Origin of the sequence: Erwinia psychrophila, from assembly GCF_039023475.1 — a bacterium.
Classification (GTDB): Bacteria; Pseudomonadota; Gammaproteobacteria; order Enterobacterales; family Enterobacteriaceae; genus Erwinia.
The window spans coordinates 230,687-288,357 of the sequence record NZ_JBCHVB010000005.1; the positions used below are offsets into that span (position 1 = coordinate 230,687).

Annotated in this window: 54 protein-coding genes (1 of these 54 cut by a window edge); 23 read left to right on the forward strand and 31 right to left on the reverse strand. The window is 55.0% G+C overall.

Going from position 1 to position 57,671, the window contains the following annotated elements; genetic code table 11:
• Positions 1-184: 184 nt before the first annotated feature.
• The gene (gene rpmA / locus AAH446_RS14145; RefSeq protein WP_004155107.1) at positions 185-442 is read right to left on the reverse strand and encodes a 50S ribosomal protein L27; all 258 of its coding nucleotides are present in this window, start codon (positions 440-442) and stop codon (positions 185-187) included.
• Positions 443-457: 15 nt separating this feature from the next.
• Positions 458-769: a 50S ribosomal protein L21 gene (gene rplU, locus AAH446_RS14150; protein WP_024966679.1), complete on the reverse strand. Its 312-nt coding sequence runs from the start codon at positions 767-769 to the stop codon at positions 458-460.
• 255 nt (positions 770-1,024) lie between these two features.
• Between rplU and ispB the strand changes: the two genes are divergently transcribed.
• Positions 1,025-1,996 (forward strand): octaprenyl diphosphate synthase, encoded by a 972-nt coding sequence (ispB, locus tag AAH446_RS14155; RefSeq protein WP_342907326.1) that lies wholly within the window; start codon positions 1,025-1,027, stop codon positions 1,994-1,996.
• A 309-nt stretch (positions 1,997-2,305) separates the two neighbouring features.
• A complete protein-coding gene (locus AAH446_RS14160) occupies positions 2,306-2,581 on the forward strand; it encodes a helix-turn-helix domain-containing protein (RefSeq protein WP_342907327.1) in 276 nt (91 codons plus the stop codon).
• 38 nt (positions 2,582-2,619) lie between these two features.
• Here AAH446_RS14160 and murA read toward each other — a convergent pair whose 3' ends face one another.
• The 7 genes from murA to mlaF form a co-directional block, all read right to left on the reverse strand.
• Positions 2,620-3,882: a UDP-N-acetylglucosamine 1-carboxyvinyltransferase gene (gene murA / locus AAH446_RS14165; protein WP_342907328.1), complete on the reverse strand. Its 1,263-nt coding sequence runs from the start codon at positions 3,880-3,882 to the stop codon at positions 2,620-2,622.
• A gap of 75 nt (positions 3,883-3,957) precedes the next feature.
• Entirely contained in the window at positions 3,958-4,212 is a 255-nt protein-coding gene (gene ibaG, locus AAH446_RS14170; protein WP_342907329.1) for a BolA family iron metabolism protein IbaG, read from the reverse strand.
• Between the two features lie 124 nt (positions 4,213-4,336).
• Positions 4,337-4,633 carry a lipid asymmetry maintenance protein MlaB gene (gene mlaB, locus AAH446_RS14175; protein ID WP_342907330.1) on the reverse strand — a complete coding sequence of 99 codons (297 nt, stop codon included), beginning with the start codon at positions 4,631-4,633 and terminating at the stop codon, positions 4,337-4,339.
• The gene (mlaC, locus tag AAH446_RS14180; protein ID WP_342907331.1) at positions 4,633-5,268 is read right to left on the reverse strand and encodes a phospholipid-binding protein MlaC; all 636 of its coding nucleotides are present in this window, start codon (positions 5,266-5,268) and stop codon (positions 4,633-4,635) included. The genes mlaB and mlaC overlap by 1 nt, the downstream gene beginning before the upstream one ends.
• Positions 5,269-5,279: 11 nt before the next feature.
• A complete protein-coding gene (mlaD, locus tag AAH446_RS14185) occupies positions 5,280-5,822 on the reverse strand; it encodes an outer membrane lipid asymmetry maintenance protein MlaD (protein ID WP_342907332.1) in 543 nt (180 codons plus the stop codon).
• Positions 5,823-5,826: 4 nt separating this feature from the next.
• Complete coding sequence (mlaE, locus tag AAH446_RS14190; protein WP_342907333.1) at positions 5,827-6,609, reverse strand: lipid asymmetry maintenance ABC transporter permease subunit MlaE; 783 nt, start codon at positions 6,607-6,609, stop codon at positions 5,827-5,829.
• Between the two features lie 6 nt (positions 6,610-6,615).
• Positions 6,616-7,428: a phospholipid ABC transporter ATP-binding protein MlaF gene (mlaF, locus tag AAH446_RS14195; protein WP_342907334.1), complete on the reverse strand. Its 813-nt coding sequence runs from the start codon at positions 7,426-7,428 to the stop codon at positions 6,616-6,618.
• Positions 7,429-7,653: 225 nt separating this feature from the next.
• On the opposite strand from mlaF, the gene AAH446_RS14200 reads away from it, so the two are divergent.
• The 11 genes from AAH446_RS14200 (at position 7,654) to npr (ending at position 15,693) form a co-directional block, all read left to right on the forward strand.
• Positions 7,654-8,634: a calcium/sodium antiporter gene (locus AAH446_RS14200; RefSeq protein ID WP_342907335.1), complete on the forward strand. Its 981-nt coding sequence runs from the start codon at positions 7,654-7,656 to the stop codon at positions 8,632-8,634.
• Positions 8,635-8,648: 14 nt separating this feature from the next.
• A complete protein-coding gene (gene kdsD / locus AAH446_RS14205; RefSeq protein ID WP_342907336.1) occupies positions 8,649-9,635 on the forward strand; it encodes an arabinose-5-phosphate isomerase KdsD in 987 nt (328 codons plus the stop codon).
• A gap of 16 nt (positions 9,636-9,651) precedes the next feature.
• On the forward strand, positions 9,652-10,218 hold the full coding sequence (gene kdsC / locus AAH446_RS14210) for a 3-deoxy-manno-octulosonate-8-phosphatase KdsC (protein ID WP_342907337.1): 567 nt from the start codon (positions 9,652-9,654) through the stop codon (positions 10,216-10,218).
• Complete coding sequence (gene lptC / locus AAH446_RS14215; RefSeq protein ID WP_342907338.1) at positions 10,215-10,790, forward strand: LPS export ABC transporter periplasmic protein LptC; 576 nt, start codon at positions 10,215-10,217, stop codon at positions 10,788-10,790. Before kdsC ends, lptC begins: the two co-directional genes overlap by 4 nt.
• Complete coding sequence (gene lptA / locus AAH446_RS14220; protein ID WP_342907339.1) at positions 10,762-11,310, forward strand: lipopolysaccharide ABC transporter substrate-binding protein LptA; 549 nt, start codon at positions 10,762-10,764, stop codon at positions 11,308-11,310. Before lptC ends, lptA begins: the two co-directional genes overlap by 29 nt.
• Positions 11,310-12,035, forward strand: coding sequence for an LPS export ABC transporter ATP-binding protein (gene lptB, locus AAH446_RS14225; protein WP_342907340.1), 726 nt, complete (start codon positions 11,310-11,312; stop codon positions 12,033-12,035). The genes lptA and lptB overlap by 1 nt, the downstream gene beginning before the upstream one ends.
• A gap of 48 nt (positions 12,036-12,083) precedes the next feature.
• The gene (gene rpoN / locus AAH446_RS14230; protein WP_342907341.1) at positions 12,084-13,514 is read left to right on the forward strand and encodes an RNA polymerase factor sigma-54; all 1,431 of its coding nucleotides are present in this window, start codon (positions 12,084-12,086) and stop codon (positions 13,512-13,514) included.
• Between the two features lie 22 nt (positions 13,515-13,536).
• On the forward strand, positions 13,537-13,824 hold the full coding sequence (gene hpf, locus AAH446_RS14235; protein WP_342907342.1) for a ribosome hibernation promoting factor: 288 nt from the start codon (positions 13,537-13,539) through the stop codon (positions 13,822-13,824).
• Positions 13,825-13,975: 151 nt separating this feature from the next.
• Entirely contained in the window at positions 13,976-14,461 is a 486-nt protein-coding gene (ptsN, locus tag AAH446_RS14240) for a PTS IIA-like nitrogen regulatory protein PtsN (RefSeq protein WP_342907343.1), read from the forward strand.
• Positions 14,462-14,569: 108 nt separating this feature from the next.
• Positions 14,570-15,424, forward strand: coding sequence for an RNase adapter RapZ (gene rapZ / locus AAH446_RS14245; protein WP_342907344.1), 855 nt, complete (start codon positions 14,570-14,572; stop codon positions 15,422-15,424).
• Positions 15,421-15,693: a PTS phosphocarrier protein NPr gene (npr, locus tag AAH446_RS14250; RefSeq protein ID WP_342907345.1), complete on the forward strand. Its 273-nt coding sequence runs from the start codon at positions 15,421-15,423 to the stop codon at positions 15,691-15,693. The genes rapZ and npr overlap by 4 nt, the downstream gene beginning before the upstream one ends.
• 45 nt (positions 15,694-15,738) lie before the next feature.
• Here npr and mtgA read toward each other — a convergent pair whose 3' ends face one another.
• Together mtgA and arcB are read right to left on the reverse strand one after the other, a co-directional pair.
• The gene (mtgA, locus tag AAH446_RS14255; protein ID WP_342907346.1) at positions 15,739-16,455 is read right to left on the reverse strand and encodes a monofunctional biosynthetic peptidoglycan transglycosylase; all 717 of its coding nucleotides are present in this window, start codon (positions 16,453-16,455) and stop codon (positions 15,739-15,741) included.
• Between the two features lie 871 nt (positions 16,456-17,326).
• Positions 17,327-19,666 (reverse strand): aerobic respiration two-component sensor histidine kinase ArcB, encoded by a 2,340-nt coding sequence (gene arcB, locus AAH446_RS14260; RefSeq protein WP_342907347.1) that lies wholly within the window; start codon positions 19,664-19,666, stop codon positions 17,327-17,329.
• 914 nt (positions 19,667-20,580) lie between these two features.
• Between arcB and gltB the strand changes: the two genes are divergently transcribed.
• The gene (gene gltB / locus AAH446_RS14265) at positions 20,581-25,041 is read left to right on the forward strand and encodes a glutamate synthase large subunit (protein ID WP_342907348.1); all 4,461 of its coding nucleotides are present in this window, start codon (positions 20,581-20,583) and stop codon (positions 25,039-25,041) included.
• 9 nt (positions 25,042-25,050) lie between these two features.
• Positions 25,051-26,469, forward strand: a complete 1,419-nt coding sequence (locus tag AAH446_RS14270) for a glutamate synthase small subunit (protein WP_342907349.1) — start codon at positions 25,051-25,053, stop codon at positions 26,467-26,469.
• Positions 26,470-26,521: 52 nt separating this feature from the next.
• On the opposite strand, the gene norR is transcribed toward AAH446_RS14270, so the two are convergent.
• Entirely contained in the window at positions 26,522-28,042 is a 1,521-nt protein-coding gene (gene norR, locus AAH446_RS14275) for a nitric oxide reductase transcriptional regulator NorR (RefSeq protein WP_342907350.1), read from the reverse strand.
• Positions 28,043-28,216: 174 nt separating this feature from the next.
• Here norR and tehB point away from each other — a divergent pair, with 174 nt between their 5' ends.
• A complete protein-coding gene (tehB, locus tag AAH446_RS14280; RefSeq protein WP_342907351.1) occupies positions 28,217-29,080 on the forward strand; it encodes an SAM-dependent methyltransferase TehB in 864 nt (287 codons plus the stop codon).
• A 60-nt stretch (positions 29,081-29,140) separates the two neighbouring features.
• On the opposite strand, the gene sspB is transcribed toward tehB, so the two are convergent.
• From sspB to zapE, 5 genes are all read right to left on the reverse strand, one after another.
• Positions 29,141-29,641, reverse strand: coding sequence for a ClpXP protease specificity-enhancing factor (gene sspB / locus AAH446_RS14285; protein ID WP_342907352.1), 501 nt, complete (start codon positions 29,639-29,641; stop codon positions 29,141-29,143).
• Between the two features lie 5 nt (positions 29,642-29,646).
• A complete protein-coding gene (gene sspA / locus AAH446_RS14290; RefSeq protein ID WP_342907353.1) occupies positions 29,647-30,288 on the reverse strand; it encodes a stringent starvation protein SspA in 642 nt (213 codons plus the stop codon).
• A gap of 317 nt (positions 30,289-30,605) precedes the next feature.
• Complete coding sequence (gene rpsI / locus AAH446_RS14295; RefSeq protein WP_016190582.1) at positions 30,606-30,998, reverse strand: 30S ribosomal protein S9; 393 nt, start codon at positions 30,996-30,998, stop codon at positions 30,606-30,608.
• Positions 30,999-31,013: 15 nt separating this feature from the next.
• Positions 31,014-31,442: a 50S ribosomal protein L13 gene (gene rplM / locus AAH446_RS14300; protein ID WP_342907354.1), complete on the reverse strand. Its 429-nt coding sequence runs from the start codon at positions 31,440-31,442 to the stop codon at positions 31,014-31,016.
• 233 nt (positions 31,443-31,675) lie between these two features.
• Positions 31,676-32,803 carry a cell division protein ZapE gene (gene zapE / locus AAH446_RS14305; RefSeq protein ID WP_342907355.1) on the reverse strand — a complete coding sequence of 376 codons (1,128 nt, stop codon included), beginning with the start codon at positions 32,801-32,803 and terminating at the stop codon, positions 31,676-31,678.
• 186 nt (positions 32,804-32,989) lie between these two features.
• On the opposite strand from zapE, the gene zapG reads away from it, so the two are divergent.
• The 3 genes from zapG to degS all read left to right on the forward strand — a co-directional run bounded on the left by zapG (position 32,990) and on the right by degS (position 36,006).
• Complete coding sequence (zapG, locus tag AAH446_RS14310; protein ID WP_342907356.1) at positions 32,990-33,394, forward strand: Z-ring associated protein ZapG; 405 nt, start codon at positions 32,990-32,992, stop codon at positions 33,392-33,394.
• 101 nt (positions 33,395-33,495) lie between these two features.
• Entirely contained in the window at positions 33,496-34,866 is a 1,371-nt protein-coding gene (gene degQ, locus AAH446_RS14315) for a serine endoprotease DegQ (RefSeq protein ID WP_342907357.1), read from the forward strand.
• A 78-nt stretch (positions 34,867-34,944) separates the two neighbouring features.
• Positions 34,945-36,006, forward strand: a complete 1,062-nt coding sequence (degS, locus tag AAH446_RS14320; RefSeq protein ID WP_342907358.1) for an outer membrane-stress sensor serine endopeptidase DegS — start codon at positions 34,945-34,947, stop codon at positions 36,004-36,006.
• A gap of 53 nt (positions 36,007-36,059) precedes the next feature.
• Here degS and mdh read toward each other — a convergent pair whose 3' ends face one another.
• Positions 36,060-36,995: a malate dehydrogenase gene (mdh, locus tag AAH446_RS14325; RefSeq protein ID WP_342907359.1), complete on the reverse strand. Its 936-nt coding sequence runs from the start codon at positions 36,993-36,995 to the stop codon at positions 36,060-36,062.
• Positions 36,996-37,440: 445 nt separating this feature from the next.
• On the opposite strand from mdh, the gene argR reads away from it, so the two are divergent.
• The 3 genes from argR to yhcN (AAH446_RS14340) all read left to right on the forward strand — a co-directional run bounded on the left by argR (position 37,441) and on the right by yhcN (AAH446_RS14340) (position 38,970).
• Positions 37,441-37,911 (forward strand): transcriptional regulator ArgR, encoded by a 471-nt coding sequence (gene argR / locus AAH446_RS14330; protein ID WP_342907360.1) that lies wholly within the window; start codon positions 37,441-37,443, stop codon positions 37,909-37,911.
• Positions 37,912-38,328: 417 nt separating this feature from the next.
• Positions 38,329-38,592, forward strand: coding sequence for a peroxide/acid stress response protein YhcN (gene yhcN / locus AAH446_RS14335; RefSeq protein WP_342907361.1), 264 nt, complete (start codon positions 38,329-38,331; stop codon positions 38,590-38,592).
• A 108-nt stretch (positions 38,593-38,700) separates the two neighbouring features.
• Positions 38,701-38,970, forward strand: coding sequence for a peroxide/acid stress response protein YhcN (yhcN, locus tag AAH446_RS14340; RefSeq protein ID WP_342907362.1), 270 nt, complete (start codon positions 38,701-38,703; stop codon positions 38,968-38,970).
• Positions 38,971-39,347: 377 nt separating this feature from the next.
• On the opposite strand, the gene AAH446_RS14345 is transcribed toward yhcN (AAH446_RS14340), so the two are convergent.
• The 5 genes from AAH446_RS14345 to aaeX form a co-directional block, all read right to left on the reverse strand.
• Positions 39,348-39,617 (reverse strand): barstar family protein, encoded by a 270-nt coding sequence (locus AAH446_RS14345; RefSeq protein WP_342907363.1) that lies wholly within the window; start codon positions 39,615-39,617, stop codon positions 39,348-39,350.
• 52 nt (positions 39,618-39,669) lie between these two features.
• Positions 39,670-41,124 carry an NAD-dependent succinate-semialdehyde dehydrogenase gene (locus AAH446_RS14350; RefSeq protein ID WP_342907364.1) on the reverse strand — a complete coding sequence of 485 codons (1,455 nt, stop codon included), beginning with the start codon at positions 41,122-41,124 and terminating at the stop codon, positions 39,670-39,672.
• Positions 41,125-41,249: 125 nt separating this feature from the next.
• Positions 41,250-43,208 carry a p-hydroxybenzoic acid efflux pump subunit AaeB gene (gene aaeB, locus AAH446_RS14355; RefSeq protein WP_342907365.1) on the reverse strand — a complete coding sequence of 653 codons (1,959 nt, stop codon included), beginning with the start codon at positions 43,206-43,208 and terminating at the stop codon, positions 41,250-41,252.
• Positions 43,209-43,221: 13 nt separating this feature from the next.
• Entirely contained in the window at positions 43,222-44,154 is a 933-nt protein-coding gene (gene aaeA, locus AAH446_RS14360) for a p-hydroxybenzoic acid efflux pump subunit AaeA (protein WP_342907366.1), read from the reverse strand.
• A gap of 7 nt (positions 44,155-44,161) precedes the next feature.
• Positions 44,162-44,365, reverse strand: coding sequence for a p-hydroxybenzoic acid efflux pump operon protein AaeX (aaeX, locus tag AAH446_RS14365; protein ID WP_024966634.1), 204 nt, complete (start codon positions 44,363-44,365; stop codon positions 44,162-44,164).
• A gap of 275 nt (positions 44,366-44,640) precedes the next feature.
• Between aaeX and aaeR the strand changes: the two genes are divergently transcribed.
• A complete protein-coding gene (gene aaeR, locus AAH446_RS14370; RefSeq protein WP_342907367.1) occupies positions 44,641-45,558 on the forward strand; it encodes an HTH-type transcriptional activator AaeR in 918 nt (305 codons plus the stop codon).
• 99 nt (positions 45,559-45,657) lie between these two features.
• Here aaeR and tldD read toward each other — a convergent pair whose 3' ends face one another.
• From tldD to csrD, 8 genes are all read right to left on the reverse strand, one after another.
• Positions 45,658-47,103, reverse strand: coding sequence for a metalloprotease TldD (gene tldD / locus AAH446_RS14375; protein WP_342907368.1), 1,446 nt, complete (start codon positions 47,101-47,103; stop codon positions 45,658-45,660).
• 83 nt (positions 47,104-47,186) lie between these two features.
• On the reverse strand, positions 47,187-50,981 hold the full coding sequence (gene yhdP, locus AAH446_RS14380; protein WP_342907369.1) for an AsmA2 domain-containing protein YhdP: 3,795 nt from the start codon (positions 50,979-50,981) through the stop codon (positions 47,187-47,189).
• A gap of 45 nt (positions 50,982-51,026) precedes the next feature.
• The gene (gene rng / locus AAH446_RS14385) at positions 51,027-52,496 is read right to left on the reverse strand and encodes a ribonuclease G (protein WP_342907370.1); all 1,470 of its coding nucleotides are present in this window, start codon (positions 52,494-52,496) and stop codon (positions 51,027-51,029) included.
• On the reverse strand, positions 52,486-53,079 hold the full coding sequence (locus AAH446_RS14390; RefSeq protein WP_342907371.1) for a Maf family protein: 594 nt from the start codon (positions 53,077-53,079) through the stop codon (positions 52,486-52,488). Before AAH446_RS14390 ends, rng begins: the two co-directional genes overlap by 11 nt.
• Before the next feature lie 8 nt (positions 53,080-53,087).
• Positions 53,088-53,576, reverse strand: coding sequence for a rod shape-determining protein MreD (gene mreD, locus AAH446_RS14395; protein WP_342907372.1), 489 nt, complete (start codon positions 53,574-53,576; stop codon positions 53,088-53,090).
• On the reverse strand, positions 53,573-54,601 hold the full coding sequence (mreC, locus tag AAH446_RS14400; protein WP_342907373.1) for a rod shape-determining protein MreC: 1,029 nt from the start codon (positions 54,599-54,601) through the stop codon (positions 53,573-53,575). The genes mreD and mreC overlap by 4 nt, the downstream gene beginning before the upstream one ends.
• A gap of 63 nt (positions 54,602-54,664) precedes the next feature.
• Entirely contained in the window at positions 54,665-55,708 is a 1,044-nt protein-coding gene (gene mreB / locus AAH446_RS14405) for a rod shape-determining protein MreB (RefSeq protein ID WP_003855260.1), read from the reverse strand.
• Positions 55,709-56,025: 317 nt separating this feature from the next.
• Positions 56,026-57,671: the 3' portion of an RNase E specificity factor CsrD gene (csrD, locus tag AAH446_RS14410; protein WP_342907374.1), read on the reverse strand. The gene runs 310 nt beyond the window's last position; 1,646 of the gene's 1,956 nt are visible here — the last part of the coding sequence; the start codon falls outside the window, past its right edge; the stop codon is at positions 56,026-56,028.

Sequence of the window (57,671 nt, forward strand, 5' to 3'; positions counted from 1 at the left end):
CCATAAGACATCGTGCAGCTGAATATAAAGTGTACAGCAAAAAAGCGTATTGCTGTAAATCCACAGGCGCCAGCGGCGGGATTGCGGACTGAAAAGCAGAATGTAAAAAGCCCCGCCATCATAGCGGGGCTTTTCTATTCGCTGCTGAAAGCGGTATCAGGTACCGCTTTCAGGCTCGAAAACCTTACTCAGCAACGATGCTGATGTACTTACGGTTGTTCGGGCCTTTAACTTCGAACAGGACCTTGCCGGTTGCGGTTGCAAACAGGGTATGGTCACGGCCGCAGCCTACGTTGGTGCCCGCGTGGAATTTGGTGCCACGCTGACGAACGATGATGCTACCTGCCAGAACAGATTCGCCGCCGAAACGCTTAACGCCCAGACGTTTTGCATTGGAATCGCGACCATTTCGAGTGGAGCCGCCAGCCTTTTTGTGTGCCATGTGTCAGATCTCCTCTTAGGCGCTGATGCCAGTGATCTTCACGTCAGTAAACCACTGACGGTGACCCTGCTGCTTACGATAGTGCTTACGACGACGGAACTTAACGATCTTGATTTTATCGCCACGACCGTGAGCAATGATTTCTGCTTTGATCACGCCACCTGAAACTAACGGCGCGCCGATAGTTACGTCTTCGCCATTAGCGATCATCAGAACCTGGTCGAATTCAATTGTTTCGCCGGTTGCGATGTCCAGCTTTTCCAGGCGAACGGTCTGACCTTCGCTTACTCGGTGTTGTTTACCACCACTTTGGAAAACCGCGTACATATAAAACTCCGCTCTCGCGCTTGCCGTCATGGTTTCAGGCTGCGCTATAAATATTCACAATAGGGCGCGAATTCTACGCAAATTCAGCGGTAATGACAAGTGTCTGTTGCGGGGTATTGCAGAAAAAAAACGCTAAGCGAATGCAAACGTTTCAAGGCCGTCATTTTCAAGTACAATCTGTTATACATTACATGCCGCAGGCACCGGTAAAGACGCTTATCCTAGCAGCATACTGAGCAATAGCTGAACAGACTGATGAACTTAGAACAGATAAACGAACTCACCGCGCAGGACATGGCGGACGTCAATGCAACCATACTCGAGCAGCTGAATTCTGAGGTTTCCCTCATCAATCAGCTGGGTTACTACATCATCAGCGGCGGTGGGAAACGCATTCGCCCGATGATTGCTATCCTTGCGGCGCGGGCGGTGAACTATACGGGCAAGCAGCACGTTACCGTGGCCGCCCTGATTGAATTCATCCATACGGCCACGCTGCTGCACGATGACGTCGTGGACGAATCAGATATGCGCCGCGGTAAAGCCACCGCTAACGCGGCTTTCGGCAATGCGGCCAGCGTGCTGGTTGGTGATTTCATCTACACTCGCGCCTTCCAGATGATGACCAGCATCGGATCGCTTCGCGTGCTGGGCCTGATGTCCGAAGCCGTCAACGTGATTGCCGAAGGCGAAGTGCTGCAATTGATGAACTGTAACGATCCTGATATCACTGAAGAGAGCTATATGCGGGTGATTTACAGTAAAACAGCGCGTCTGTTTGAAGCTGCCGCACAGTCTTCCGCTATCCTGGCTTCCGCCACCCCGGAACAGGAAAAGGGGCTTCAGGATTATGGACGCTACATCGGCACGGCGTTTCAGCTAATTGACGATCTGCTGGACTACAGCGCTGACGGCAAAACGCTGGGCAAAAATGTCGGCGACGATCTCAGTGAAGGCAAGCCAACCCTGCCACTCCTTCACGCTATGCGTAACGGCAGCCCGGAACAAAGCGCAATGATCCGGAGCGCAATCGAAGAGGGTAATGGACGCCATCTGCTGGAACCCGTCCTGGAAACCATGCGTCTCTGCGGCTCGCTTGAGTGGACCCGTCAGGTCGCGGAACAGGAAGCGGATAAGGCAATTGCCGCTCTGCAAGTGCTGCCAGAATCACCGTGGCGTAGCGCGCTTGAAGCATTAGCGCATATGTCAGTACAGCGCGAATTTTAATAATTGCAGGCGCGGGTCAGTCACCCGCGCTCTGTGATTTCTGTCATGAGTCACGTCCCTCCCCTGCCCCTCCCCTCCTCTGCAATGTAATAACCCTTTTTTGTTACGTTTTTTTGCGTAACAGCACGCAAAAATAACGCATTTTATGGAAACTATTGGAAATAATAAGCGAATTTTTGTTATAAACAATTTTGCATCCATGGACTGTTTTCAAAAGGTTTTATGAACGCCTCTGTGCAACAGGATGGCGCCTGGTTGATAAAATAAGGTTAAAGTTTCCTGAAATCATGTGTACAAGGAGGATAACGCATGCAGCGGGTAAAAAAAGACTGGCATAATGCGGATATTATTGCGGCGCTTCGTAAGCAGGGCACCTCGCTCGCGGAGGTTTCACGTACGGCGGGACTCAGCTCGTCAACCCTCGCCAACGCGCTGTTTCGCCCGTGGCCGAAAGGAGAATGGCTAATCGCTGATGCGCTCAGGATCCATCCGGCCGAGATCTGGCCCAGCCGTTATTACGATCCCGTAAGTCATACACTTATCGATCGTAAGCGGCTGATTCGGGAAAATAAAAAGGGGCAATAGCGCGTGCTATTACCCCCGTTACTCCGCGAAGAGTAGGCTTACTCTTCGCCGCTCACGCGCTCAATATTGGCCCCTAACGCTTTAAGCTTATCTTCGATATGCTCGTAGCCACGATCGATATGATAAATACGATCGACCGTGGTTGTTCCTTCGGCAATGCAGCCAGCCAGCACCAGGCTGGCTGAAGCACGGAGGTCGGTAGCCATGACCTGCGCACCGGACAGTTTTTCCACGCCGTGACAGATCAGCGTGTTGCTTTCAATTTCTGCATGCGCACCCATGCGGATCAGCTCAGGTACGTGCATGAACCGGTTTTCGAAGATGGTTTCGGTAATCACGCCGGTCCCTTCCGCCACCAGATTTAACAGGCTGAACTGCGCCTGCATATCGGTCGGGAAGCCGGGATGCGGCGCCGTGCGGAAATTCACGGCTTTTGGCCGCTTACCGTGCATATCAAGGCTGATCCAGTCTTCACCCTGCTCAATATCTGCCCCGGCTTCGCGCAGTTTTGCCAGCACGGCATCCAGCGTATCCGGCTGCGTGTTACGGCAGAGGACTTTGCCGCCCGAGATAGCCGCAGCGATGAGGAAAGTCCCGGTTTCAATACGATCGGGAAGCACACGGTAGACGCCGCCGCCCAGACGTTCCACGCCTTCGATCGTAATGCGATCGCTGCCGGCACCGCTGATCTTCGCGCCCAGCGTGTTAAGGAAGTTTGCAGTATCAACAATTTCAGGCTCACGTGCGGCATTTTCGATCACGGTGGTGCCGGTCGCCAGGGTCGCAGCACTCATGATGGTGACCGTAGCGCCAACGCTAACCTTATCCATCACGATATGCGCGCCCTTCAGGCGACCATCCACGGAAGCTTTGACGTAACCCTCTTCCAGCCGGATTTCTGCACCAAGCTGCTCCAGGCCGGTAATATGCAAATCAACAGGGCGGGCGCCGATCGCACAGCCGCCCGGCAGTGAGACCTGACCCTGACCAAAGCGCGCCACCAGCGGTCCCAGCGCCCAGATCGAAGCCCGCATGGTTTTTACCAGTTCATAAGGCGCGCAGTAAATGTTCACCTCGCTGGCGTCCAGATGTACTGAACCGTTACGCTCAGTGTTTACTCCCAGCTGGCCCAACAACTTCATGGTGGTATCAATGTCCTTCAGCTTCGGGACATTCTGAATCTCTACGGGCTCTTCCGCCAGCAGAGCAGCGAACAGGATCGGCAGCGCCGCATTTTTGGCGCCAGAGATTGTCACTTCCCCGCTTAAACGGGTGGGACCCTGCACACGAAATTTATCCATTGCACCAGTTCTCATTAATCATAAAAGTGTTGCCGGCCTCATCACGGCCCTGCGCGATGAAATCAGCGAGTCAGCTTAATAACCGTTCAGCTTACGGTCGCGCGCCCATTCTTCAGGGGTATAAGTTTTGATTGATACCGCGTGAATACGATTGTCGGCAATAAATTCCATCAGCGGCGCATAAACGGTCTGCTGCTTTTTAACGCGGCTCAGCTCGCCAAACAGCTCGCCAACCGCAATAACCTGGAAGTGGCTACCGTCGCCGGTCACAATAACTTCCTGAAGAGGTAACGCGCTCATCAGCACGGATTGAATTTCACTATTTTCCATGAGGCTTCCGGATCCAGTTGATCGTTAACAGGCACACATCTTAGTGGAAAGTGCCGCTATCTTAAACAAGCAAAAAGCCCCCGACGTGGCGGAGGCTTTTGATGTACCGGTTCTGACCTTCTTTTCAGATGTCGGAGAGAATAATCTGTTGCAGGTTATAGAGCGCGATCAGGGAACTAAGTTTATCGGTTATCCCACTGAACCTCAGCGTTTTTCCCTGTTGCTGCGCGATCTGTCGCAGATGTACCAGCAGCGCCAGGCCCGCAGAATCCACCCGGCTCAGAGCGGACACATCGATTGTATCGATCTGTTTCATCACATCGAAACGCTTCTCCCAGAGCGTCAGCAACGTTTCGCGCTCCAGGACGCCCGCAAGCTGAAGCCGCCCTGCTTCACTCTGCCAGCTTAATTGCTCGCTCATTACTGCTGCTTATCCAGCGTAATAGGCTGGTTCGCATAGGATTTCAGCAGGGTCGTCAGTCCCTCAACGCCCTTCTGACGCAGCGTATCGCTCCATTCATTCTGTTTGGTCGTAATCATGCTGATGCCTTCTGCAATCATGTCATACGCCTGCCATTCACCAGTGCGGCTGTTTTTACGCCACTGGAAATCCAGACGAACCGGCGGACGGCCGTTAGGGTCAACAATCGTCACGCGGATGGCGATAATATTCGCATCTGCGTAAGGCTGTTCCGGTGCAATCTGGTAAGTCTGCCCGTTGTAGAGCGCCAGCGCCTGACCGTAGGCCTGCGCCAGGTAATCGCCGAAGGCTTTGAAATAAGCTTCACGCTGAGCGGGGGTCGCGTCTTTGTAATAACGTCCCAGCACTAACGCACCAGCATATTTAATCTGCACATAGGGCAGCAGCTCTTCACGGACGATCTGACGCAGATAGTTTGGATCTTGCTGAATTTTCGGCTGTTCATTTTTAAGACGCGAAAAGGTTTTTTCCGCCGCCTCGTTCATAAGCTGATAAGGATTCGTTTTATCGACCGCTGCATTAGCAACAACCGGTGCAATAATCAGCATTGCCGCCATCAGGAAACGTTTAAACATTACTTGTCCTCTTATGGAGTAGTCATTGTAGCCGGCGTGGATTGCCCGTTAGCTGCCGGTTCCGCTGGCGAAGCGCTCTTGTTATCGTTGTCGCTCTTATATAAGAACTGACCAATCAGATCCTCAAGTACCATCGCCGATTTAGTGTCCTGTAATGTACTGCCATCCTTGAGCATAGCCGTCCCCATTTCAGGATCGTCGAATCCCACATTCAGCGCCAGATATTGCTCACCCAGCAGGCCGGAGGTCCTGACCGCCAGTGAACTGGTGTCAGGGAGTTTGGTATATCTGTCCTCAATATCCATGGTGACGAGGGGTAAATAGTTTTTTTCATTGAGGGTAATATCTGAAACCCGACCAATCACCACGCCCCCAATTTTGACCGGCGATCCGGTTTTCAGTCCGCCAATATTATCGAAAGTGGCATAGAGCTTCCAGGTAGGCGCATTGCCTAACGATTTTAAATCCGCCACGCGCAGGCAGAGGAACAGGGCGGCACACAGCGCCAGCAGTAAAAACGCCCCAACCCAAATTTCGCTTTTTTTCGTTTGCATTGCATCAGTTCCCAAACATCAGTGCGGTGAGCACAAAATCCAAACCGAGTACTGCCAGAGAAGCATGTACTACTGTACGCGTTGTAGCGCGACTGATCCCTTCCGATGTCGGGATCGCGTCGTAGCCGTTAAACAGCGCTATCCAGGTTACCGTGAAGGCAAACACGGCGCTTTTGATGACGCAGTTAAGAATATCTGTACGCACGTCGACGGCGTTTTGCATCGCCGACCAGAAGAAACCGCTGTCGATCCCCTTCCAGCTGACGCCGACAATCGCACCGCCCAGAATGCCTACCGCGACGAAAATCAGGGCCAGCAGCGGCATACTGATAAAACCGGCCCAGAACCGCGGTGAGATAATCCGGCGCAGCGGATCCACTGCCATCATCTCCATGCTGGAGAGCTGCTCGGTTGCCTTCATCAACCCTATTTCTGCCGTCAGTGCCGACCCCGCCCTGCCGGCGAAAAGCAGCGCGGTCACCACCGGCCCCAGTTCCCGCAGAAGCGAAAGCGCCACCAGCATGCCCAGGCTACTTTCCGCGCCGTAGGTATTCAGGACAAGATAGCCCTGGAGCCCCAGTACCATGCCGATAAATAATCCCGACACAACAATGATTAGCAGCGACAGCACGCCAATACTGTAAAGCTGCTTCACCACCAGCGGCGCATGCTTACGGAAGCGGGGAATACCGACCAGCGCATGGAAGAGCATTAGCCCCGCCCGGCCAAAAGAGGCGCAGGTATTAATAACCTGACGCCCTGCTGACGCCAGTACATGTAGAAACATCAGTGGTTAACTCCCTGAGCCAGCTAAGTCTTGCAGATAATCCCCTGCGGGAAAGCGAAAGGGTACCGGACCGTCGGCGATACCATCAATAAACTGACGCACGCGGGCATCCTTATTGTCATGCAGTGCGCTTGCCGTTCCCTGTGCGATAACTTTCTCACCGGCAATAATATAGGCATAGTCAGCGATGCTCAGGACCTCAGGCACATCATGCGAAACCACAATACAGGTCATGCCAAGTGAGTGGTTCAGCTCATCAATAAGCTTAACCAGCACCCCCATTGTAATCGGATCCTGACCAACAAAGGGCTCATCAAACATAATCAGCTCCGGCTCAAGCGCAATAGCACGGGCCAGCGCCGCACGTCTGGCCATCCCGCCAGAAAGCTCGGAAGGCTTCAGCATCGCCGCGCCGCGCAGGCCCACGGCTTCAAGCTTCATCATCACGGTGCTGTGCAGTAATTGTGGGGGAAGCTGAGTATGTTCCCGCAGCGGCCAGGCCACATTGTCAAACACGTTCAGATCGGTGAAAAGCGCGCCCGACTGAAACAGCATGCTCATCTTTTTACGCGCTTCATACAGACGCGAGCGGGAGAGGCTCGGGATATTCTCACCGTTGAACCAGATTTCTCCGCTGTCGGGTCGTAACTGTCCCCCGATTAGACGCAGCAGCGTTGTTTTTCCAATACCGGAGGGACCCATAATGGCGGTGACTTTCCCTTTTGGCACCGTAAGCGAAATGTTATCGAAAACCGGCCGATCGCCGCGGGCAAAACTGACGTTGCGGACATCAACCAGATTCGTTTCCGTCTTACCCATAGTTACCCCTTCACATATACAGGCAGATAATTTCTCTGCGATGGTAGCCTATAAGCACCCGACAGAACACTTTTACAGAAACTTGTTCCCGAGACGTGGCTAAAGTTGGCATAAGTTTTACTTTTTGCTTTCAGACCGTCAAAATCACGCCCATTATCCCTTTCGCCCTTGCTTTAAACGTCGCGCAAGGCAAGCCGACGATTATACCCGTTCAAAGGACATTTCATGCTCGTAGCTACAGCACTCTTGATTATCGGTTTGGTCCTGCTGGTATATGGTGCCGATCGCCTGATTTACAGCGCCGCCATTCTCTGTCGCGCCTCAGGTATCCCCCCGTTAATCATCGGTATGACCGTGGTCGGCATAGGAACGTCGCTTCCCGAGCTGATTGTCTCGTTCTCGGCGGCGACCCATGGGCAGATGGATATTGCTGTCGGTACGGTTATCGGCTCGAACATGACAAATATTCTGCTGATTTTAGGGGGCGCGGCCCTGCTCCATCCTCTTAACGTTACCTCCAATCTGCTCAGACGAGAACTGCCGTTAATGCTGCTGGTGACGCTGCTCTGCGGCATTGTGCTGTTTGACGACACGCTGAGCCGCAACGATGGCCTCGCGCTGATCGCGTTTGCGGCGGGCTATTTGCTTTTTATCATTAAAATCGCCCGTCGCGCCGAACGGGAGAATAATGATTCTCTGACGCGGGAACAGCTGGCGGAATTACCCAGCGACGACACCGGTAACACCGTTGCCTTTCTCTGGCTGGCTGTCGCCCTGGTCATGCTGCCGATGTCGACCCGGATGATCATCGATAACGCCACCGTCATTGCTGACTATTTTGGCATTAGCGAACTGGTCATCGGCCTGACGATTATCTCGGTAGGCACCAGCCTTCCCGAACTGGCCACCATTATCGCGGGCGCGCTGAAAGGCGAAGATGATATTGCAATCGGCAACCTGATTGGCTCCAACATCTACAATATTGCCATCGTGCTGGGCGTGCCCGCTCTTATCCATCCGGGAAGGGTGGATTTCCATGCCTTTGCACGCGATTACTGGCTCATGCTCGGCGTCAGCGCCCTGTTTGCGCTTTTATGTTTACAACGCAGCCGTAATATAGGCCGCCCTGCGGGTGCGCTGCTGCTTTGCGGATTCATTGCCTGGGTAGCAGTCTTGTACTGGATGCCTGAGGCCACCTTCTGGTAAAAGGATGAGAAAAAATGGCAATGACTAACATTGAGCCAGGCTTTGATTTCATACGGGCCGGCAAAGAAGTGTTGAATATTGAACGTCAGGGTCTTGAACAGCTCGATCAGTATATTAACGATGACTTTACCCAGGCCTGTGAGCTTATCTCTCACTGTCTGGGTAAAATAGTGGTTATGGGAATGGGCAAGTCAGGCCACATTGGTAAAAAAATGGCGGCTACCTTCGCCAGCACCGGTACACCCGCGTTTTTTGTTCATCCGGCGGAGGCAAGCCACGGTGATTTGGGTATGGTCGGCGCGGGCGATATTGTTATCGCTATTTCAAACTCTGGCGAGTCGTCAGAAATTCTGGCGCTGATACCGGTTCTGAAACGTCTGCACGTTTCGCTGATCTGCATTACCAGCAAGCCAGAGAGCGCAATGGGTCGTGCAGCCGATATTCATCTCTGTGTTAAAGTGCCTCAGGAAGCCTGTCCCTTAGGGCTGGCACCCACGTCAAGTACTACTGCCACTCTGGTGATGGGTGATGCGCTGGCCGTCGCCCTGCTGAAAGCGCGTGGCTTTACCACGGAAGATTTTGCCCTCTCCCATCCTGGTGGCGCGCTGGGCCGCAAGCTGTTGTTGACCGTCAGTGATATTATGCACACCGGTGACGAGATCCCCCACGTCAGTCGTGACGCTTCCCTGCGCGATGCACTGCTGGAAATCACGCGTAAAAATATGGGAATGACGGTCATCTGCAACGATTTAATGAAAATTGAAGGTATTTTCACCGACGGTGATTTGCGCAGAGTATTTGATATGGGTATCGACATTCAGCACGCCAGTATCGCCAGCGTGATGACGTCCGGCGGTATCAGAGTTCGCCCCAATATTCTGGCGGTCGATGCGCTGAACCTGATGCAAAGCCGAAATATTACTGCCGTTATGGTCGCAGATGGCGATCAGTTGCTGGGCGTGGTGCACATGCATGACATGCTACGCGCAGGTGTGGTTTAAAAAAGGAACAAAAGTAATGAGTAGTGCAGCGGAAGGGATTGAAACCTGTTACGGCACGGTTAGCCAGAAAGTCATGACAAGCGCCAGCCAGATCAGGCTGTTAATTTGTGATGTTGATGGCGTCATGTCAGATGGCGTGATCTATCAGGGAAATAGTGGTGAAGAGCTGAAGGGATTTAACGTTCGTGATGGCTATGGCATTCGCTGCCTGCTGACCTCTGATGTGGAAGTCGCTATTATAACCGGCCGCAAAGCAAAGCTGCTGGAAGATCGCTGCGCCACGCTTGGCATTACGCATCTTTACCAGGGACAGTCAGATAAGCTTTTGGCCTTCCGTGAACTTCTGGATAAACTGTCGTTACGCCCGGAGCAGGTCGCTTACATTGGTGACGATCTGATCGACTGGCCGGTGATGGCCGAGGTGGGACTGAGCGTCAGCGTGGCAGACGGGCATCCCGTCCTGCTTCCCCGAGCGGATTATGTGACCCGTATCGCGGGTGGCCGCGGTGCCGTAAGAGAAATTTGCGACCTTATCCTGATGGCACAGGGTAAGTTCGATGAGGCCAAAGGGCAGTCGGTATGAGTAGAACGCGGCGTTGGATTACGCTATTGCTGGCCCTCGTGGCCTTGGTATTAATCGGCTGGAATCTGGCCGGCCCCGACGATGACGCCTCACCGGTCACCGCCAATGAACTTGAGCCGACCTATACCAGTCAGACATCTAATACGGTGGTTTATAATCCACAAGGTGCACTGAGCTATAAGCTGGTATCAGATAAAGTCACCCACTTCTCGGAAGAAGCGGTTAGCTGGTTCGATAATCCGGTAATGACGACCTATGACGAAAACAAAATCCCTACCTGGTCCGTCAGGGCGGATAAGGCCAAGCTAACCAAAGATCGCATGCTCTACCTGTATGGTCATGTTGAGGTCAATAGCCTGACGCAAGACGCTCAGATTGATCGGATCAAAACCGATAACGCTGTTGTAAACCTGGTGACGCAGGATGTGACGTCAGAAGATCAGGTCACGCTTTATGGCCGTAGCTTCAACTCTACCGGGATGAAACTGCGTGGGAATTTACGGAAGAAAACTGCCGAGTTGATTGAAAAGGTCAAAACCTCCTATGAAATTCAAAATGAAAAACAACCTTAAGTTTCTGACCCTCGGCCTGCTGTTAGCGGCCAGCCTGCCTGCGTTCGCCCTGACGGGCGACTCTGACAAGCCGGTTAATGTGAACTCGGAAAATCAGGCGCTGGACATGCTGGGTAACGTAGCCACCTTTACCGGCAACGTTATTGTTACCCAGGGGACGATTAAGATCACGGCGGATAAAGTCGTGGTTACCCGCCCTAATGGCGACAGTAACAAGACGATCATTGATGCCTATGGCAACCCGGCTACCTTTTATCAGATGCAGGATAATGGCAAACCGGTAAAAGGGCATGCGCAGAAAATGCATTATGAGCTGGCTAAAGATTTTGTTGAGCTGACCACCAATGCCTATCTGGAACAGCTGGACAGCAACGTCAAGGGCGACCGCATCACCTATCTGGTGAAAGAGCAGAAGATGCAGGCCTACAGCGATTCCGGCAAGCGCGTGACCACCGTACTGGTGCCTTCGCAGCTACAGGACAAAGGCACCCAGTCAAACGGACAGAAAAAGAGTAACTAATGGCGACTTTAATTGCGGAAAACCTGGCGAAGGCCTACAAGGGCCGGCGCGTAGTCGAAGATGTTAGCCTGAAGGTGAAATCCGGCGAAATCGTGGGTCTGCTTGGCCCTAACGGCGCGGGAAAAACCACGACGTTTTATATGGTCGTCGGCATCGTTCCCCGTGATGCGGGCCGCATTATTATTGATGATGAAGATATCAGCATCCTGCCGCTTCACGCGCGCGCGCGCCGGGGCATCGGCTACCTGCCGCAGGAAGCGTCTATTTTCCGCCGGCTCAGCGTGTTTGATAACCTGATGGCGGTGCTGCAGATTCGCGACGACTTAACGGCAGAGCAGCGTGAAGATCGCGCCAATGAGTTAATGAACGAATTTCACATTGAGCATCTGCGTAACAGCATGGGCCAGGCCCTGTCGGGCGGTGAACGGCGCAGGGTAGAGATTGCGCGGGCGCTGGCGGCAAATCCTAAATTTATCCTGCTGGATGAACCCTTTGCAGGGGTGGATCCTATCTCCGTTATCGATATCAAAAAGATCATTGAGCATCTGCGTGACAGCGGGCTTGGCGTGCTGATCACCGACCACAACGTGCGGGAAACCCTGGCGGTCTGTGAACGGGCTTATATCGTCAGCCAGGGGCATCTGATTGCCCACGGCTCGCCGGAAGAAATCCTGGCGGATGAACAAGTTAAGCGAGTCTACTTGGGAGAAGAGTTCAGACTCTGATAAGGTGTCCAGACCAGCCGGGAATTTTGAGGAATTAGTATCCTGAATATGAAGCAAGGTTTGCAACTCAGGCTTAGCCAACAGCTTGCCATGACGCCACAGCTGCAACAGGCCATCCGCCTGCTGCAACTCTCTACGCTTGAACTCCAGCAGGAAATTCAGCTGGCGCTGGAAAGTAATCCGCTGCTTGAACAGACCGACATTCATGAGGAAGTGGACGCCCGCGAGTATCAGGAAAAAGAAGCGCTCGATACCCGTGAAGCGCTTGAGCAAAAGGATATGCCGGAAGAACTTCCGCTGGATGCGACCTGGGACGAAATCTACACCGCAGGTACTCCGTCCGGAACCGGAACCGATTATCACGACGATGAGCTGCCCATTTATCAGGGCGAGACCACCCAGTCGCTCCAGGATTATCTGATGTGGCAGGTGGAGCTGACGCCGTTTAGCGATACCGATCGTGCCATCGCCACTTCTATAGTGAATGCCGTGGATGAAACCGGCTACCTGACCGCAGGCTTGCAGGAGATTCAGGAAAGCCTCGGCAATGAGGAGATCGCGCTGGAAGAGGTTGAGGCGGTGCTGAAGCGCGTACAGCGGTTCGATCCGGTTGGCGTCTGTGCCCGCGATTTGCGTGACTGTTTGCTGGTCCAGCTTTCTCAGTTTACGGAGATCCCTTTCCTGAAAGAGGCTACGCTTATCGTTAGCGAACACCTTGACCTGCTGGCGAACCATGACTTCCGCAGCCTGATGCGCGTAACCCGTCTGAAAGAAGACGTGTTAAAAAATGCCATGCAGCTGATTCAGACCCTTGATCCCCGTCCCGGCCAGTCGATTAATACCAGCGAGCCGGAATACGTTATCCCGGACGTACTGGTGCGCAAGGTCCGCGATCGCTGGACGGTAGAGCTGAATTCAGACAGCGTGCCGCGGCTGAAAATCAATCAGCACTATGCAGCCATGGGCGGCAGTACGCGTAACGACAGCGACAGCCAGTTTATTCGCAGCAATTTGCAGGAAGCGAAATGGCTGATCAAAAGTCTTGAGAGCCGGAATGATACGCTGCTCAAGGTAACGCGCTGCATTGTCGAGCAGCAGCAGGCGTTCTTTGAACAGGGCGAAGAATTTATGCGCCCGATGGTGCTGGCGGATATCGCTACCGCCGTCGAAATGCATGAGTCCACCATTTCCCGCGTGACCACGCAGAAGTATCTGCACAGTCCGCGAGGGATATTTGAACTGAAGTATTTTTTCTCCAGCCACGTCAGCACCGAGGGGGGTGGCGAAGCCTCCTCCACGGCGATACGCGCGCTGGTGAAAAAATTAATCTCGGCGGAGAATCCCGCCAAGCCTCTGAGCGACAGCAAGCTGACCGCCCTGCTTTCCAGTCAGGGAATCATGGTGGCACGCCGTACCGTCGCGAAGTACCGAGAGTCTTTATCCATCCCGCCCTCAAACCAGCGAAAACAGCTGGTCTGAACGAACAGATAAGGAAGAGCGTATGCAACTCAATATCACTGGCCAGCATGTTGAAATCACTGAACCTTTACGGGATTTTGTGACGACAAAATTTGCCAAGCTTGAGCACTATTTTGACCGGATAAATCAGGTTTACATTGTTCTCAAAGTGGAAAAGGTCACGCAAATCGCGGATGCCACACTGCATGTAAATGGCGGAGAGCTGCATGCTACCTCGGAAGATAAAGATATGTACGCGGCGATTGACGGCCTGATCGACAAGCTGACTCGCCAGCTCAACAAACATAAAGACAAACTGAAACAACACTAAATTTCACTCAGACATTGATTCTTTTTTCGTCACCCTCATCTCCCTGGAAGGTGACGGAAGATTTTCGGCCCGTACTCTGCTGACAGGGTACGGGCCGTTGATCAATAAGAAGGCCATCTGGCCAGGCGGAAGTGAACACGTAAGTGAACCTATGATGAACAATGACTTAAAACTGGAACTGGGCTCTGTACTAAGCGTTTCCTGCACCCGAAACGGGGTACACTGCCAGAGTAAAAAGCGGGCGCTGGAAATCATCAGCGAGCTGGCAGCCAAGCAGCTTAACCTTCCGCACCAGACGATTTTTGAAGCGATTCTGACGCGTGAACGGATGGGAAGTACCGGCATCGGTAACGGCATTGCCATCCCTCATGGCAAGCTGGTTGAAGATACGCTGCGCGCGGTTGGCGTTTTTATACGCCTCGATCAGCCTATCGCCTTTGACGCCATCGATAATCAGCCGGTCGACCTGTTGTTCGCTCTGCTGGTGCCCGCAGACCAGTGTAAAACGCATCTGCATACGCTTTCGCTGGTGGCCCGACGCCTTGCCGATAAAACCGTCTGTCGTCGTCTGCGGGCAGCGCAGAGCGACGAGGAGCTCTTTGAGATCATGGCTGAGGGCCAGGAGGAGAGTCACTAACCTTTCACGTCGGCAGACGCCGGCTGATTAAATGAATAAGCGTGTGCCGGATACCCTTGTGCTGACGCAGGGGTTCCCCGGCTTACTGGTAACTCAGGAGAATAAGTCATGGTGCTGATGATCGTCAGCGGGCGTTCAGGTTCCGGCAAGTCCGTCGCGCTCCGCGCGCTGGAGGATATGGGCTTTTACTGTGTGGATAACCTGCCCGTGGCTTTACTGCCTGAACTGGCGAACTCACTGGCCGACCGCAATATGTCTGCTGCGGTCAGCATTGATGTTCGTAATATGCCCGAGTCGCCTGAGATTTTTGAAAAGGCCCTGACCAGCCTGCCGGACAGCTTCTCGCCACAGCTTCTCTTCCTTGATGCCGATCGTAACACGCTGATCCGTCGCTACAGCGACACGCGCCGTCTGCATCCGCTTTCCAGCAAGAACCTTTCGCTGGAAAGCGCCATTGACGAAGAGAGCGATCTGCTGGAGCCGCTGCGCTCGCGAGCCGATCTGATTGTAGATACGTCGGAGATGTCAGTGCACGAGCTGGCCGAGATGTTGCGTACGCGCCTGCTAGGCAAACGCGAACGCGAGCTGACGATGGTTTTCGAATCCTTTGGCTTTAAGCACGGTATTCCCATCGATGCGGACTACGTTTTTGATGTCCGTTTTTTGCCTAACCCACACTGGGATCCGAAACTGCGTCCGATGACAGGGCTGGACCGGCCCGTTGCCGCCTTCCTCGATCGTCATACCGAAGTGCATAACTTTATCTACCAGACGCGAAGCTATCTTGAACTCTGGCTGCCGATGCTGGAAACGAACAACCGTAGCTATCTAACCGTTGCCATCGGCTGTACCGGCGGTAAACATCGCTCAGTTTATATTGCGGAACAGCTTGCTGACTATTTCCGGTCGCGCGGTAAAAATGTTCAGTCTCGCCACCGAACGCTGGAAAAACGTAAAACATGACCGTCAGGCAAACTGTAGAGATCAAAAATAAGCTGGGCATGCACGCCCGGCCCGCGATGAAGCTTTTTGAGCTGGTTCAGAGCTTTGATGCCGAAGTCCTTTTGCGCAACGAAAGCGGCACTGAAGCAGAGGCAAGCAGCGTGATCGCTCTGCTGATGCTGGATTCAGCAAAAGGGGGGCATATCGAAATCGAGGCGAACGGTCCGGAGGAAGAGAACGCGCTACGGGCGGTGATTGAGCTTTTTGATGCCGGTTTTGATGAGGAGTGATTGCGGAAACGCCGGGCGCGGCGACGCCCGGGGCACGACAGGCTGTTACAGCTTGTACTTCTGAATAAAACTTTCCCCGCCAAGCTGTCTCATCTGGCGCAGGATCCATTGCTGCCGCTGCCGGACATAGGCTGAGGGCGCATCGGCGCGAAAACGAATCGGGTTGGGTAAGACGGCGGCCAGCAGCGCCGCTTCCGACATTGTCAGCCGGCTGGCAGGCTTATGGAAAAAGCGTTGTGACGCTTCCTCCACGCCAAAGATCCCGGGCCCCAACTCCGCCACGTTCAGATAAACGGTCAGAATACGACGCTTCGTCCAGACAGTTTCAATGCCAAGCGTCAAACCCGCCTCAATCCCTTTACGTATCCAGCTACGTCCGTCCCATAAAAAGAGATTCTTCGCCGTTTGCTGAGTGATCGTCGAGGCTCCCCGCATCCGCCCGCCGTCATTATCCAGCACCGACTGAATCGCCTGCACGTCGAAGCCCCAATGAGTAGGAAACTTCTGGTCTTCAGAGGCGATGACCGCCAGCGGCATCCAGTCTGCTATCGCGTCACGCTTTACCCAGTCTGAATGGGCAACATAGCTAAAATTACCGCTAAACCAGGCACTCAGCTGACGTTCAGCCATTACGGCGGAAAAGGGGACCGGCAGAAAGGAGAACAGCACAATGCCAGCGATCCCCGCCCCCACCAGGCCCGAAAGGCAGCAAAGCAGCCAGAACCTGATGCGCTTTAGCCGCGTTTTCTTAGGGCGTCTCATAACGTTTTTTCCATTTCTGTCTTATCATTTCCCGTAAAAACTGTGATCAATCCTGCCTTTTTAAAAGAAAGGCTTCAAGCATCAGATAAAAGATGAATGTCCATAACACCCATGAAATTTCCAGGGGATTACCTAAATGCGCCTCCCGCTTCAATCACTTCCGCGCATCAGGAATCGGTTCCATTAAAAAGCGAAACTTAACGTTTCCTTAAACTGTCAGAAAAAATGGCGAACAGCTTTAAAACAAAATGATTCACATATCTTATCAGTACCGGCGGAAAATATTTACATAACTGCTGATAACCCTCGTTTCAAAATTGTCTCTATTGGGTATTCCGTCATGCTGAAGCTTTTTTTATTTATAACGATATAACCATAATAACCGGCGAGATTATTTTGATTAATAGGTAAAAACTTCCATTAACGGTGATGCTATTGCGGTGAAACTCAGCAGAAAGACGGAGACGTCAATCTCATAAAAAAACAGGCGTTACAGCCAGTTAAATCCGATTGATGTGACGAGGGGTTTTCTTAGCATCGTTGCTAGCGCTCAAAAGCGGGGTGCATCGCGAGATGTTAATCCAAATTCGTCAAAAAACGCCACAAACGTACGAAGAACAACCAATACAGCGCTAAAATTCACGCCAGACTTGACTGTGTCATCAAATTAATGTTTTCTGTCTGGGAACGCTGCTCTACATCACACATTTTAATGAATTTAGTCACATGTGATGCAGGATTTGCTAAGGTAGTTCCTGAGCGTTTCACCAATACCGCGCCTGTGCTTTTAAACTCTTCTTCTCAGAATAGCGCAGGTTACCCTTTTCCCTGGTGTTGGCGCAGTATTCGCGCACCCCGGCTTCGGTCGGGGTCATTTTTTTCCAGCGTCAGAAACCCATTTGCGTAACACATCCACATCGTGCCGCCACTCCTGTTTCAGTTCGTCAATCCATTCCTGAACGTTGTCCCACCATGCCGGCAGCTCCGGACTCTGTATCTGTTTAGCGATCTGCTGCAAATGCACCAGCCCGACGGATCCCGCTGCGCCTTTAATTTTGTGCCCCTCTTCCGCAATCCCTTTCTGGTCGCGCGCCATCATGTTTGAATCCAGCACCTCCAGATAGCCCGGCATCATCTGCTCAAACATCGCCAGGCTCTGCTCAATTAGCTGTGGGCCGACCAGTTCTATGTACTGCTCCAGCATGGCGACATCCAGCAATGCCAGTTTTTTCGTATCCAGCGGGGGTTCCTGTGGGGTTTCCGTCTCGTCGTGCTGATAATCCCAATATTTTTTGATTATTGCGGTCAGCGCAGGCACGGCCAGCGGCTTGCTCAACACATCGTCCATGCCCGCCTCCAGATACTCTTTCTTATCCTTCAGAACATTGGCCGTCAGCGCCACCAGCGGTGGAAGATGATGGCCAGCGTAGCGGCGATGAATTTCACGGGCCACGTCAAGACCGGTCATATCGGGCAACTGGATATCCAGCAGCACCAAATCAAATTCGTCAGGATCAAACAGCGCCAGAGCGGCCTCGCCCGTCATGGCAACCTCGACGCTGTTCCCTAACTTCTCAAGTACAGAACGCGCCACCACGACGTTCAGTTCAATATCTTCAACCAGCAGCACGTGCAGCGCAGGTAACGGCATATCGTCGGCGGGCTGCTCATCTTCGATTTGCTCAACGATGCGGGGAGCATTCACCGTCAGCGTAAAGCAGGAGCCTGCTCCTGGCGAACTGCGCACCGTGATGTCGCCTCCCATGCTTTGCGCCAGCCGGCGAGAAACGGCAAGGCCGATCCCGGTGCCCGTCGCGGGCTTGCCACCTCGCTGATCCTTAACCTGATAATACATCGCGAAAATTTTATCCTGCTCATCCTCAGGGATCCCCATCCCGGAATCTTCAACCTCAAAACGCAGGGAATCCTCCCCCTGACAGGCCACCCGTACCACGATGCGGCCCTGCTGGGTAAACTTCACCGCATTACCGATCAGATTCCACAGAATCTGACGCAGACGCGTACCGTCGGTAATAATCTGATGAGGAAGAGGCAGTTCAGGCTCAAGGACAAACTGTAGCCCTTTCGGCTGCACCAGCAGGCCAGAGAGATTTTCAAGATCGGCCAGAAAGCTGGTGAAGTCGATCGGCTGATTATCCAGCTGAACCTTACGCCGCTCGATTTTATCCATCTCAATAACGTCGTTGAAGATATTGCCGAGCGTAATCGCTGAGACGTGAATGGTTTTCAGGTATTTAAGCTGCTCCTGGTTAAGCTCAGTATCGAGAAGAATGCGGCTCAGGCCGACGATGCCATTAAGCGGCGTACGAAGCTCGTGGCTGATCGTTGAGATAAAGGTGGTCTTTTCCCTGCTGGCGCTTTCTAACGCGTCCTGGTAGCGCTTACGCTCCGTAATATCGCGTCCGAAGCCCATCAGTCCGCTGCGTTTTCCGACACGGTCATAATAAGGCACCTTGCGGATCTCAAAGCAGGCCTTGCGCCCGTCCGGATATTGCAGCCACTGTTCATAGGTTAGTGAGACGTTGTGACGAAACACTTTTTCATCCGTCTCCAGAACCTTGGTCGACGCATCTTCATCATAGACATCGCGGGGCGTAAGGCCGATAAGCTGTTTTTCACTTTTGCCAGTAAGCAGTTCCATTGCGCGGTTACAGCCGGAGAACTGCTCATCAATGTTGCGGTAGAACACTAAATCGGGAGAGGCGTCCAGAAACGAGCGCAGGAAGGATGACTGCTGCTCCAGTTCAATCTGCGCCTCTTCACGCCGGGCCATCTCTTCTTTCAGTTTTTCTACGATTTGCAGGCGCGCTTCTTCCGCCTTGATACGATCCGCAATCTCCTGATTTAGCTGGGTAATATTGTCTTTCATTTGCTGGTTAAGTTCTAAGTCGCGGTGGCGCATCTCTTCAAGTTTATCCACCAGTCTGGAAAGCCGCTGCCTGGATTCCTCCAGCTGTTCCACCACGACCGACAGAAAATAGACGGCCCACGGCGTGATCAGCAGCCCAAAGAACACCGAACGAACAATATCAATGCTTTCCACGTGCCCGCGCAGCACCATGGTGACAGCCATCTGCACGATCATCGCCAGTACAACCAGCGCTGAAGCCAGCAGCAGCGAGAAGCGGACCAGCCCCAGCTTCACCATAAGATCAACATAGTACTGAGCTAACAACCGAATTTGTTTCATTAGGGATTCCTTCCAGACCAGTTGCCGCATCATAACGTAAAAGCGGAAAAGGCGAATACTTCCTGAAGCAGCCTTCCTGCACCAGGGTGGTGCGTGATAAGGATTAGCGTCGTTGTGGCTCAGGCGCTGTCATTTCACTGGCGAAAACCAGGAAGCGGTAAGGTCGCAAACCATGGCATTCATCACATTATTCATGCCAGACTCCAGAGGAAAAGTTGCAACAATCCACTGCATAAGCTACGCACTGAGAACTACTCCCATTACGCTATTGCAACGATATATTTCAGGGTGATGACAGCATTAAATCAAATTCCACCACGCCAAATCATGAATAAAAATTCACATTAAACGTTCCTTTAATCACGGCGAGGTTGATTAAAGATTCTAATAAAGAAACGCTGTTTAAGGCAAAAATAAAGCAACTTTAAAAACAGTGTATTTCAGTGGTCAAGGGCGTTTAACCAGCACATCCTGCTGCCAATATCCCCGGCACCAGCATGGTGCAGAGATTTGCCGCCTGCACTATAGTGAGACAGCTCACACTTCCCCGCCCCAGTGCCGCCAATCGATCGACATAAAAAACGCATTAAAATCATTTATTATCAAAAGTTTAAGCTGTAAAAACAGGTCAAAAGCGGCGACACGAGGCCTGGTTGACCTGAGTACGCTTTCCCGATAAGTTGGAAATCCGCTGGAAGCTTTCTCGACGGGTCGTCTGACCGTCATACTTATGCAGTTATTGAGATTCCCTCTGAAGCAAGTCCTCAACGCTTGTGACACCGACGCTAACGGATAGAGATAGAGGGGCGACATTAAAGGTGAGCCTGGCTCGTAAAAACCTGTCGCCGTGCCCTTTCTACGTCTGCCCTTCGTCGGCGCAGGGAGTCCCGCAGAGCCTGGGGAGGTTCACTGATATGTTGTACGATAAATCCCTTGAAAAGGATAACTGTGGTTTCGGCCTGATCGCCCACATAGAAGGCGAACCTAGCCATAAGGTGGTGCGAACCGCTATCCACGCTTTGGCCCGCATGCAGCACCGTGGCGCGATCCTTGCTGACGGCAAGACCGGCGACGGCTGCGGCCTGTTATTGCAGAAGCCTGACCGGTTTTTCCGGGTAGTGGCCGCCGATTGTGGCTGGCGCCTGGCGAAAAATTACGCCGTCGGCATGCTGTTCCTCAATCAGGATGACGAACTGGCTCGTGAAAGCCGTCGTATCGTGGAGGAAGAGGTCTTACGCGAAACGCTCTCCGTCGTGGGCTGGCGTGAAGTCCCGGTCAACCGGGAAGTGCTGGGCGAAATCGCGCTCTCCTCCATGCCGCGCATTGAGCAGCTGTTTATCAACGCGCCGGCTGGCTGGCGTCCGCGCGATATGGAGCGCCGCCTTTATATGGCGCGCCGCCGTATTGAGAAACGCATTGCCGATAAAGAGTTCTACGTTTGCAGCTTCTCAAACCAGGTCAATATCTATAAAGGTCTCTGTATGCCGGCAGATTTGCCGCGCTTCTACCTGGATCTGGCCGACCTGCGTCTTGAGTCCGCCATCTGCCTGTTCCACCAGCGTTTCTCGACCAATACCGTACCACGCTGGCCGCTGGCGCAGCCTTTCCGCTATATGGCGCATAACGGTGAGATCAATACCATCGCCGGTAACCGTCAATGGGCGAAAGCGCGCGCCTATAAATTCCGTACCCCGCTCATTCCCGATTTGCAGGATGCCGCGCCGTTCGTTAATGAGACCGGATCCGACTCCAGCTCAATGGACAATATGCTGGAGTTGTTCCTAAGCGGCGGCATGGACCTGATTCGCGCCATGCGTCTTCTGGTGCCGCCGGCCTGGCAGAACAATCCGGATATGGATCCGGAGCTGCGCGACTTCTTTGACTTTAACTCCATGCATATGGAGCCGTGGGATGGTCCGGCAGGCATAGTGATGTCCGATGGCCGCTATGCGGCCTGTAATCTGGACCGTAACGGCCTGCGTCCGGCGCGCTACGTGATTACCACAGATAAGCTGATTACCTGCGCTTCTGAAGTGGGGATCTGGGATTATCAGCCGGATGAAGTGGTGGAGAAGGGCCGCGTAGGTCCCGGCGAGCTGATGGTGATTGATACCCGTGCAGGCCGTATTCTTCATTCAGCGGAAACCGATAACGATCTGAAAAGCCGCCACCCTTATAAAGAGTGGATGGAGAAAAACGTCCGCCGCCTGGTGCCGTTCGAGAGTTTGCCGGACGATCAGGTTGGCAGCCGTGAAATGGATGACGATCTGCTGGCGACGTTCCAGAAACAGTTTGGCTACAGCAGCGAAGAGCTGGACGCCATTATTCGCGTTCTGGGTGAAAACGGTCAGGAAGCCGTGGGATCGATGGGCGATGATACGCCGTTCGCCGTGCTTTCCAGCCGCCCGCGCATCATTTACGACTATTTCCGCCAGCAGTTCGCTCAGGTGACGAACCCGCCTATCGATCCGCTGCGTGAAGCGCATGTTATGTCGCTGGCTACCAGTATCGGTCGCGAAATGAATGTCTTCTGCGAAGCGGAAGGTCAGGCGCACCGTCTGAGCTTTAAATCCCCTATTCTGCTCTATTCAGACTTCAAACAGCTGACCTCGCAGGATGAAGAGTTTTATCGTGCGGATACGCTCGACTGTACTTTCGATCCAGCTGAAAGCTCGCTGGAAGCGACTATCCTGGCGCTGTGCGATCGTGCTGAAGCGCTGGTTAAAGAGGGCACCGTTTTACTGGTTCTCTCTGACCGCGGCATCACTGAAAAACGCCTGCCTGTCCCCGTGCCTATGGTGGTTGGCGCCGTTCAGACTCGCCTGGTCGATAAAAACCTGCGCTGCGATGCCAACATCATTGTTGAAACCGCCAGCGCCCGCGATCCGCACCACTTTGCCGTTTTGCTGGGCTTTGGCGCCACGGCGATTTATCCCTATCTGGCCTATGAGTCACTGGCAAAAATGGCCGACAGCGGCGTGATCGAGAAAGATTACCGTACCCTGATGCTGAACTACCGTAACGGCATCAATAAGGGCCTTTACAAGATCATGTCCAAAATGGGCATTTCGACCATCGCGTCCTACCGCTGTTCGAAGCTGTTCGAAGCCGTTGGTCTGCATCGCGACGTCTCCGGGCTCTGCTTCCAGGGCGTGGTCAGCCGCATCGGTGGCGCTACCTTTACCGATTTCCAGCAGGACCTGCTGAATCTGGCAAAACGCGCCTGGCTTCAGCGTAAGCCGCTCGATCAGGGCGGATTACTGAAGTATGTGCACGGCGGCGAATATCACGCCTATAACCCTGATGTGGTCGCGACGCTGCAAAAAGCGGTACAAAGCGGAGACTACGGCGATTATCAGCACTACGCGAAGCTGGTGAACGAGCGTCCCGTTGCGGCCCTGCGCGATTTGCTGGCGATAACCTCTGCCAGCAGCACCGCCATTAATCTCGACGATGTGGAGCCCGCCAGCGAGCTGTATAAGCGGTTTGATACCGCAGCCATGTCCATTGGCGCACTCAGCCCGGAAGCGCATGAATCGCTGGCCGAGGCGATGAATGGCCTGGGCGGCTTCTCTAACTCCGGGGAAGGCGGCGAAGATCCGGCGCGCTACGGGACCAATAAAGTGTCCCGCATCAAACAGGTGGCGTCAGGCCGCTTCGGCGTAACGCCGGCCTATCTGGTCAATGCGGACGTTATTCAGATTAAAGTGGCCCAGGGAGCCAAACCGGGCGAAGGCGGCCAGCTGCCGGGCGATAAGGTGACGCCTTATATCGCGAAGCTGCGCTATTCCGTACCTGGCGTAACGCTTATTTCCCCACCGCCGCACCACGATATCTACTCTATCGAGGATCTGGCACAGCTGATTTTCGATCTGAAGCAGGTGAACCCGAAGGCGATGATTTCGGTGAAGCTGGTTTCCGAGCCGGGCGTGGGCACCATCGCGACCGGCGTTGCTAAAGCCTATGCGGATCTGATCACCATCGCTGGCTATGATGGCGGCACCGGTGCCAGCCCGCTAAGCTCGGTGAAATATGCGGGCTGTCCGTGGGAGCTGGGCCTGGTGGAAACCCAGCAGGCGCTGGTGGCTAACGGCCTGCGCCATAAAATCCGCCTGCAGGTGGACGGTGGCCTGAAAACTGGCCGTGACATCATCAAGGCCGCGATCCTCGGCGCGGAAAGCTTCGGTTTCGGCACCGGCCCGATGGTGGCGCTGGGCTGTAAATATCTGCGAATTTGTCACCTGAACAACTGCGCAACGGGTGTGGCAACGCAGGATGAGAAGCTGCGTAAAAACCACTATCACGGTCTGCCCTACCGCGTGACGAACTACTTTGAGTTTATCGCCCGTGAAACGCGTGAAATTATGGCTGAACTGGGCGTTAAGCGTCTGGTGGATCTGATTGGCCGTACCGATCTGTTGAACGAACTGGAAGGCTTCACCGCCAAACAGCAGAGTCTGGATCTCTCCGCGCTGCTGCAAACGGCAGACCCGATGGCAGGCAAAGCCGTCTACTGCACCGAGAGCAATCCGCCATTTGACAACGGATTGCTGAATAAGGCGCTGTATGACCAGGCGATGCCTTTTGTGGAAGCGAAGCAGAGCAAGACGTTCTGGTTTGATATTCGTAACACCGATCGTTCCGTAGGCGCGACGCTCTCCGGCGCTATTGCGCTGAAGCACGGCGATCAGGGACTGGCTTCCGATCCAATCCGTGCGCACTTCAGCGGGACTGCCGGGCAGAGCTTTGGCGTCTGGAACGCTGGCGGCGTGGAGCTGACCCTGACCGGCGATGCCAACGACTATGTAGGCAAAGGCATGGCCGGCGGTTTACTGGCCGTTCGTCCGCCGGTAGGTTCAGCGTTCCGCAGCCATGAAGCGACCATTATCGGCAACACCTGCCTGTACGGCGCAACCGGCGGTAAGCTGTTTGCCGCAGGCCGTGCCGGTGAGCGCTTCGCCGTACGTAACTCCGGCGCCATTACCGTCGTTGAAGGCATCGGTGATAACGGCTGTGAGTATATGACGGGCGGTATCGTCTGCGTGCTGGGCCGTACTGGCGTCAATTTCGGCGCAGGTATGACCGGTGGTTTTGCCTACGTGCTGGATGAAGATGGCGAGTTCCGCAAACGCGTCAATTCAGAGCTGGTGGAAGTCCTGAGCGTGGACGATCTGGCGATACACGAAGAGCATCTGCGTGGTCTGATTACCGAACACGTCCACCATACTGGTTCTTCACGCGGTGAAGAGATCCTGGCGAACTGGCCAGCCTGGTCCGCCAGGTTCTCGCTGGTTAAACCGAAATCCAGCGATGTGAAGGCATTGTTGGGTCACCGTAGTCGTTCCGCAGCCGAGCTGCGGGTGCAGGCGCAGTAAGAGGTCACGATGAGTCAAAACGTTTATCAATTTATCGACTTGCAGCGCGTCGATCCGCCGAAGAAGCCGCTAAAAATCCGCAAAATTGAGTTTGTGGAGATTTACGAGCCGTTCTCTGAAAGCCAGGCGCAGGCGCAGGCCGATCGCTGTCTTTCCTGCGGTAACCCGTACTGCGAGTGGAAGTGCCCGGTGCATAACTACATCCCGGACTGGCTGAAACTGGCGAACGAAGGGCGCATTATCGAAGCGGCCGAACTCTCTCACCAGACCAACAGCCTGCCGGAAGTGTGCGGACGCGTCTGCCCTCAGGATCGCCTGTGTGAAGGCTCCTGTACGCTGAATGATGAGTTCGGCGCGGTGACTATCGGCAATATAGAGCGCTATATCAACGATAAAGCGCTGGAGATGGGCTGGAAGCCGAACCTGGACGGCGTTAAGCCAACCGGTAAGCGTGTGGCGATCATCGGCGCCGGTCCGGCTGGCCTGGCCTGTGCTGATGTCCTGACACGTAACGGCGTAAAGGCCGTGGTTTACGATCGTCATCCTGAGATCGGCGGCCTGCTCACTTTTGGCATCCCCGCCTTCAAGCTGGAAAAATCGGTCATGACTAAACGTCGTGAGATTTTCAGCGGCATGGGCGTGGAGTTTAATCTGAATACGGAAGTAGGCCGCGACATCCAGATGAGCGACCTGCTGACGCAGTTTGACGCGGTCTTCCTGGGCGTCGGCACCTATCAGTCGATGAAGGGCGGGCTGGAAAATGAGGAAGCACCGGGCGTCTTCGATGCGCTGCCGTTCCTGATTGCCAACACCAAGCAGACGATGGGCTTCCCGGATTCCGCTGAAGAACCTTACATTACCATGAACGCAAAACGCGTGGTGGTACTGGGCGGCGGCGATACCGCTATGGACTGTGTGCGGACCTCCATCCGCCAGGGCGCAACGCACGTCACCTGTGCCTACCGTCGTGATGAAGAGAACATGCCAGGCTCACGCCGCGAAGTAAAAAATGCCCGTGAAGAAGGGGTGGAATTTCAGTTCAACGTTCAGCCGCTGGGCATTGAAATCAACGGTAACGGCCGGGTCAGCGGCGTCAAAATGGCCCGTACCGAAATGGGCCAGCCGGACGCCAACGGTCGCCGCCGCGCCGAAATCGTCCCGGGTTCGGAGCACGTTGTGCCGGCAGATGCGGTGGTGATGGCCTTTGGCTTCCGTCCGCATCAGATGTCATGGCTGGAGCAGCATAGCGTTGAGCTGGACGCTCAGGGGCGCATCATCGCTCCTGAAGGAAGCGAGAAGCCTTTCCAGACCAGCAACCCGCAAATCTTTGCCGGGGGTGATGTGGTGCGTGGTTCCGACCTGGTGGTCACGGCGATTGCCGAAGGCCGTAAAGCCGCTGAGGGGATTATGGACTGGCTGGAAGTGTAACGCCGCTCCCCGATCCCCTTCAGGCCCGCCGCATAAGGCGGGCTTTTTTTTGCTATTTTAACCCCAGCCTGCCCGCAAGCCGGTGCAGGTTACCGGGGTCCATCTCCAGTTTCCTCGCACAGGCAGCCCACTTTCCTTCACTCGCCTGTAGCGCCTGGCGAATATAGCGTCGTTGAAATTCATCCGTTGCATCACGCAGGCTTTGTGAAGAAAACGCCACTTCCGCTACCGGTTCTGCTGACGCTGCGCCCGCCTGGGCTGGAAAAAAGTGGGAGGGCAGCAGAATGACCTCCGCGCCGCCAGCTTCAGCCTGAGCGATAATCGTGGCGCGATAGATACTGTGCTCCAGTTCGCGAATATTGCCCGGCCACTCCGCTTTACTGAGAACCGCCCGGGCCGCCCCGCTGAGCGCAAGATGACGAAGACCGAACTTTTTCCGGCATTTCTCGCAGAAATAGCCAGCCAGCAGCACAATATCATCGCCCCGCTCCCGCAGCGGCGGTACGTGGAGCGGGAATACGCTGAGCCGGTGGAAAAGATCGGTACGGAAGCGTCCTTCCGCCGAAGCCTGCCGGAGATCCTGATTGGTGGCTGCCAGAATACGGACATCCACTTTCAGGGGACGATCTTCCCCCACGCGCTGCAGATCGCCATATTGCAGGACGCGCAGCAGTTTTGCCTGAAGTGACAGTGGAAGTTCGCCGATTTCATCCAGAAAGAGCGTGCCGTTATTCGCCATTTCAAACTTACCGGTACGGTCATGTATTGCGCCGGTAAAGGCGCCTTTTACGTGGCCGAACAGCTCGCTTTCCGCCACCGATTCCGGCAGCGCCGCGCAGTTCAGATAGATCAGCGGCTGCGTGCTGCGGGCCGATTGCTGATGCAGCGCACGCGCGACCAGTTCCTTACCGACGCCCGTTTCGCCGGTGATCAGTACGTTAAGATCGGTCGCGGCAACGATCCCGATCTCTTTTTTCAGCTGCATCATCGCTGGCGACGATCCGATCATCTCATCGGTATCGATCTCCTTCACCTCCTCCGCCGCCCGGGAAAAGCCTCCCACCCCGGGTTTTTCAAGCTGCTCCAGCAGCAAAGCGTTGCTGAGCGCGCCGGAAACCAGCGCAGCCACCACCCGCAGCTCTTCATCACTGTAGGCATCAAACTGCGTGGCATTCATGCCATCCAGCGTCAGCGCCCCTATCAGGGTCTGACCGGAAAAGAGCGGTAAACCAACGCAGGCGTGAACATGCAGCTCCTGATGCTCCGGAATCAAGCCGTCATAGGGATCGGGAAGGTCACTCTCCGCCGGGAAACGCACCACGTCCCCCGCCCGGGCAATGGCCTCAAGCCGCGGATGAGCCTCCAGCTGGAAGCGCCGTCCCATGACGTCAGGCGCAAGGCCCGCCGTCGCCACCGGCCGGAACTGATGCGCTTCGTAGCATAAAAGCGCCGTCGCATCGCAGTCGAGAAGATGATGAATACTACTGATTATGCGGCTGAACCGGTCTGGTCTGGAGAGGCTGACTTGTATATCGACCGCGATATCAGCAAGGCTGTTTACAGAGAGGGTCATCGTGTCTTTTTCACATTGGATTGTTAAAAAGACAATAGCTGGTCGCTGTCCTGTTCACAACATTTAAAATAATAACAATATATATCAATAAGTTACTTTCTGGCACGGAAGCTGCACTACAGGCATAACTCTTATAAATTGCGAACCCGCCACAGAATGAATGCCGGAGAAAATATGTCAGAACTCATTTGCTACAAAACGCTGCCCGTCTGGCACAAAGAAACGCTGCCAGCCGATTTTCAGAAGCAGCATAACACCCGGGAGGGCTGCTGGGCGCAGCTCTCAATCCTGCGCGGCTCGCTCAATTTCTCGCTAATGACCGCTAGCGGCGAGATCACAGACACTTTTACTTTTACGCCTGACAATCAGCCGCCCCGCATCGCTCCTCAGCAGTGGCACCGCATCGACAGCGTCAGTGAAGATATCGAATGCCAGATAGCGTTCTACTGCTCTGAGGAGCGGTACTACAGCCAGAAATATCAGTTAACGCCTCCGCACTCGGAGGTCCTCGAGGCCGCCGGGAAAATGAAGCCGGGCCGGGTACTCGATCTCGGATGCGGCAATGGCCGGAATGTTCTCTATCTTAATCAGAAAGGGTTTGTCGTCGAAGGCTGGGACAAAAGCGAAGAGAGCCTGCGTCAGCTTCAGGGCGTGATTGCGGCAGAAAAGCGGGAAAATATCACGCTTGCCCGGCGAGACCTTAATCAGGTTACGATCGCCGGACAGTATGATTTTATTCTTTCCACTGTGGTTATGATGTTCCTGCAGCCGGAAACGATACCCACGCTGATCGAACAGATGCAGAGCGCAACGCTGCCAGGAGGCTATAACCTGATTGTGGCCGCAATGGACACGTCCGATTATCCCTGCCCTTTGCCCTTCCCATTTACGTTTCGTCCGGGTGAGCTTCTGGAAAAATACGCCAGCTGGGACATCGTTAAATATAATGAAAATCCAGGCGCGCTGCATAAAGTAGATGCACAGGGTAATCCGATAAAGTTGCGCTTTGTCACGCTGCTGGCGAAGAGAAAGGCCTGACTCCGGACGTAAAAAAAAGGACCCCGGTCAGGAGTCCTTTCTTAAGCAAGCCGCGACGGGCTATTTCACTACGCGAAGCGACGGACGCCCACCGCGCGGTGGCGGCTCGTCATCGGGATTATCTTCGTCATTGGGCACGCTGTCGTCAGGACGATCGCCATCGATCACCGACATCAGCGTCTCCGCCGGACCGTTCTGCTCAGCGTCCGGATTATATTCGCCGGCCTCTTCGTAAATCGGTTCAGGCTCAAACATAGTCCCAGCGCCATTTTCCCGGGCGTAGATCGCCAGCACGGCGGCCAGCGGAACGGTTACCTGACGGGGAACGCCGCCGAAACGGGCATTAAAGCTTACTTCCTCATTGCCTAACGACAGATTTCCCACGGCGCGCGGCGCAATGTTCAGTACGATCTGACCATCGCGGGCATACTCCAGAGGCACCATTACGCCAGGCAAATTGATATCGACCACCAGATGAGGCGTCAGCTGGTTGTCGAGCAGCCAGTCATAAAACGCCCGCAGCAGGTAAGGACGACGAGGGGTAAGATGCGTCATTTCCATGATAATCAGCCCCGCGTATGCAGGCGCATTTCACGTTCTGCTTCCGTCAGGGAGGCGAGGAAGGAATCCCGCTCGAATACGCGCGTCATGTAACCTTTCAGCTCTTTGGAGCCGGCACCCGCCAGTTCAATACCCATCTGCGGCAGACGCCACAGCAGCGGCGCCAGGTAGCAGTCTACCAGGCTGAACTCTTCGCTCATAAAGAACGGCGTGCGCGCAAAGAGTGGCGCAATGGCCAGCAGCTCTTCACGCAGCTGCTTACGGGCCGTTTCCGCTTCCTGAGCCGTGCCGTTTTCAACCTTATACATCAGGCTGTACCAGTCCTGCTCAACGCGATGCATCATCAGGCGGCTTTCGCCACGCGCAACCGGATAAACCGGCATCAGCGGTGGATGAGGGAAGCGTTCATCAAGGTATTCCATGATGATACGGGATTCATACAACGTCAGCTCACGATCGACCAGCGTCGGCACGGTACGGTACGGATTGAGGTCAATCAGATCCTGGGGCAGGCTATCCATTTCTACCTGCTCGATCTCAACGCTGACACCCTTCTCCGCCAGCACAATACGCACCTGGTGGCTAAAAATGTCAGTCGGACCAGAAAACAGCGTCATTACCGAACGTTTGTTGGCAGCGACAGCCATGTAAACCTCCAAGTTTATCCAGAAAACACTACGCAGGCCCGCCACAGGGCGACTGACCAGCTTAATAAATGACCCTTAGCACGCGCTGAGGCCGAACCGGTATCCAGTCAGGATTTCATGCATCAATGCCCTGCTAATGGGCGCAAAGTGACAGACAGTTTACCAGATTTTCGACGGTTTGTGGGGGCAGCGAGGTGCATTTGACGGGAAAAAGATCAACAACCTGGCGATATGGCACGCTTTTGCCAACGCCGGAAAAGAAAAACCCGGTGCAGGCACCGGGTTTTCGATAATTGACTCTGCGAAAGCAGAATAAATTAACGCTTGGAGAACTGAGGACGACGACGTGCTTTACGCAGACCGACTTTCTTACGTTCAACCTGACGAGCATCACGGGTAACGAAGCCTGCTTTACGCAGTTCGCCACGCAGTGACTCATCATATTCCATCAGAGCGCGTGTGATACCGTGACGGATCGCACCAGCCTGACCAGAAATACCACCACCTTTAACGGTGACGTAGAGATCGAATTTACCAACCATGTCCAGCAGCTCCAGCGGTTGACGAACTACCATGCGGGCAGTTTCGCGACCGAAGTACTGTTCCAGAGAACGTTGGTTAATTACGATGTTACCGCTACCCGGCTTGATAAATACGCGAGCGGTAGAGCTTTTGCGGCGACCAGTGCCGTAGTTTTGATTCTCAGCCATTGCCTGTAATCCCGATTAAATGTCAAGAACTTGCGGTTGCTGTGCCGCATGGTTGTGCTCGGTGCCCGCGTAAACTTTCAGTTTACGGTACATAGCACGGCCCAGCGGGCCCTTTGGCAGCATGCCTTTAACCGCGATTTCAATCACACGCTCAGGACGGCGAGCAATCATCTCTTCGAAGGTCGCTTGCTTGATACCACCGATGTGGCCGGTGTGATGGTAATAAATCTTATCGCTACGCTTGTTACCGGTTACGGCAACTTTCTCAGCGTTCAGAACGATGATGTAATCACCGGTATCGACGTGCGGAGTATATTCCGCTTTATGCTTACCGCGCAGACGACGAGCCAGTTCAGTCGCTAAACGACCTAAAGTTTTGCCTGTTGCGTCGACAACATACCAGTCACGTTGGACGGTTTCTGGCTTAGCTGTAAAAGTTTTCATCTAAAAGCTTACCCAAATTAAGTTACACGTTGGTGAAATCCCAAACGCTTGAATAAACGGTTGAGGCTCACACGACCATCTCGACCAGCAAGCCCACCCCTTCGGATAGAGTTACTGGAACACAAAGAGTTTTGGGAAAAAAACCTTTGTTGTAACGTGGGGTCGCAAGATTATAGAGAAGTCGCCTTAAAAGCGCGACCCCTTTTTACAATAAAATTACCAGACGCCCCACTTTATGGCAGATGGGGCAGTTTGAGATATTCTTCGCTTTGCATCTCCTGCAGGCGGGAGATGCAGCGCTGATATTCGAACTTCAGGCGGGTACCCTGATAAATCTCAAACAGTGAGGTTTCAGCAGAGACCACCAGCTTAACGTGCCGCTCATAGAATTCGTCGACCAGCGCCAGAAAACGCCTCGCCTGATCCTCCGTCTTATAGATCATCACCGGCACGTTAAACAGCAGCACGCTGTGGAAGCGGCGCGACAGCTCAATGTAGTCATGCTGGCTGCGCCCTTCGCCACATAGTACTTTAAATTCCATTGCCACTACGCCTTCCTCCACGCCCAGCGTTGGCAGCGAACGGTGATTGATTTCCAGCACCGGCTGCGCCGTGCGGCTCTTGCCCGCCAGCGCGACAAACATGCGTTCCATCGCCTGCGTGGTCGGCTCGCCAGGCGGCGTCATCCATAAATGCACCGAGGTCAGCGTACGCAGGCGGTAATCAATCCCGGCATCCACGTTCATGACGTCACAGTGTTTTTTAATCATCTCAATCGCGGGCAAAAAGCGCGCGCGCTGTAAACCATTGCGATAAAGCTCGTCAGGCGGAATGTTCGACGTTGCCACCAGGGTGATGCCCCGCGCAAAAAGCGCCTCCATCAGCGTTCCCAGCAGCATCGCATCGGTGATATCCGAAACGAAAAACTCATCGAAGCAGAGCAGATCCGTTTCGCTTTTGAACCGGTCCGCCACGATATTCAGCGGATCGCTCTGACCCTGCAGCGCCGTCAGTTCCTGATGAACCCGCAGCATAAAGCGGTGAAAGTGCAGCCGCTGTTTACGCTCACCAGGAATTGCCTGAAAAAACATATCCATCAGCCAGGTCTTGCCGCGGCCCACGCCCCCCCACATATAGAGCCCACGCACCGGAGGCTGGGGATCATTTTTGCCCTTGCTCATCAGCTGGTTGAGCTTGCCAAAAAGCCCCTTATTCTGAGAAGGAGAAGGTGCCTCTGCACGGCTCAGGGCCTGATAAATCCCGTCAAGGCGGGTTATGGCTTCACGCTGAACATCATCAGGCTGATACTGACCGTTTTCCAGCGCCTGCTGGTAGAGCGACAGCGGAGACTTTGTTTGCATCGTTTATTCACTTTTTCTGAAAAATTGGCGGTGCCAGGGAGTAATCGTCGAAAAAAAGGCCGTTCTACACTAAGCGATGCTGCCTCAGGATTCCACTTCCATAACATTAGCGGTTATAGTGGCTAACAGTGAACTGGCATTGGCCAGACGATCCTACGGAACAACGAAGACAACACGGGAGTTATTATGACCTGGGAATACGCGCTTATTGGGTTGGTAGTTGGATTGATTATTGGCGCGGTAGCAATGCGTTTCGGCAATAAGAAGCTTCGCGAACAGCGCAGCCAACAGTACGAGCTGGAAAAAACCAAAGCCGAACTGGCTGACTATCGTGAAGAGCTGACCAGCCATTTCGCGCAAAGCGCTGAGTTGCTGGATAATATGGCCCGCGACTACCGTCAGCTGTATCAGCATATGGCGAAAGGGTCCAATGACCTGCTGCCGAACCTGCCGGGTGAAAAGAACCCCTTTGCTTATCAGCTGACCGAATCTGAAGCGGACAACGACCAGGTTCCGGTGCAGATGCCCCGTGACTATCCTGACAGCGCCTCTGGCCTGCTGCGCGGTGACCGTACCGCCAACACCAAATAAACTGAAATAAGGGCGCCTGGCGCCCTTTTTTATACCAACGTCAGTCACCGCCACACCCCACAGCGGCATCCCCCACATTTATTAACGAGAGCGTCGTAGCGATGAAGAAGAAATCCTTACTGTTAAGCGCATTAGCACTGAGTATTGGCATGAATCTGACCGTTGCCCCGCAGGCCATGGCGACGCTTCCGGCCCATATTCAGGGCGAGCCCCTGCCAAGCCTGGCCCCCATGCTGGAGAAAGTGTTGCCCGCGGTGGTCAGCGTCCATGTTGAGGGCACCCAGACACAGGCACAGGCGATCCCCGAACCGCTCAGACGCTTCTTTGGTCAGGAAGAGCAGGAGCAGGACGCGCCTGCTCAGCCATTCGAAGGTCTGGCTTCCGGCGTAGTGATCGATGCTGCAAAAGGCTACGTGCTGACGAACAATCATGTGGTCAATGGCGCGGATAAGATCAGCGTACAGCTGAGCGATGGCCGCGAATTCGATGCCAAAATGATTGGTCACGATGAGCAGACTGATATCGCGCTGGTGCAAATCAGCGGGGCCAGCGGCCTGACGCAGGTAAAAATTGCTGACTCAGACCAGCTCAAAGTGGGCGATTTTGCTGTTGCCATCGGCAACCCGTTCGGCCTGGGGCAGACGGCTACTTCAGGGATTATCTCGGCGCTGGGACGCAGCGGCCTGAATCTGGAAGGGCTGGAGAACTTCATTCAGACCGATGCCGCTATTAACCGCGGCAATTCAGGCGGCGCGCTGGTGAACCTGAACGGTGAACTGGTTGGGCTTAATACCGCCATCCTCTCTTCGGCGGGCGGCAATATCGGCATCGGTTTCGCCATCCCCAGTAATATGGCGATGAACCTGGCGCATCAGCTGATTGAGTTTGGCGAGGTGAAGCGCGGCCAGCTGGGTATCAAAGGAACTGAGATGACCGCCGACATGGCCAAAGCCTTCAGCGTGGATATTCAGCGCGGCGCCTTCGTTAATGAAGTGCTGCCGGGCTCTGCGGCCGCAAAAGCCGGTATCAAGCCTGGCGATATCATTACCCGCCTGGACGATAAAACGGTAGAGAGCTTTGCCGCACTGCGGGTGAAAATCGGCACCACACCGCCAGGCACCCAGCTGAAAGTAGAGCTGGTCCGTGACGGCAAGCCGGTTAACCTGACCGTAGCACTGGACGCCAGCAGCCAGACAACCCTCAAAGCCGAGCAGCTGACACCGGCCCTTCAGGGCGCCACCCTCAGCGATAGCGCGGCGAAAGATGGCACCAAAGGCGTGAAGGTTGAGGCGGTGGCGAAAGCCACGCCGGCAGAACTCTCCGGTCTGCAAAAGGATGACGTTATCGTGGGCGTTAACCGTACAAAAGTGGAAAATCTGGCCGGGCTGCGCACGCTGCTTGATTCCAAACCGCCGCTGCTCGCGCTGAATATCATTCGCGACAACCAAAACCTTTATCTGCTGCTGCGCTAAATCATGATGCGGACACCTGCGTGTCCGCTTAACTCGTGCTATTCTGCCCCACGTTCATTCATTCATCGTAGTAAAGCCATGTTTCCTAAACTATTGCGTTCGGCGTTACTCGGTCTGGTCGTGGCGGGCATCCTGCTGGCTGCCCTGCCCGCGCTGAGAATTGGCGGCGATTTTCTTGCTAACCGGGATAACGACAGCGCTGATGCCTCGCCCATCAGCTACAATTCCGCCGTCCGCCGGGCGGCGCCTGCCGTGGTGAATGTTTATAACCGCAGCGCCAACGCCTCGGCTGATAATCTGGAAATCCGCACGCTTGGCTCCGGCGTCATTATGGACGGTCGCGGCTATATTCTGACCAACAAGCACGTTATCAACGATGCCGATCAGATTATTGTAGCGCTACAGGATGGGCGTATTTTTGAAGCTATGCTGGTCGGCTCGGATAACCTGACCGACCTGGCGGTGCTGAAGATCACCGCCTCCAGCCTGCCGGTGATCGCCATCAACCCGAAACGCACTGCGCACATTGGCGATTTAGTGATGGCCATCGGCAATCCCTATAATATCGGCCAGACGGTCACCCAGGGGATCATCAGCGCCACCGGACGCGTGGGCCTCAGCCCGTCGCGCTACCAGAACTTCCTTCAGACCGATGCGTCTATCAATAAAGGCAATTCGGGCGGAGCGTTAATTAACTCGCTCGGCGAGCTGATGGGCATTAACACCCTCTCTTTTGATAAGAGCAACGATGGCGAAACGCCGGAAGGGATTGGTTTTGCTATTCCTACCGCGCTGGCGGCGAAAATCATGGATAAGCTGATCCGTGATGGCCGGGTGATCCGTGGCTTTATTGGCATCAGTGGACGTGAAGTGCCGCAGATCCACGGGCAGAGCACTAGCCTCGATCATATTCAGGGTATCGTCGTCACCAACGTTGCGCAGGGCGGCCCCGCAGCAAAAGCGGGTTTACAGGTCAATGATGTGATTACCAGCGTGAACCACAAGCCCGCTGTTTCCGCGCTTGAGACGATGGATCAGGTGGCTGAGATCCGGCCAGGAACGGTGATAGACGTCACGATCATTCGCAACGACAAGAAGATGACGCTGTCGATTACCGTGCTGGAATATCCGGGGAATTAAAGGAAGAACGGACCGGCAATAATGAGGGCCAGCGACGCTGGCCCTGCATGGGGTTACTTAACGAATTCTTCGCCCAGGGTAATATCTTTCTTCAGCGTATCCAGCATGCCGTCCAGCGACTGCTGCTCAAATGCGCTGAGCGTACCGACCGGACGACGCTCGGCAACACCCTCTTTACCCAGCAGCAGCGGCTGAGAGAAGAAGCGGGCATGCTCGCCATCCCCTTCCACATAAGCACACTCAACGACATCGCTTTCACCGTTCAGAGCACGTACCAGCGACAGGCCAAAGCGCGCCGCCGCCTGACCCATGGAGAGCGTGGCTGAACCGCCACCCGCCTTGGCTTCCACCACTTCCGTACCCGCGTTCTGGATACGTTTGGTGAGATCGCTTATCTCTTGATCGGTGAAGCTGACGCCCGGGATCTGCGACAGCAGAGGCAGAATGGTTACGCCCGAGTGGCCGCCAACGACAGGCACATTCAGCTCTGCCGGATTTTTACCTTTCAGCTCGGCCACAAAGGTGTTGGAGCGAATGATATCAAGCGTGGTCACGCCAAAGAGTTTGTTTTTGTCGTAAACGCCCGCTTTCTTCAGCACTTCCGCCGCAATGGCTACGGTCGTATTGACCGGATTGGTAATGATACCAATCAGCGCTTTTGGACAAGTACTGGCGACCTGTTCAATCAGGTTACGCACGATACCGGCGTTAACGTTGAACAGATCGGACCGATCCATACCCGGCTTGCGGGCCACACCGGCGGAGATCAGCACAACATCCGCGCCCTTAAGCGCTGGCGTGGCATCTTCACCGCTGAAACCTTTGATTGAGACCGCTGTAGGGATGTGGCTGAGGTCTACCGCAACGCCTGGCGTAACGGGTGCAATATCATACAGAGAGAGTTCTGAACCTGCCGGAAGCTGGGTTTTAAGCAGAAGTGCGAGAGCCTGGCCAATACCGCCAGCTGCGCCGAGAACTGCGACTTTCATCCTAAACTCCTTATTATTTTGAGCATTAAGTACCGTGAATCCATCTGATACGAACATAGACGACCTGTGCGGTCAAAGCGACAGCCTTTATCCCGATATGCGCGCTAAAACGTTTAAACCGGCGAAGCAGAGGAGATTGACCGCATTACGCCTGGGTAGGGACCGCTCGTAACAGCATGCAGACAAGATGATTCGGCGTTACATTACACCCTTAACACTTATCAGAACAACATCATTTTCATAACAAATCGTTCACTTACCGCACGGCGCGGACGAGGGTGGCAGGATTGTATTTTCACGACATCTTTGCCAGACTGCGTTCCCCGACGCTGAGGCTCGCAGCAGCCCCAACAGCCTGTTTGCATAAAAATTCATTTAATTGCATAATAATGTCATTCCCCCGTCGGGGTCGCCCCTTAATAGCAGACTTTTATCGCGGACACTTATGCGTAACCCATCCAGACAAGACGATTTGATCAAGGCTTTTAAGGCCTTACTAAAAGAAGAGAAGTTCAGCTCCCAGGGCGAGATTGTCGCCGCGTTGCAGGAGGATGGCTTCGATAATATCAATCAGTCCAAAGTCTCCCGTATGCTGACCAAGTTCGGTGCTGTGCGCACCCGCAATGCCAAAATGGAAATGGTCTATTGCCTGCCTGCCGAACTGGGCGTTCCGACGACCTCCAGCCCGCTTAAGAATCTGGTGCTGGACATAGATCACAATGATTCGCTGATTGTCATACGCACCAGCCCCGGCGCTGCACAGCTAATCGCCCGTCTGCTTGACTCATTAGGCAAATCCGAAGGGATACTGGGCACCATTGCGGGCGATGATACGATTTTTATGGCCCCGGCACGCTCGTTTACCGTTCATCAGCTTCATGAAGCCATTCTGGTTCTCTTTGAACAGGAGCTATAAGCCGCCGAAGATATAACAGAGGGCCCGCTACGCCTGAACCTTATATGAAGCCGACATAAGTCGGCTTTTTTGTTTTGTACTGTCGCCCCACCTCTCCAGTACATTAAACTGCTTTCCAGCCCTAAAACCAGTAATAACTCAAAGCCACCCCGTCTCACACAGTGTGATACACCATAAATAAAGGCACAAATGGTTAATTACACATATCCGCATGATTTTAAAAACATTTAGTCACAAGTGGTGAAAATAACGCCAATTTTTATAACTTAAAGTTATTAAAAATGCGCTTTTACGGGAGAGATCCCATAAAATTATTATTAGCAGACTATTAATTTTTATCGTTATTAGATCTATACTTCTTTTCGTGACGCAGATCACACTAATCAAACGATAAAACCTGAGACGAGGAATCTATTTATGAACATTAAAACCACTGTTGCCGCTTTAGGCCTGCTTTCTACCCTCTCGTTTGGCGCTTTTGCCGCCGATTCTGTTAATGCAGAGCGGGCACAGAACATGCAACCAATCGGCACCATTACCGTAAGCGGCGTAGCGGGCTCTCCGATGGATATTCATAGCGCGCTGAATCAGAAAGCTGACGCGCAGGGTGCTACCGCGTACCGCATTGTAGAGGCCTACAGCGACGGTAATTATCACGCTACCGCTGAACTCTATAAATAATCCGGACAGCCGGCAGTAAGACTTAATGCATCAAACCACAGGGTAACCCCAAGAATAAAAACGGTTGTATAGCCCTTTCGGTTACCTTCAATCTTCTGGAGTATTACTATGAAAACCACTATCGCTATTGCTGTAATGAGCCTGACGGCTGCCCTGACCTTTGGCGCCAGCGCTGCTGACCTGGTCACCAACGAACAGGTTGCCCACCAGCATCTGCAATCTTTGGGCACCATCAGCGTAAGCGGCATCGACGCTGCCCCAACGGATATCCGCCAGCAGCTGTCGCAGAAAGCTGATGAAAAAGGCGCCAGCCATTATCGCGTTATTGAGGCTTACACTAACGGCAACTATCACGCGACCGCTGAACTGTATAAATAAGTTTGTATACGAGCTGCGACCCGCTTCGGAGCAGAAACGCCGGGGTCTGGACGTGCATATAAACGAAGAGTAAAAAGGGTTGCTGCATCAGGGCTGCTTTTCGCCTTTCTCCCTGGCGCGCCCGCGCCTGATAAGCGGGATAATCAGCAGGGCCAATATCAGCAACCTGTGGCAGCCCCCCTCAGTGGCGCGGCCGGGACCTTATTGGCGATCCGGTCACCGCTGTCACGAAACGCCGGCAGGCAAGAAACCAGCACAGGTATCTTGCCGACACGTACTGACGATAGCCGGCACATGATCGCTGAGCTATCCCGATCGTTCCTCGTCAGTATGACGAACCTTTTGGCCTCGCTCGCCGGGGCCCTTTTTATTCTTCCTTAACGGACGTTAAAACGAAACTGCCCCTCCAGCTCCTCTTCCGCCTCGTCAAACAGCAGAATCAGCGCTCCGTAGCGCCTTCTTTGCCCGCTCCCTAAATGAATAAATTCAATTTCCAGCGGCAGCGGTAGCAGCGGCGCCATTACCGTCTCCCATAACGTGTCTAAATCGGTCACCTTCCCGTCCGCCAGGGCAAAACGCTCGCTGAACTGGCGGTAAAAATGGGCCTGATCGACGATTTCATCAAAATCAAAACGCTCTGTTCTCATCCCGGCCGCTCCGCAAGGCAGTTGCCGGGCAGCCTGCAGGCCGCCCGTTCAGTTACAGTCCCCCAAGATGCAGGGCTTTGACTTCCAGGTACTCTTCCAGGCCAAGCACCGAGCCTTCGCGGCCAAGGCCGGACTCTTTCACCCCGCCAAAAGGGGCCAGCTCGGTAGAAACCGCACATTCGTTAATCCCGATCATGCCGCTTTCCAGCGCGGCCGACACGCGGAATACCCGCTGTAAATTTTGCGTGTAGAAATAGGCCGCTAACCCGAACTCGGTATCATTGGCCCGACGGATAACCTCCTCCTCACTATCGAAGCGGAAGCAGGCGGCAACGGGTCCGAATGTCTCCTCGCTGGCCAGCTGCATCTTTTCGCTGGCCTCGGCAATGACGGTCGGCTGCCAGAAATTGCCGCCCAGCGCGTGGCGTGCGCCCCCGGTCACTATCCGTCCGCCCTTCGCCACGGCATCCTTTACATGCTCCTCGACCTTCTCAACGGCGGCGGCTTCAATCAGCGGCCCGACGACGACGCCTTCTTCCATGCCGTTGCCGACTTTCAGCTTAGCGACCTCATCACCCAGCTGGCTGATAAAGCGGTCGTAAACGCTGTTGTGGATATAGAAGCGGTTGACGCTGACGCAAACCTGCCCGGCATTGCGGAATTTATTGGCGATGGCACCTTTGACGGCGGCGTCGATATCCGCATCCTCAAAGACAATATAAGGCGCGTTGCCGCCCAGCTCCATCGACACTTTTTTCATGGTGTCGGCCGCGTTGCGCATCAGCAGCTTGCCCACCTGGGTGGAGCCGGTGAAGGAGATTTTCCGGACGGCTTTACTGGCCATAATGGCATCGCTGATCGCCTGGGTGTCGCCTGCAACAGCATTAAGTACACCGTCAGGGACGCCCGCTTTTTTTGCCAGCGCCACTAAGGCGAAAGCGGAGAGCGGCGTATTGTTAGCGGGCTTGATAAGCCCGGTGCAGCCAGCGGCCAGCGCCGGACCAAGCTTACGGGTGAGCATCGCCATCGGAAAGTTCCAGGGCGTAATAGCCGCCACCACGCCAACAGGCTCGCGGGTGGCAAGGATGCGGGACCCCGCCTTCGCTGGAGGGATAATCTCGCCGTTCGCCCGCTTGGCTTCTTCGGCAAACCACTGGATAAAGCTGGCGGCGTATTCCACTTCCCCTTCCGCCTCACTGAGCGGCTTGCCCTGCTCCGCCGTCATTAATTTTCCAAGCCAGGCTTTGTTGTCGATAATCAGCTGATACCAGCGGTTGAGGATTTCGCTGCGCTCTTTGGCCGTTTTCGCCCGCCAGGCGGGGAATGCCTCTTCAGCAGCCTTAATCGCCTGTTCGGCTTCGCGTTTGCCTGCGCGGGCAACCTGAGCGATAACATCGCCGGTAGCTGGATTGAGCACGTCGAAGGTGCTGTCGCACTCTCGCCACTCACCGCCTGCAAAGTAGCCAGTCTGAAAAAGCTCGTGATCCTGGAGGTTAGTCTGCTTCATTTTTTTCTCCTGCCTGGTGTGCCATTCTGAGGAATAAGTATAGATGGCACCCTTCCCCCTGTATGAACCAGGTGAGGAGAAACGGGAATGGGAAAGCGCTGATACCGACTGGTATCAGCCTTAACTCAGATTTGGACGAGGGTGTTCTGATACTTTTTCAGCATCATCGCCAGCCGCTGCACCGGTTCGGTTACGCTGAGCGGCGCGTCGTAGTGGCGAAGTTTCTCCTGATAAATATCCAGCTCGGCCAGCAGGCGTTCAAAATAGCGTCGCCGTTTGGCATCGCTGCCCGCCGAGATGACCCGGTCTGCGGTGTGACGAAGCTGTTTATGGAACTCAGAAAGGTCGCTGTTGACGGGAATATCCGCATTGCGCAGGCGCTGGTGCCCGATAATCAACGTCAGGGCGATGCGATATTTATCGATATCGCCCGGAAACATATTCAGCAGCATAAACAGCTGCTGATAGAGCGCCGGCAGATGATTCTCATGCCGTCTTGCCTGATTGGTGGTCATGGCGGAAACGGCAGCATACATAAAACGGTTCAGCAGCGTACGGCCGACGCGGGCTTTCGAGGTATCCCGGATAAGCAGGATAACCAGTAACGCCAGAAAACTGCCTATCGCCTGACCCAGTGCATTATCAAGAAACACGTTTACGTGGAAGGTCATGGGGTTATCCAGCGTCAGCACGTTAATCGTGCCCACCAGCGCGCCAATTGTACCAATCTGCCGGCGCTGGATCAGGATCCCGCTGATAAATGCCATTACGCCAAGCGAAATCGAGAGCAGCAGCATACTTTGCTGCGTGGCGGGCATAATAAACATGTAGTAGAGCGATCCCAGCGGGAAGGCGACAATCATGCCGTAAAGGAAGTCCTTCGCCATCATCAGCGGATTCGGCATACGCATCGCCAGCGCGGTGACCACGGCCAGCATCACCATCGCGCCGCTGCCGGAAGTCCATCCGGTCCAGAGCCAGAAAAGCGACCCTACAGCCGTGGCAACAAAAGTACGAATACCGTTCACCAGCGCATGCTGGGTTTCTGCGGAGCGCATTTTCACTACCGGCTCGCCGTTAAGGATCTCTTCCTCCAGCCGGCTGATACTGCTGTTGGTATGGATACCCTTCATCAGCAGAAGGTAGCGTGAGGCAGCCCCCACCCAGTTCGTAATGGTCAGCGGCGTATTTTTACTGCCGCTTGTGGTAATCACGCGGCGCATGATCTTCATCCGCTTATGGATGTCCCCAATGTTCTCCACCGGCTTCTCAAAGAAAAGGTGAAACTGAGGAGGCACATACTCTTTGCGCGAATTCTGGATTAAAAATGTTTCGGTGGCCTGGGTAATCAGCGTCAGCGAGAGCGTATTCAGCGCGCGCATCCGGCGGTCGATCTTCTGCCAGCGGCCAGACTCCATCATCAGGTGGGTGCGCATACCGTTCAGCGCCGTCGTCCGGCGAACCAGGCTGGTCCAGGCCTTGTCCACTTCATCCCGATCGCCATGGGCGACGCAGAGCTGCATCAGCTTGTAATGAGCCACCAGCAGGCTGTCGATCTCACGGTCGATATCTTTTTTGATCGTGCGGGGCGAAAAGAGCATGTCGGCCAGAATGGCGCAGACGATGCCGATAATGATTTCACTGCACCGTTCAACGGCAAACTGCGGCGCGACCAGCAGGGAGCCCTGCGCATTGACGCTAACCACGATAATCAGCGCCGTGTAACCCGCCAGCCCAAGGGCGTAAGAGTTCTCAACCCTGATTAGCGAGGAGAGCCAGACGCAGAACCCCGCCCAGAGACAGCAAAGCAGCAGCATCACGACCGGCGCACGAATGGTGGCGATAATAATAACCAGCGCGGCGATACAGCCGATAAAGGTGCCGATAATACGCAGCATACCGCGGTGACGCAGCGCCCCGGAGAAGGGATCGCCACCCGCCGCAAACGCCGTGCCGCCGGCCACGATAGCGGCGGTCATAACCGCCCAGCGGGGCGTCTCCAGATTGAAGTGAAAGCCAATCAGCAGCGCCAGCAAAATCGCAAAGGTGAGCTTGATCGGAAACCGCAGAAGATACCACTGCATAACGCGCTCCTGCTTAGCCGAACTCACGCAGGCGATGCATCAGCTTCATCATCGGCGACATGTCGTTAACCTGACGATCCTTCTCACCCGTCACCACTACCGTGGCGGTGGTGCCGGAAGGATAGAGATTCCCCTGCTGGTTATCGAGGCGGATACGCACGGGAACACGCTGCGCCAGGCGGACCCACTCAAGGTTGGAATCGATGGTTGCCATACCTTTGCTGTCAATGCTGCTACTGCTGTTGGTAATGCCCGCCGCAATGCTGTCGACGGTGCCATACAGTACGCGATTGCTACCCAACGGCGTGATTTCTGCACGGTAACCCGGGCGTATGCCATCAAGTTTGGTTTCTTCCATATAGGCCAGCACATAGAAGGTGTGCTGTTGCACCAGCGCCACGGCGGTCGCACCGCGGGTAATAAACTCTCCCCGGTAGACGTTAAGGTTGGTTACCCAGCCGTCAGCAGGCGCTTTGACCTCGGTACGCTCCAGATCCAGTTTTGCGGTATCGCGCGTGGCCACAGCCTTCGCCAGCTGATGCTGCGAAGTCTGGTAATCATTGTTCGCCTGGTCGACGGCTTCGCGGGACATGACGGACGCCCCCAGCCGGTTACGACGTGAGGCTTCACGGCGTTTTTCGCTCACCAGCGCCTGATAATAGGCTACGTCAGCTTCCGCCTGCGCCAGCGCCTGGCGATAACGGGGCTGATCGACCACAAACAGCACCTGATCTTTTTTTACCAGTTGATTATCGTGCACGCGTACATCGGTAATCAGCCCGCTGACATCCGGCGAGATCGCCACAATATCAGCCGTAAATTTAGCGTCACGCGTCCAGGGCGATTCGGTATAAAACACCCAGACGCGGAAAATAACGATGACGGCGACCATCACCAGAATAAGGGTGATGGCGTACCGGGAAATTTTTCTAGTTAGCGCTTTCACTATGACCTCAGACAAACAATCGGGAAACCAGATAGAACAGGCAGCAGTACAGTGCTGTATTAAAAAGGGCAGGATGCCAGACCAGGTCATAGATTCCGGTAGGCGTAATCAGCCTGCGCACCAGCCAGAACAGCATCAATGACACAATAATTTCAAAGAAGATGGGCGGAAAAGAAAGCCCAAATATTACGATAACCGGAAGCACACTCATCTCTTATCCTTGTCAGTCTTACCGGGCTCACCTTTTGCCACCAAAAAGCCGCCATCCTGCTCAGGCGATGGCTGTTTTATGGGCTGATGATGACAGGTTGACGCCTGGAGCAGTCAGACGATCGTTCGCGGCCTACAGTGAATAATAGCGTATTCAGGCACGGACTCTCAGGCGAGTGAGTTACGGAAAGGTAACCCGGCAGTGCTATAGTAACGTGGTTGACTATATCTTTACACCCAAACGTGATCTAAATCACTTTTAAGCCAGGCTTAATAATGGAAAGACTTAAAGGCATGTCCGTCTTCGCCCGGGTGGTGGAACTGGGTTCATTTACCGCAGCGGCCCACCGGATGGGGATGAGCGTTTCTGCCGTCAGCCAGACGGTGGCCAGGCTTGAAGATGAACTCCAGGTGAAACTGCTTAACCGCAGCACGCGCAGTATTGGCCTGACCGAAGCAGGAAAAATTTATTTTCAGGGCTGCCGCCGGATGATGGCGGAGGCGCAGCAGGTTCATGAACAGCTCTATGCATTTAACAATACGCCGGTTGGCACGCTGCGTATCGGCAGCTCTTCAACGATGGCGCAGAATGTTCTGGCGACAATGACCGCGGAAATGCTGAAAGAGTATCCGGGTCTGACGGTAAACCTGGTCACCGGCAGCCCGGCGCCGGATTTGATCGCCGACGGGCTGGATCTGGTGATTCGGGTCGGGGCATTGCAGGACTCCAGCCTCTTTTCCCGCCGGCTCGGCTCGATGCCGATGGTCGTCTGCGCGGCGAAAAGCTATCTGGCACAGCAGGGTACGCCAGAAAAGCCGTCAGATATCAGTAAATTTTGCTGGCTGCAGTACAGCGTCAGACCCGATAACGATTTTGAACTGACCGCGCCGGAAGGCATCTCTACCCGGCTCTCGCCGCAGGGGCGCTTCGCCACCAACGATTCGCAGACGCTGATTCGCTGGCTGGTGGCCGGCACCGGCATCGCTTACCTGCCGCTGATGTGGGTCATTGATGAAATTAACGCAGGCCAGGTAGAGATCCTGTTTACCCGCTATCAGTCCGATCCGCGCCCGGTCTATGCGGTTTACACCCAGAAAGATAAGCTGCCGCTGAAAGTGCAGGTCTGTCTTAACTACCTGACGGACTATTTTGACCGGGTGGGGGAAATCTATAAGGAATTTCGCCGGGAGTAGCGGCGGCTATTTAAGACGGGAGTCAGAGGTGGGAACGGTTTTGCCCTTCCCCTCACCGGCAGATTGCACCGCCAGTGAGGGAAAGAAAATCCGGTACAATCAGGCAGTGCCACCAACGGTCAGTTTATCCAGCTTCAGCGTCGGCTGTCCCACGCCAACCGGCAGGCTCTGTCCCTCTTTGCCGCAGACGCCGACGCCTTTATCCAGCGCCAGGTCGTTACCCACCATTGAGATCTGCTGCATCGCCTCAATACCGGAGCCAATCAGCGTAGCGCCTTTTACCGGTTTGGTGACTTTGCCATTCTCGATCAGATAGGCTTCTGACGTTGAGAAAACAAATTTCCCTGAGGTAATGTCCACCTGGCCACCGCCGAAGTTCGGCGCATAAAGACCATACTCAACGCTTTCAATAATATCCTGTGGCGTTGACTGGCCGCCGAGCATATAGGTGTTTGTCATGCGCGGCATCGGCAGGTGCGCGTAGGATTCACGGCGTCCGTTACCGGTGGGCTTAACGCCCATCAGACGGGCATTCAGCTTGTCCTGCATGTATCCCTTCAGAACACCCTTTTCAATCAGCACGTTGTACTGACCCGGCACGCCTTCATCATCCACTGCCAGCGAGCCACGCAGCCCTTCCAGCGTACCATCGTCCACCACGGTACAGAGTTCCGAAGCGACCAGCTGTCCCATCTGTCCACTGAAAACGGAGGTGCCGCGACGGTTAAAATCGCCCTCCAGGCCGTGCCCAACCGCTTCATGCAGCAGCACGCCTGGCCAGCCCGCGCCCAGAACCACCGGAAGCGTTCCGGCCGGTGCAGCAACGGCGCTGAGGTTGACCAGCGCCATGCGCACAGCTTCACGCGCCCAGGCTTCCGCACGCATCTCGCCCGACTCATCAGCCAGGAAGAATTCGTAGCCGAAACGGCCGCCGCCGCCGCTGGCACCCCGCTCACGCTTACCGTTCTCTTCAACCTGCACGCTGACGGAAAGACGCACCAGCGGGCGGACATCGGTTGCCAGCGTGCCGTCGGTCGCCGCCACCAGGATCAATTCATAGACGCCGCTCAGGCTGGCGCTGACTTCCTGCACCCGTTTGTCAGCGGCCCGCGCCGCGCTGTCCACGCGATGCAGCAGGGCAATCTTCTCTTCACGCGTCAGGCTTTGCAGCGGATCAAGCGCCGGATAAAGGGAACGGTGATCCACCGCGCCCAGGGTATGGGCGTGGCCGTTCCCCTGTTCGCGCACGATGCTTCGGGCTGCGGTAGCGCTCTGGGTCAGGGCGTTAAGGGTAATCTGGTCGGCGTAGGCAAATCCGGTTTTTTCGCCGCTGACGGCGCGCACGCCCACGCCCTGATCGATATTCCAGGAGCCATCTTTAATAATCCGGTCTTCCAGCACCCAGGATTCGTGGAAGCTGGACTGAAAATAGAGATCGGCATAATCCAGCTTACGTTCGGACAGCTGACCAAGCAGGGAGAAAAGATCCTGCTGACGAATATTATTAGCAGTCAGTAACTGCTCACTTACCAGATTCAGACTCATGAATTCTCGCTCTGTTGGGAGGAGCCAGTCACTGCTGGCGTCGCATTGCTATAGCCTGAGGCAATTCCCCGGTCACGTCAAATTCACTTCTCGCGCTTTTCGCGAGGCTTGCGTAGCACTTCATCAATCTCAGGATGATCGAGCGGCCCGGAGATACGGTAGCGCAGCAGCGAAATTTTATTCCAGAGAGGCCCCAGTACCTTGCTGGCGGCAAAGACCGCAGCCCCGACCACAGGATTAACCGCAAACGCCGTCGCCACACCAACCGTTGCCGAGAGCGCGGGCGCAACGGTCGCTTCGATGTCAACCTGGCGTTTGACCAGATCCATCTTACCCTTCATGGTTATGTCAGCTTCCAGCCCATCCACCAGCAGATTGTCCGTGCGCATAATGCCTTTTTCGATCCAGGCAGTGCCGGTAATGGAGTCGAAGTAAAAGCCCTGACTGAAGGTATCGCTGAAGTCGAGCCGGAGTTTACGCAGCAGCGCATCGAAGCTCACCAGGCGCAGTAACTGTCCCGCCCGCCCGGTATTAACGTCGGCGATATGCCCGCTGCCGAATGCGGTCTTCAGGACGCCGCTAAGCGTTTCTTCCGAAGGCTGCCACGGTGCAGACTGCCAGTGAAGATCGTAATCCACCTTAAAAGAGGCATCGCGGAGCGGCGTGCTGAGGCCGAACCACCCGGCGGCATCGCTGACACTTTTGCCGCTCAGGACGCCTTTAAGCGCCGTCCGCTGGGCGTCCGGGCGGTTCACCCACTCACCATCAAGGGTAAGACGCGCACTGCCGGTATCTATCAGGCCATTTTCTAACTTCAGCGTATCGCTGGCAGGCGTCAGATTGGCGCTTATCCGGCCAAACTTCTGCCCGCGAAGCCAGCATTCGTCACAGAGCAGATTAAGGGCTGGCCAGCCGCTGAAGTCGATGCTGGTGGCTTCAGCCGGTAAAGGCAGGGCGTCCTTAGCGGATGGCCACTGCGGGTTGTAATAAAGGTACTTAAAGTGGGCCGCCCATGGCGAACGGCGCGGCAGCGTCAGCGTGCCGTCGATTTCTCTCCCTTTCAGCCGGATGTTCGTCTCACCAGACATCGCCTGGCTGAGCGTTGCGTCCAGATCGCGCCACTGTTGTCCTCCGAGCGTTAGCGCCGGGGTACGGACCCTGAGAGTGCCGGGGATAAATGCTTTGCCGCTTTCCAGCTGTCCGCTGCCGCTCCCTTCACCGGCGCTGAATAAGCCCAGCAGAGCTTCTCCGTCTATCGGGGGCAGATTGAGTATCATCCCGCTTTCATCCGGCAAAGGCGGCGTCTGCTTAGCGTCGTTTTCCCAGATACCGCGATCGATTCTCAACTGTTTACCCAGCAGCCAGCGGCTGTTGAAGCGGTGGGTTTTCGCCAGCGCACCGCTCAGCGTAAAGGCGTCCAGGTCTCCTTTAACAGAAGCCCGGATTGGTAAAGAGGCTCCCTGATTTTTACCTAATGGAGAGGGTAAGCGACTACTTACATTTTTCAGATCGCCGTCCAGATCAACCTGATAATTTGCGCCGCCCTCAGGGGGAAGCGCAATGCTGACGTGGCTTTGCCAGCTTGCGCTGCCGTCCAGCTTCGCCCGCACCGCCGCAGGAATCACGGGCATGGCTGCCGGCCGCCAGTTTCCTTTGATATCAACGCCAATCTGATAGTTCTTCACTTCCTCTTTGGTATTGAAGCTGACATCGATGGGTTGACCGAACCAGCTGGCGCTGAGCGGCCCGCTTTGCAGATCACCATTATCGTAGGTGAAGCGGCCATTCAGATTCTGGAGGGTACTTTCCAGCGGCTTGATGAACAGCGAATTGTTATGGAGGTTAACATCACCCGTCGCCCGTACCTGCTCACCGTCCAGCGGGATATTAAGATGTAAGTGACCACCCACATCGCCGCCAATCTGTAGCTGCTCCAGCGCGGCGCCAAGCGACGATTTCAGCGGGGTCTGGTTGAAATAGTCCGCCACCTCATGACCCGCACCGCGCACATCACCATCGACGATCAGCTTTTCTTTCAGGTAGTCAGGAATGGCCACCGAAATATCCCGGCCTTGCACCTTGCCCAGCTTCGCATCATCCGTTTTCATCCAGAGGCCGTCGTTGATAAAGTTCAGGTTAATGTCGAAGTTTTCAATCGCCGGCCAGCCGGGCTGAAACTGATAGGTTGCCTGCTTCAGCGGCACCCAGACCTGAAACATGCCATCGTTGTGTTTAAACGGGAAAAGCTGAGGATTTCCGGCAAAAAGCAGGGTGGCATCCCTGACCTGGCCGCCTTTGATTGCGCCGCTCAGGTAATCCACCAGCGAGGTGCCCATCAGAGGTTCGGGGAAATAGCGCCAGGCATCACCCGCATCGGTGACGTTAATACCCGCGAGAATATCAAGCCGCGGCGCCTCTCCTTCCTTCTGAGTCCAGTTGAAATCGCCCTTTGCCCGTAAAGAGCGTGCCTTAACGTCCAGCTGCTCGCCGCTCAGATTCAGGCGCCCCTCTGCGTTTTGCCAGCGAATAGCGCCGCTGGCCTGCTGGATTTCCAGCGGCGCGCGAAACATGCTGCCATACGGCAGGCTGGCATCATTGAGATTGAAATCGAGGCGGCCATCGGCAGCACCGCCGGAAAGCGAACCGCTAAAGTGCTGCATACCCGGCAGCACTTCCCAGTGCTTCCAGCTTATATCTTTCCAGCGCGCGTGAAAGCGACTGAGCGCCGGCTGACCGAGCGGAACGTCCACCGCCAGCGCTTCCAGCCGCCCTCCAGGCTGTAAGGCGCGCCAGTTATCCAGCAGTTCCGGGCTGAGTTTGGCGAAAAGCGGGATCAGCGGGTCGAGGCGTTCAATATCCAGATTCGTGGCGCGAACGCGCACCTCTTCCGCGCCCGGCGTCCCCTTGCCGGGCAGCCACAGCAGGGAAAACTGCCCATCGGGCCAGGCGTGGCCGTCGGTGACCAGGTTAGTTTGCGGCAGGTGAATGCGCCAGCCCTGCTGGTAGCGGGCTACGTGGGCGGTGACGTTATCCACGGCCAGCGTATGCGTCTGCCGGTCTCCCTGCCAACTTGCGCCGCCCTTTTTCAGCAGAATATCGCCATCGTGGATCTGACCTTCTTTCAGGCTCATCCAGGCCGCCAGGCTGAAACGGGCGCGTTCGAGGCTGGTATTGTCACGCATCCACTGGCCCAGCCAGGGGCGCACGTCCACATCATCGGCCTGCATCCAGACCCGACCGGTGTCGAGATAGCCGTTGCTGTCGCTTAAATCCAGACGAACCTGCACCTCGCCATGCTGTCCCGTCAGGCTGGATAGATTGACTACGCCCTCGGCTCGGTGGCGGGTTTCCTCATTCAGCCAGGTCAGCTGCGGGATAGCCAGCAGGCTACGCTGTCCCGAAGGCGTCAAAAAGCGGATCTGGCTGTCGCGCAAATCGAAATGATCAAACTGACGGAGGAAGAGATCGCTGAACTGGCCTGGTTCAAGCTGCACTTTATTGCCTTCACCCGAGATGAGCGGCGTCGTTGTCAGCAGGTCAAGCTGGTAAAAGGTGAGATCGCGGAACTGCCAGCGCCAGTGAAGCAGCGACTGCCAGATATCCAGCGCCAGTGAAATGCGACCGACTTTTAACGCCCCTTTATCCTTCAGATCGACGGCCAGATCGTTAATCTCCAGCACCGGACCGAAATTTTCCCAGCGGCCATGCAGCGCGCTGGCCCGGATCGGGACGCCCGACGAAGCGGAGATTTGCTGAAGCAGAGGTTCGCGCCAGCTATTCATATGCGGCATTACCAGACGCAGCCCGCTGACCAGTAGCGCAATAATGACCACAGTTATTGCGCCAGCCAGCAGCAGAACCCTTGGCAGTTGCCTCACTTCCCTCTCCTTGTTATCCGCCGGGGGCGGAAGTTGCATGCCAGATTACATCATGACCACGTCGAACTGCTCCTGAGTATAGAGCGGTTCAATTTGCACTTTCACCTGCTTGCCGACGAATATTTCGACCTCGGCCAGCGCATGAGACTCCTCGGTCTTCAGCGCTTCGCCGACAGCAGGAGAAACATAGACCAGGAAGCGGTCTGAGTCATAGGCGTGATGAACGCGGACAATCTCGCGCATAATCTCATAGCAGACCGTCTCCACCGTTTTCAGCGTACCCCGTCCCTTGCAGACCGGGCAGTTATGGCAAAGCACATGCTCAATACTTTCCCGCGTACGCTTACGCGTCATCTCCACAAGGCCGAGCTGGGAGAAACCGTTGATATTGGTTTTCACGCGATCCTTGCTCAACGCCTGGTCTAACGAATGCAGTACGCGGCGGCGATGCTCTTCATTACTCATATCAATAAAATCGATAATGATGATGCCGCCCAGATTGCGCAGCCTGAGCTGCCGGGCGATGGCCTGCGTGGCTTCGATATTGGTATTGAAGATAGTTTCGTCCAGGTTACGATGCCCCACGAAGGCGCCAGTATTGATATCAATAGTGGTCATGGCCTCCGTCTGATCGATGATCAGGTAGCCGCCGGACTTCAGCTCAACCTTACGATCGAGCGAACGCTGAATTTCATTTTCCACGTCGAAGAGATCAAAAATGGGCTGCTTGCCGGTATAGAGTTCCAGCTTAGCGGTCATTTCCGGGATATATTCGGCGGTGAACTCAAGCAGCTGCTCAAAGCTCTGCCGCGAGTCGATCCTGACCCGGTCAAGCGCCGCCCCCGCGAAGTCCCGCAGTATACGCTGCGACAGCGCCACCTCGCCGTAGAGGCGGCAGCGGGTCTGGTTGCGCTTTTTACGCTCAATCACCTTTGTCCAGAGCCTTTTGAGGAAGGCGGCATCGGAAGCCAGCTCCACCTCACCCACGCCTTCCGCAGCCGTACGGATAATGTAGCCGCCCAGCTCATCGCAGTAGGAAGAGACTACCTTTTTCAGACGGTCGCGCTCCGCTTCGCTTTCAATACGCTGCGAAACGCCCACGTGTGACGCTCCCGGCATAAACACCAGGTAGCGCGATGGCAGCGTGATATCCGTCGTCAGGCGTGCGCCTTTGGTGCCCAGCGGATCTTTCACCACCTGCACCATCAGATCCTGACCCTGGCGGACCAGCTCCGAGATATCCCGGACGATGAAGTTTTTCTTTTCATCCCGCGCGACGCATTCGGTGTGCGGCATGATATCCGAGGCGTGCAGAAAGGCCGCCTTTTCCAGGCCGATATCAACGAAAGCGGCCTGCATGCCCGGCAGCACCCGACTGACACGGCCTTTATAAATGTTGCCGACGATGCCACGGCGCGCTTCGCGCTCAATATGGATCTCCTGAAGAATACCGCCGACAATATAGGCCACGCGCGTTTCGGAGGGGGTGATATTAACCAGCAGTTCAGCCGTCATGTTGATTTCTCACCTCACGCAGTGATTCGAAGTGGCTGAGTAGCTCGGCGGTTTCCACCAGTGGCAAACCGACAACGGCGTGATAGCTGCCGTTGATTTTGCGGACGAAGTTTCCACCCAGTCCCTGAATGCCGTAGCTGCCAGCTTTATCTAACGGTTCACCGCTGGCAACGTAAGCGGCAATGTCCTCAGCGGTCAGTGAGCGAAATGTCACTTCAGTGATGGTCAGGCACTCCAGCTGCTGATGGCGATCGGCCAGCGCAACGGCGGTCATTACCCGATGGGTTTGCCCGGAAAGTTTAGCAAGCATTGCCGCCGCCGCCGCTTCGTCAGCGGGCTTCTCCAGCACTTCATTATTCAGCACGACGATGGTATCCGCGCCCAGAACCGGCAAATCACGTTCCGCTACCGCCACGCCAGCCTGCGCTTTTTCGCGTGCAAGGCGGCGAACGTAGGCCTCAGCCTCTTCGTCCGGCTGCTTTTGCTCTTCAATCTGAGTGGATAAACGTTCGAAACGCAGGCCAAGCTGCGTCAGTAATTCACGGCGGCGGGGAGAACCAGAGGCCAGATAAAGGGATACCATAATCATCCTTATTGTACGGCAAACTGGCGACGTATTTTTCTCATCAGCAAGAAGAGCCAGGGCCAGAGAATACCGTCTATGACGCTACTCCAGAAAATTTCAGGGCGGAATGAAACATCTATTACTAAAAATTCAGCCCAGAATACGATGACGTCCATGGCCAGAGAGAGCACCATCACCATCAGCGCCTGCTGCCAGAGCGCGAGATTGCGAAACAGCTGGAATTTAAACGCCACCAGATAAGCGACGATGCTGAGGGCCAGGGCCCGGACGCCCAGCGTCGAGCCCGAAATCAGATCCATTATAGATCCCATTACAAAGCCCGTGCCGACATTCACCCGGTGAGGGAGCGCCAGCGTCCAGTAAATCAGTATCAGCAGCAGCCAGGAGGGGCGGAACATAAAGAGCTGTTCCGGCCAGGGCATGATTTGCAAAATCAGAGCGACCAGAAACGAAAGCCAGATGACCCAGCGTCCGTGGCTGCGATAGCTACTCAAGGCTGGCCTCCAGACGGAGATAGCGCGGGTGCGTTCTGGACCGGCTGACCGGCTGACGGCGCGCTGCCGTTACCCGGCAACGATGACGGCGCGGGTGGGCCCATCAGTTCACCAGCGGCTGGCAGCACCTGTGGCATCATCTGCATCAGGCGCTCATTAGCGACGCGGTGCACCTCACCCGGCGCCATCGGCATCAGGCCATTACGATCGGCGCCCCACAGCAGCAGCAGGTAACGCAGGCGCTGAAGGCCAGCGGTGGGGCGTGCCTGGATCACGGTATAGGCCCGCTGCGTATCCAGCTTGACGGAGGTGACCACGCCTACCGGGTAACCTTCAGGGAAGCGGCCGCCGAGGCCGGAGGTGACCAGCACGTCGCCCGAGCGGATATCGGTATTGCCCGGTAAATGTTCCAGCTGCAGATCTTCCGCACAGCCGTTACCAGCGGCAATGACGCGGATATCATTTCTTAATACCTGGATAGGCAACGCATGAGAGGAGTCGCAAATCAGCATCACGCGGCTGGTGATTTTTCCGACGGCGACTACCTGGCCAACCACGCCTTTATCGCTGATCACCGGCTGGCCTTCGTACACGCCGCTCAGGCTGCCTTTATCAATCACAACCTGATCGGTATAAGGATCGGTTCCCGTTGAAATGACCTGGGTAACCATTTTCTGCTCATCCTGACGCAGCGGCGAGCCAAGAAGCTCGCGCAGGCGGGCGTTCTCCTGCCTGAACTGGCCCAGCATCAGCAGTTCGCTGTTTTTCAGTATCAGTTCACGATGAAGAGCGGTATTTTCCCGCGCCAGCTGCTGGCGGGAGGCGAGCGTTTCAGACACGCTGTCCAGAATTTGACGTGGCCCGTTGGCCAGAAAATAGAATGGGCTGACCGCCGTATCCATATAGGTGCGAATTTTGGTGAAAGCGCCCATCCGGCTATCGGCAACGATGACGCCTATTGCCACAATAACCGCTAAAAATAAGCGTAACTGCAGGGAGGGACCCCTGCTGAAGATTGGCTTCATAAACTCGGCGTTATCCTCGACATCATGAACAGGAGCGCAGCGTTCCCCGCGCTCCCTGGCAAATTATTCTTCGCTGAACAAATCGCCGCCGTGCATGTCGATCATTTCCAACGCTTTACCGCCTCCGCGAGCCACGCAGGTCAGCGGATCTTCGGCGACCACAACCGGAATGCCGGTTTCTTCCATCAGCAGGCGATCGAGGTTGCGCAGCAGAGCGCCACCGCCGGTCAGTACCATACCGCGTTCAGAGATATCCGATGCCAGTTCAGGCGGACACTGCTCAAGGGCAACCATCACCGCGCTGACGATGCCGGTCAGCGGCTCCTGAAGCGCTTCCAGAATTTCATTCGAATTCAGGGTAAAGCCGCGAGGCACGCCTTCAGCCAGGTTACGACCACGCACTTCAATTTCGCGCACTTCGTCGCCCGGATACGCGGAGCCGATTTCATGCTTGATGCGCTCAGCGGTCGCTTCACCAATCAGAGAACCGTAGTTACGGCGCACATAATTAATGATGGCTTCATCGAAACGGTCACCGCCAATACGCACGGAGGAGGAGTAAACCACCCCATTCAGAGAGATCACCGCCACTTCCGTTGTGCCGCCACCGATATCAACGACCATCGAGCCCGTCGCTTCGGAAACCGGTAAACCAGCGCCAATAGCCGCCGCCATCGGTTCCTCGATCAGGAACACTTCGCGAGCGCCTGCGCCCTGTGCGGACTCACGAATGGCACGTCGTTCAACCTGGGTGGCGCCAACCGGTACGCAGACCAGCACGCGCGGGCTTGGCCGCATGAAACTGTTGCTGTGAACCTGCTTGATAAAATGCTGAAGCATTTTTTCAGTGACGAAGAAATCGGCGATCACGCCATCTTTCATCGGACGAATGGCGGCGATATTCCCTGGGGTACGTCCCAGCATCTGTTTTGCATCATGACCGACGGCCGCTACGCTCTTTGGGGAACCGGCACGATCCTGACGAATGGCAACCACAGAAGGCTCATTCAGAACGATGCCCTGCCCTTTCACGTAAATCAGGGTATTGGCTGTACCCAGGTCGATGGACAAGTCGTTGGAAAACATGCCACGAAATTTTTTAAACATACTAAAGGATAATCCTGCAAGCTGGGGGCGGAATTTAAAAATCCGCTTACTTTACCAACCACGCGAAGCAGCGACAAGGCGCAAAAACGTTCTACTCCGGTGAAAAAACACGCCATTTTATGCCCGTCTCCTCCATCCTTCCATCTGCGTCGGGCAAAAAGCCCGAATTCAGGCTCTGCGCCGTCAATTCAGGACGGAAACGCGAAAATAGCGCACATTAAATTTTACATTTTAAGGGGCCCCTGGCGCACAGAGACAACCTTAGCCGGCACCACAGCCGCGCGGCCATTCTACGTCAAATATGGCTTAACGGCAGATTAAACTCGATATCTTTGTGAATATTTTTTCACGTTACTGCTTAGCGGTTCGGAGGGGGCAAAAAAATCGCCCTGCCCCCCTTTTACGCCCAGCTCGGTCAGCGTTTGCCACTCGGCTCGTGTACGGACGCCGGCGGCAAAAATGCGCGTTGCGCTATTTTTACCGCTCTCAATAAGACTTTGCACAAAAAGCTGATTTTCCATACGGCGATCGATATGACGTACCAGCCCAGGGTGGAGTTTTATCAGCTCCACGTCAAACTGTTTGATATAAGCTGCACTAACAACCGTCAACCCCGCCTCAATGATGGCAATCCGGCAGCCAAACCCCTTCATTAAACGGAAGGCACTGCTTAAACGGTTGTTGTGTTGACAAACATCTGCTTCCGCAAGTTCAAATAAAATATGTTTTCTTTGCAATTTAGTGCATTGCAGTAGCGTATCGCGTAGCCAGAGTTGAAATGGGCGATGCAGAAGAGAATCGACGGTTAGCGGTATTGCGAGGGTTTCTTCCGGCCAGAGCGGCAACAGCGTGATGATACGGGCCACCAGCTGGCGATCGTAGCTTTCGGCCATCCCTAACTGCTGTACCAGCGGCATGTATTCCGCCGCCAGCAGCTCTTTATTCCCGTCGTAAATCCTCGGCATCAACTCGCGATGGTCCACCCGGCCTTCACCATTAACCGCAGGTTTTTGATAAAGACGAGGCCCGCCGCGGCTAAGGGTATTCTCAAGCAGCGTTCGCCACATGACGCTGCCGCGCACAAAATCCTGCTGAGGCACCTCGGCCACCGACCAGTTATTACCGCCCTGAAGCGCGGCATGACGGGTGGCAAGCTCGACGCTTTCCATCACCTGCTGCGTAGTTTGCCCACTGTGCCACGCGCTGATGCCGATGTGTATCATATCCTCCCGATCCAGCATCCGCGTGGGCGGTAGCGCATCAACAGCTTTGATCAGCTGGGAGGCGATGCTGTCGGCATCCTTCAGGCTACGGTGAGGAAGAAGAACGGCAAAATCGCTGCGAAAATAGCGCGCCAGTAACGCCCCCGGGTAACGCAGCACGAAAGTCGAGAGCAGATTGACCATCGCGAAAAGGTACTCGCGCGTCTGGCCGTGACCCCAGCTTTCTCTCAACGTATCGAAATCCGGCAGGCGGATCATCATCACCATGCCGTGCGCGCTGCCCGCCTCCGACTCCGACTCCTCCAGCATGGTTGTTAACTGGTTATCGAAGAACATCCGGTTGTTCAAGCCGGTTTTGGCATCCTGAGCCGCAAAAGTACGGATGAGCGTATCAATACGATTACGCTGTTCGCCCGCCTCACTGAGATCTGCCAGCAGCAGATCGATGGCGCTGCTGACCCGGGGCGGCCATTCATGCACCGAGCCCTGCTTCACCTTCCCCCGCTCACCTTTTAATATCTCGCCCGCACGTCGCTCCAGGCGCTCCATTCCCTGCATCTGCCGGTAGAGCCAGCGATGCGTCAGCAGCAGCGCCACTATCATGATCGCGACGACGGAGATAATAACCGACAGGGTAAATACCCCGATAAATGAGCCGAGCCAGGTTTTGGCCGAATCCACCCACAGAATTCGCAGACTGAAGCCGGGATGACTGGGCAGCGCTATCAGGGTTTGCCGAT

What these genes read in the sequence shown, in the direction of transcription:
- mtgA (WP_342907346.1), bottom strand. Translation starts at nt 16,455, where the DNA reads ATGAGACGCCCTAAGAAAACGCGGCTAAAGCGCATCAGGTTCTGGCTG.
- npr (WP_342907345.1), top strand. Translation starts at nt 15,421, where the DNA reads ATGACCGTCAGGCAAACTGTAGAGATCAAAAATAAGCTGGGCATGCAC.
- kdsD (WP_342907336.1), top strand. Translation starts at nt 8,649, where the DNA reads ATGGCAATGACTAACATTGAGCCAGGCTTTGATTTCATACGGGCCGGC.
- AAH446_RS14200 (WP_342907335.1), top strand. Translation starts at nt 7,654, where the DNA reads ATGCTCGTAGCTACAGCACTCTTGATTATCGGTTTGGTCCTGCTGGTA.
- degS (WP_342907358.1), top strand. Translation starts at nt 34,945, where the DNA reads ATGTTTCCTAAACTATTGCGTTCGGCGTTACTCGGTCTGGTCGTGGCG.
- ptsN (WP_342907343.1), top strand. Translation starts at nt 13,976, where the DNA reads ATGATGAACAATGACTTAAAACTGGAACTGGGCTCTGTACTAAGCGTT.
- zapG (WP_342907356.1), top strand. Translation starts at nt 32,990, where the DNA reads ATGACCTGGGAATACGCGCTTATTGGGTTGGTAGTTGGATTGATTATT.
- aaeB (WP_342907365.1), bottom strand. Translation starts at nt 43,208, where the DNA reads ATGCAGTGGTATCTTCTGCGGTTTCCGATCAAGCTCACCTTTGCGATT.
- mreC (WP_342907373.1), bottom strand. Translation starts at nt 54,601, where the DNA reads ATGAAGCCAATCTTCAGCAGGGGTCCCTCCCTGCAGTTACGCTTATTT.
- mlaD (WP_342907332.1), bottom strand. Translation starts at nt 5,822, where the DNA reads ATGCAAACGAAAAAAAGCGAAATTTGGGTTGGGGCGTTTTTACTGCTG.
- murA (WP_342907328.1), bottom strand. Translation starts at nt 3,882, where the DNA reads ATGGATAAATTTCGTGTGCAGGGTCCCACCCGTTTAAGCGGGGAAGTG.
- AAH446_RS14160 (WP_342907327.1), top strand. Translation starts at nt 2,306, where the DNA reads ATGCAGCGGGTAAAAAAAGACTGGCATAATGCGGATATTATTGCGGCG.
- mreB (WP_003855260.1), bottom strand. Translation starts at nt 55,708, where the DNA reads ATGTTTAAAAAATTTCGTGGCATGTTTTCCAACGACTTGTCCATCGAC.
- ispB (WP_342907326.1), top strand. Translation starts at nt 1,025, where the DNA reads ATGAACTTAGAACAGATAAACGAACTCACCGCGCAGGACATGGCGGAC.
- lptC (WP_342907338.1), top strand. Translation starts at nt 10,215, where the DNA reads ATGAGTAGAACGCGGCGTTGGATTACGCTATTGCTGGCCCTCGTGGCC.
- yhcN (WP_342907361.1), top strand. Translation starts at nt 38,329, where the DNA reads ATGAACATTAAAACCACTGTTGCCGCTTTAGGCCTGCTTTCTACCCTC.
- yhcN (WP_342907362.1), top strand. Translation starts at nt 38,701, where the DNA reads ATGAAAACCACTATCGCTATTGCTGTAATGAGCCTGACGGCTGCCCTG.
- AAH446_RS14350 (WP_342907364.1), bottom strand. Translation starts at nt 41,124, where the DNA reads ATGAAGCAGACTAACCTCCAGGATCACGAGCTTTTTCAGACTGGCTAC.
- mlaE (WP_342907333.1), bottom strand. Translation starts at nt 6,609, where the DNA reads ATGTTTCTACATGTACTGGCGTCAGCAGGGCGTCAGGTTATTAATACC.
- aaeX (WP_024966634.1), bottom strand. Translation starts at nt 44,365, where the DNA reads ATGAGTGTGCTTCCGGTTATCGTAATATTTGGGCTTTCTTTTCCGCCC.
- arcB (WP_342907347.1), bottom strand. Translation starts at nt 19,666, where the DNA reads ATGAAACAAATTCGGTTGTTAGCTCAGTACTATGTTGATCTTATGGTG.
- mdh (WP_342907359.1), bottom strand. Translation starts at nt 36,995, where the DNA reads ATGAAAGTCGCAGTTCTCGGCGCAGCTGGCGGTATTGGCCAGGCTCTC.
- sspB (WP_342907352.1), bottom strand. Translation starts at nt 29,641, where the DNA reads ATGGAAATGACGCATCTTACCCCTCGTCGTCCTTACCTGCTGCGGGCG.
- sspA (WP_342907353.1), bottom strand. Translation starts at nt 30,288, where the DNA reads ATGGCTGTCGCTGCCAACAAACGTTCGGTAATGACGCTGTTTTCTGGT.
- rng (WP_342907370.1), bottom strand. Translation starts at nt 52,496, where the DNA reads ATGACGGCTGAACTGCTGGTTAATATCACCCCCTCCGAAACGCGCGTG.
- mlaB (WP_342907330.1), bottom strand. Translation starts at nt 4,633, where the DNA reads ATGAGCGAGCAATTAAGCTGGCAGAGTGAAGCAGGGCGGCTTCAGCTT.
- tehB (WP_342907351.1), top strand. Translation starts at nt 28,217, where the DNA reads ATGTCAGAACTCATTTGCTACAAAACGCTGCCCGTCTGGCACAAAGAA.
- mlaF (WP_342907334.1), bottom strand. Translation starts at nt 7,428, where the DNA reads ATGGGTAAGACGGAAACGAATCTGGTTGATGTCCGCAACGTCAGTTTT.
- rplU (WP_024966679.1), bottom strand. Translation starts at nt 769, where the DNA reads ATGTACGCGGTTTTCCAAAGTGGTGGTAAACAACACCGAGTAAGCGAA.
- AAH446_RS14390 (WP_342907371.1), bottom strand. Translation starts at nt 53,079, where the DNA reads ATGGTATCCCTTTATCTGGCCTCTGGTTCTCCCCGCCGCCGTGAATTA.
- lptA (WP_342907339.1), top strand. Translation starts at nt 10,762, where the DNA reads ATGAAATTCAAAATGAAAAACAACCTTAAGTTTCTGACCCTCGGCCTG.
- hpf (WP_342907342.1), top strand. Translation starts at nt 13,537, where the DNA reads ATGCAACTCAATATCACTGGCCAGCATGTTGAAATCACTGAACCTTTA.
- tldD (WP_342907368.1), bottom strand. Translation starts at nt 47,103, where the DNA reads ATGAGTCTGAATCTGGTAAGTGAGCAGTTACTGACTGCTAATAATATT.
- rpmA (WP_004155107.1), bottom strand. Translation starts at nt 442, where the DNA reads ATGGCACACAAAAAGGCTGGCGGCTCCACTCGAAATGGTCGCGATTCC.
- argR (WP_342907360.1), top strand. Translation starts at nt 37,441, where the DNA reads ATGCGTAACCCATCCAGACAAGACGATTTGATCAAGGCTTTTAAGGCC.
- mlaC (WP_342907331.1), bottom strand. Translation starts at nt 5,268, where the DNA reads ATGTTTAAACGTTTCCTGATGGCGGCAATGCTGATTATTGCACCGGTT.
- aaeR (WP_342907367.1), top strand. Translation starts at nt 44,641, where the DNA reads ATGGAAAGACTTAAAGGCATGTCCGTCTTCGCCCGGGTGGTGGAACTG.
- norR (WP_342907350.1), bottom strand. Translation starts at nt 28,042, where the DNA reads ATGACCCTCTCTGTAAACAGCCTTGCTGATATCGCGGTCGATATACAA.
- kdsC (WP_342907337.1), top strand. Translation starts at nt 9,652, where the DNA reads ATGAGTAGTGCAGCGGAAGGGATTGAAACCTGTTACGGCACGGTTAGC.
- rpsI (WP_016190582.1), bottom strand. Translation starts at nt 30,998, where the DNA reads ATGGCTGAGAATCAAAACTACGGCACTGGTCGCCGCAAAAGCTCTACC.
- zapE (WP_342907355.1), bottom strand. Translation starts at nt 32,803, where the DNA reads ATGCAAACAAAGTCTCCGCTGTCGCTCTACCAGCAGGCGCTGGAAAAC.
- ibaG (WP_342907329.1), bottom strand. Translation starts at nt 4,212, where the DNA reads ATGGAAAATAGTGAAATTCAATCCGTGCTGATGAGCGCGTTACCTCTT.
- gltB (WP_342907348.1), top strand. Translation starts at nt 20,581, where the DNA reads ATGTTGTACGATAAATCCCTTGAAAAGGATAACTGTGGTTTCGGCCTG.
- rapZ (WP_342907344.1), top strand. Translation starts at nt 14,570, where the DNA reads ATGGTGCTGATGATCGTCAGCGGGCGTTCAGGTTCCGGCAAGTCCGTC.
- rplM (WP_342907354.1), bottom strand. Translation starts at nt 31,442, where the DNA reads ATGAAAACTTTTACAGCTAAGCCAGAAACCGTCCAACGTGACTGGTAT.
- rpoN (WP_342907341.1), top strand. Translation starts at nt 12,084, where the DNA reads ATGAAGCAAGGTTTGCAACTCAGGCTTAGCCAACAGCTTGCCATGACG.
- AAH446_RS14270 (WP_342907349.1), top strand. Translation starts at nt 25,051, where the DNA reads ATGAGTCAAAACGTTTATCAATTTATCGACTTGCAGCGCGTCGATCCG.
- AAH446_RS14345 (WP_342907363.1), bottom strand. Translation starts at nt 39,617, where the DNA reads ATGAGAACAGAGCGTTTTGATTTTGATGAAATCGTCGATCAGGCCCAT.
- lptB (WP_342907340.1), top strand. Translation starts at nt 11,310, where the DNA reads ATGGCGACTTTAATTGCGGAAAACCTGGCGAAGGCCTACAAGGGCCGG.
- degQ (WP_342907357.1), top strand. Translation starts at nt 33,496, where the DNA reads ATGAAGAAGAAATCCTTACTGTTAAGCGCATTAGCACTGAGTATTGGC.